Here is a 57,671-nt window from a genome sequence, read left to right as displayed (position 1 = left end):
TAGAATGGTATCACCAACTTTGAACGGCTTAAACAACAAAACCATTACTCCGCCAGCAAAATTGGAAAGTGTTCCAGAGAATGCCATACCGATAGCCAAACCTGCAGCTCCAAGAATCGCAACGAAAGAAGTCATCTCAATTCCAAGTTGTGTAATTGCCGTTACGACAACGAGTATTTTAAGGATAATTGTTGCTAAACTGGATAAAAAAGTAATCAGACCAAGATCTACTTTTCCTTGGGTCAAAATTTTGACAACTAAGCGTCCAACCCATTTCGCCAACCAAAATCCAACAAAAAATATGATTGCGGCAACAAGCAAATTTGTACCTGATTTTACCAACCATTGTTTCGCATCATCAGCAGTAAAGCCCATGATTTTCTTAAAACCATGATCTATTGTATCAATAACAGTAGTTTTGTTTTCAACTGTATCTTTTAGCGTATCAGCAACCGCTATCAATAATGACCAAATCATCTACGGAAATTTAGGAAATTGCTGGAAGTTTGGTTCTCTTTTTTCTAAAAATGCGCGTTTCCCTTCTTGTGCTTCTTCCATCAAATAATACATCAAAGTAGCATCTCCTGCGAATTCCATCAGACCTCTTTGCCCGTCTAATTCTGCATTCAAACCTCTTTTAATCATTCGAAGTGCTAATGGAGAGCGTTTCATCATCGTTTGACACCACTGAACCGTTGTATCTTCCAAATCCTTCAAAGCAACAACCTTGTTCACCATTCCCATTTTCTCTGCTTCATCTGCAGTATATTGTTCACACAAGAACCAAATCTCACGTGCTTTTTTCTGTCCAACATGACTAGCTAAAAAAGATGATCCAAAACCAGCATCAAAACTCCCTACTTTTGGTCCGGTTTGTCCAAAACGCGCATTATCTGAAGCAATTGTAATATCACAAACCACATGAAGCACGTGTCCACCACCAATTGCATATCCATTTACCATTGCAATAACTGGTTTAGGTAATGCCCGTATTGCTTTATGAACATCCAATACATTCAAGCGTGGAACACCGTTTTCAGAAATATATCCACCAACACCTTTCACGTTTTGATCACCTCCAGAACAAAATGCTTTGTCTCCTTCTCCCGTCAAAACTACCACACCAATATCTTGTCTTTCACGACAAATCTCCAATGCATCCAACATTTCCATGTTCGTCTCTGGACGGAAAGCGTTGTATACCTTGGGTCTGTTAATCGTAATTTTTCCAATTCCTTCAAAGAATTCGAATTTGATATCTGTATAGGACTTAATGGATGTCCAGTTTCTATTTGACATTTTCTGTTTTTTTAGATTCTACAAAAATAGCAATGCTTGCATAAAATAGCATATTCTATTAGATTATAATTGATGCTTTTCTAAATCCCATCTTTACATTCTTGTTTTTTATACAGTTAAAAGTCTTGCTATATTCTAAACGCTAAGAAGCAAAGATCGCAAAGGATTTTTAGATTAAATTTTATTAAAGATGCAAACTCTACTTCTAAAAGACTTTCAGTGCTTTAAATATCACCTTGAGGTGTGTACATCGTAACTCCATTTGAGTGATATTCATCAATCATCACCTCCAACATTTTAGAAGCATCAAAGATCAATGTTTTTGCTTTTCCGATTGTTGAGCGCTTCATGACTCCTTTGGATTCAAACAAAGGAAGTAATTCATCACATTTTCGCTTTGAGGATTGTTCTGGATTATGAACTTTGACTTGAACAGGAACAAGGGTTTCATCGAGTTGCTTGACTAGAACATGAAACACTTCTGGATAGTAAACAGGATATTTAAAATCAGAAACTGTATCTTCTAAAATATGTAAAGAAGTTCCCGCATTGTCTAAAGTAACACCAATGTAAAGGATTTTCCCATTCGCTTCTGCAAGACGCGCAAACGGACTATTTTCAGTGTAGGGAGTAAGCTCACCTAAATGCCCGCTAGTAAACCAATCGGCCTTAGGTCCAAAACAACAAACGGGTTCAGTGGGACTTTCAGAACGTTTTACACCTGGAATTTTTCGAAAATATTCGGTGATTGCGCCCATTTTTGAAGGTTCATTTCGGACATCAAACTCCCGAATTTTTTGGATGTAATTCAATTGATAACCTGCATTTGGAGAGCTTGGCATCAATAAATTTCCTGATACACCAATGACACTTAACAAACCGTCTACAACTGTTTTTGGTCCTCCTTCCACAAAACCAATCTTTGAAAAACTGGTATGCACTAAAACAGAATCACCTTCCTTTATTCCACAAGTGCGCAATTCTTTGATCAGCTGATCCAATATTAGACCTTCTCCTTTGTCAGCTTGTTCCTGAATGGATTTTCGTTGCTTATTTTTCTTATTCTCCCGATAAGCATGAAGCAATTTATCAGGAATTATTGAACGAATAAAATTCTTCAGAGTCGACATCTTATTCGAAAATAGGTTTGATCAACTTATTTTCTGGAACATAGAAATAATGAAGCTCCGTTCCTCTTGTTAGAATATAAAAATTGTCCTGCACTTTTCGAATATTTGAATATTCTAGTGGAACGACCAGTTTTCCTTTATTCGTGTAAATACCATAAAAAGCTCCTAGTGAAACGATAAAATGAGAATCATCCAAAGGCTTTACGGTTGTATGTTCGATTGGAATAATGATTTCTCCTTTTGCGTTAATTCCACCTTTCAAAGTAAGCAATTGAACGACTCCCAATCCTGATTTAAAGCTTTCTGCTGCCTCATAAGTTGGAGCAATCAGCAGTTTGTTTTGCAAATCAATGAATCCCCATTTACCTGCTTTCTCAAAAGAAATTAAGGAAGAAACACCTCCTAACTTGGAATAGGTAAATGGAACAATTGTCTTTCCAAAACGATCAATAATACCAAACTTATTTGCTTTGGAAACTTTAGCGTAATTCCCTACAAATTCACCTTCACTTTTCGCGTTGGTGAAATAATCAAACGTTGCGGGAATTGCTGTTTGTCCGTTTTTACTGACATACCCTATCTTATCTTCCGAGATCACCAATGCTCTATCAGACACCAAACTTCCAATATCTTCAATGGGAATGGTCTTCAATTCATCTCCTTGAAAATTGGCTATTTTAACACTTTCATCTCCTTCAATTACAATAGCAGAATCTCCAAACAAGTTAATAGACTCATACAATGGTTTTACTTTGAAAGATCCAAATTCATCAATGTAACCTTCCAAGCCTTTGTAAGTAACCTTTGCCATTCCGCCAGAAAACGAAAATGCTTCTTCATATTGTTCCGGAATCCTTGGAAAACCCAATCCATCGAAATAACCATACATGGAATCTTTTACGGCATAAATCAATCCTTCAGAAAATTGTCCAATATCCTTGTACTGGGGCTCAATAATATACGCTCCTGACCGATCAATAATTCCAAATAAAGTATCTAATTCAACAATCGCTCTTCCTTTATCAAAATCATTACAACTTGAAAATTTGAAGGGAATAACGACTTCGTTTGCCTTATTCACAAATCCATATTTCCCACTCTTTTCAGCCCAAGCCAACCCTTCTTTAAAGAAACCTACCGTAGAATACTGCGCAGGAATACTAATTTTTCCATTTAAATCCATCCATCCAAATTGGCCTTCTTTCTTAAAGGGAATAATCTCCTGCATGCCCAATTCACGGTCTTTTTTCAATTCTGAGGTGTACGGATAATCTGGGAATTCTTTCTGAAATTTATCCAAACGCTCCAAGGAATAATCAGACATGTAAAGCTGATACAACTTCCGCCAAGCATTTTCTACATTTCTATTTTTAGGATACGTTTTAATGAACACTTTGAAATCTTGAACACGGCTTCCTTTTGTACTCATGTGATACACTTGATCTTGCGCATCTGCTACGTAAGGATTGGATGGGAATTGCTTTTCAAAACCTAAATAAGACGAAACAGTTTTACCATCGGTATTCTCAATGTATTGTAAACGGTAATAATTGTTCAATGCTTCTTTCTGAAAAGTAGACTCTGGATATTTTTTTAAGAACAAATCAAACCCCGCAGAGCTATTTGCTGTTTTTGCTTTTTGATATCCAATTGAATCACGGGAATAGATTGCCTTAAACTTCTCGTCTGCCCAATCGTTTTTTTTCTGATAACTATCGTATGCTTCTTCTGTGGGATGTTTTAAAACTAAAAGATATAGCCCAGTAGAGATTTCTTTTCGCAACAGCGCAATTGCAGCATAATCAAAGTTATATTTCTTCAGAAATTCCTTTTGCTTATCTTTCATCAACCCATAGGTTTTTTCGGATCGTACAATGCGATTATATGCCGAATCTAGCTGATGAAAAGGATTGTCTTTGCGGAAATAAATAACTGCAAGTCCGTAATTAGCTGCAGATTCATTCGATTTGATTGATTTTTCAAATTGTTTTTTGGCTTCAAAATAATTGAATTGATCTAAAGCTTTAAATCCGTCATCAATAGAGCCTGCTTTGGCATTTTGAAAAACACAAAGAGTGAATAGAACTAAAAAATTAAATTGAAGTAATCTCATACTGCAAATATAACCAACTACTCATAAAAGGGAAGGAAAAAGTCATTGAAAAGGTATAAAAAAAGTCAAAAAAAAACCCCGACGATTACCGTCAGGGTTAACTATTTCGAGAATGAAATTACTTTTTGTACTTCGAGTAACGAGTATTAAATTTATCAATACGACCTGCCGTATCGACGAATTGTGTAATACCTGTAAAGAATGGGTGAGACTTGTGAGAGATATCCAATTTAACTAATGGATACTCATTTCCGTCCTCCCACGTAATAGTTTCTGAAGTATTAGCAGAAGAATGGCATACAAATGAATATTCATTTGTCATGTCTTTAAAAACTACTAATCTATAATCTTCTGGGTGAATACCTGCTTTCATATTATTGTTATACTTAATTTTGTTCTTATTCGAAAATTGGTGTGCAAAGATAATGAAACTATTTTAATTCACAACAAAAAAAATAAAACCTACTACTCTTTCGTTACTTTTGTCATGATGAAATTAGTAAATCTATTTTTGGGAGTCGCAATTTTAGCTTCTCTTTTATTCAGTAACTCTGCTTGTAAGAAGAAGAACTTATTTGGAGATGGTAATTTGAATTTTTCAACAGACACCTTGATTTTTGATACCGTTTTCACTACAATCGGCTCTACCACAAAGTATTTTAAGATTTATAATCCACAAAATAAAGCTTTAAAAATTACCGATGTTCAGTTAATGGGTGGTTCCAATTCTCCGTTCAAATTGAATCTAGATGGCTTACAAGGAACTAGTTTTTCTGATTTAGAAATTGAAAAAGGAGACAGTTTATTTTGTTTTGTGGAAGTAAAATTATCTGTAAACGGCCAAAACTTACCTTTAATTGTGGAAGATTCAGTTCGATTTAGAACCAATGGAGAAGACCAATATGTGAAATTAGCCGTTTGGGGACAAGATATGTACTACCATTATTCCGATTTTTCGATTCCCAATGGCCTTGGTCTAAACCTCAATGAAGGCACTTGGCCGAATGACAAACCGCACGTAATTTTCAATAGAGCATTTGTAGATTCTGCCAAAACACTCAATATTATAGAGGGAACAAAAATTCATCTGCACAAAGGCGCAATTCTTTGGAATTACAAAGGAACTTTAAATATTGATGGTGCATACAACAATAAAGTAATCATTCAAGGAGATCGATTGGAAGGTTCCTACCAGGATGTTCCAGGTCAGTATTATGGAATTTATCTGCAGGAAGCGAGACCTTCTATCATTAATAACGCAGTGATCAAAAATTCCATTGCAGGAATTCATGTCGATTCACGTGACGCAGCCTTTAATCAAAATACACTCACCATCTCCAATACCGAAATTTTCAATGCTGCCAGTTATGGCCTATTCTTATTTAATGGTCCAAAAGTATATGGCGAAAACGTATTGGTTCATAGTACGGGAGTTCACTCATTATTAGTGATTCAAGGTGCTGATTTCACTTTCAATCAGTGTAATTTCTTAGGTTATGGTTCAGGCGAAGGAAGTACTCCTGCTGTTGGAATCTCCAATCACTACACCAATTCACAAGGAACAACCATGGTAGCTCAAATTCCAAATGCAAATTTCAATAACTGTGTCATTTACGGAAGCACAGGTGAACACTTGGCAATTGACACAATACAAACTGGAGGATTGACACTCAACTTCCATTTCCGAAATTCAGTAGTTTTAAAAACAGATTTGAGCAATGGGATGTTTACTTATTGCTCGAATGGAAATCCATTGTTTACGAATCCAAATAGCAATAATTTCAAATTCACATCCAGTGCTTCCAGTTTGAGTAACAATGCAAATCAAACCTATTCAACTGCCCAAGATATAAGTGGACAAGGAAGAAATTCACCTCCTGACATTGGGGTTTACGACATCCCGTAAGATTCGGTTGGTTTGAATCTTCGAGAATTCGTGAACAGATTTACAATTAAAAAATTGAAAATCAATATTTTACGAATTTTAAATCATTAAAAAAGTCGGAGTTTCCACCCCGACTTTTTCTTTATAACCTGTCTTAATTTACCTGATTAGTATTTCAAATCTCCGTTTATTTCTCTTACAGCATTCGCTGCTTCAACAAACTTCGCTTGCTCTTCTGCAGTAAGTGTAATGTCCACAATCTTTTCAACTCCGTTTTTCCCGATAATGGCTGGAACACCCAAACAGATATCATTTTGTCCATATTCACCTTCCAGCATCAAAGAACAAGGAATCATTTTCTTCTGATCACAAACGATTGATTGAACCATTACAGAAACAGCTGCACCTGGAGCATACCAAGCTGAAGTTCCTAATAATTTAGTAAGAGTTGCACCACCTACTTTCGTTTCTTCAGTAACATAATTTTGTTGCTCTGCATTTAAGAATTCCGTTACAGGAACACCATTTCTTGTTGCTTTGCTCATTAATGGAAGCATTCCTGTATCACTGTGTGCTGCGATTACCATACCGTCCACATCAGAAATTGGGCTTCCTAAAGCTTCTGCTAATCTATATTTGAAACGTGCAGAATCCAAAGCACCACCCATTCCAATAATCTTGTGTTTCGGAAGACCTGAAGTTTTGTGAACTAAATACGCCATTGTATCCATTGGATTGGAAACAACAATAATGATTACTTCCGGAGAATTTTTCACCAAGTTTGCTGTAACATCTTTCACAATACCAGCATTTATTCCAATCAATTCTTCACGTGTCATTCCTGGTTTTCTAGGAATCCCTGAAGTGATTACTGCTACATGAGAACCAGCTGTTTTGCTATAATCTCCTGTTGTTCCAGTAATTTTTGTATCGAATCCGTTAAGAGATGCTGTTTGCATTAAATCCATTGCCTTACCTTCAGCAAATCCTTCTTTAATATCTACCAATACTACTTCTGAACAGAAGTTTTTCATTGCGATATACTCCGCACAGCTTGCTCCTACAGCCCCTGCTCCTACTACCGTTATTTTCATTGTTATCTAATTAAAATGATACTTAAATTTCTATAAATCGCAACGAATTTAAGAATAAAACTTAGCTCCTACTGTAAATTTTATAGAGAAATAACGTTATTTGTAAACTGGTTATTAAAACCAAGTTTAAACAGGGTTCAAAAAGTTCAAAGGGTTAAAATATTGGATTTTTTTGAACTTTTAAACTTTTTGAACTTATTTAATGAGGCAACCCTATTGACAATCGTTCGTTATTGAAAAGAGACAGTGAAACAGAATTGGGAATTAGAAGATATAATTGAAGGTTGTAAGTCGTCCGACAGGAGGGCACAAGAGCAATTATTCAAGAAGTTTTACGGGAAAATGTTGGTTGTTTGTCAACGATATATTCGCGATAAAGATTCAGCCCAAGAAGTTTTACAAGAAGGTTTCATTAAGGTCTTTGAACATATTAAAGGTTACGACAAGAAAGGATCTTTTGAAGGTTGGATGAGACGGATTATTGTGAATTGCGCAATTGATTCGATTCGAAAATCGAAGAAAGATTGGGTGCTGAGCGATAACGACAATGATTTCAAATACATACCCGAAGAAGACGAATTCGGAGAAGATTGGGAAATTACCACGTTAAAAGCAGAAGTTGCATTGGAAGCAATAAACAAGCTTTCACCAGCTTACAAAGCAGTTTTCAACTTGTATGTGATGGAAGAATTTACGCACAAAGAAATTGCGCAAATACTTGAAATCTCGGAGGGAACGTCGAAATCAAATTTAGCAAAAGCCAAAATGAACCTACAAAATTATTTGAAACAAAAATTTATAAAAATCGCTCAATGAAGAACATTGAACAGATCATAAAAGACTCGCTTGAGAACCATGAAATGCCTTATGATGGGGCTGCATGGGAAGCTATGTCTAAACGTTTGGACGGGACGACTCCTTCTCCATTCTACCGAAAATGGTGGGTTGCAGCTTCAATTGGTACAGTACTAGTTGGATCATCCTTATTTTTCGGATTAAACAATCAAACTGATTCTTCAAAAACTGCAGATGCAAATGCTCCTGTGGCAACAAAAACGAATACCACAACTCCAACGAATAATCAAGCTGATAATCGTTTTGATACACATACCAATCCTCAAACTAACACACCAAACGAACAACAAGTCGCTACAAATTCAGTTGATAAAACTCAACAAAGCGCTAAACCTCATGTTACTCCTAATCAAATTTTAGAAGTAACTCCATTAAGTGGATTCTATATTGAGCCAATTATCTCAACTAAAAATGATTCTGGGAATCCTAGTAATGAGCAAAAGAACTACTTACCAGTACAATTAGCTCAAACAAATTTGTGTATCGGTGATGAAATCGAAATCACAAATCCAAATGATGCCTTATCGATTTCAGTGATTCAAAATAACAGAACTCAACTCATCAAACCAGGTGGAAAAAGAGTTGTTACAGCGAATGTTGAAGGAACAATTGAGGTTGTTTCAGGAAAAAACACACAAACAATTGCAGTCAATAGACCAAGTGATAAATTATACATCAGCGCTGATCCAACGGTGATTTATAACAATGGTATTCCATCCGTAGAATTTACAGGTTCTGGAGCAGAATCAACCATTCACTGGACTGTTGAAAAATATCATGGGGAAGTTCAAAATGGAAACTTCATCGTTCATCCTTATACTGGAAAGGACATTACTGTAAAAGCAACAAGCAAAGATTTAAATGGCTGCACAGTAACTGAAACTAAAACAATCTCTATTAAAGAAGAATACAATTTACAGGCTGTAAATGCAATCAACATTAATTCTGGTGACTCACGTAACAATCGTTTCATGCCATATGCTTTGATTGAACGGAATATCGCATTTGAATTATACATTTACGATGCAAAAACGGGTCGTGTTATCTATAAAACAAATGATACTTCGAATGGTTGGGATGGTACGGACATGAACACTGGTTCACTCGTGCAAGCTAGTTCAGTACATCTTTGGAAGGTAATTATTAAAAATCCATTACCTGGAGAACCAAAAGAATACAAAGGAACCATTTTAGTCAATAATTAAACATATTTTACCAGACTACTACTGGATATTGGGAAAGGAAACTTTCCCTTTTTTGTTTTAGCTGATTTCGGTAGTCTTCTGCCTTTTTAGATTCCGGATAAAGCAATCGATGCTCTTCCATTTTTCGAAGTTTGATGATTTCCTCGATAAGTTCATTTGTTTTCTCTGAAAAAAGCGTTGGTTTCAAGAAATCCCACACAAACTCCGTTGCTTGCTCATTGGGATGTACTCCATCCACTTCGAAATAGCAGTAATCCCGCAATACATCATTAACCAATTCGTAGGATGGAAAATAATGAACAGATTCTTGCTGGAGTAATGAAACTAATCGAACTAATTCAGCCTTCGATTGAGAATTTTCTAGTAAACCATCTCGGACATAGCGTACAGGGCTTATCGTAAAAACAACTTGGATTGTTGGATTCAGTTCTTTCAATACACTTAGAGCAGATTTCCACTCAGAGAACATTTCCTCTGCGCGAATCAATTCCTTATCGAACGTTATTTGTGGCTGTTGGTGACAATTTGCAACGATACTTCCAGATTCTTTCAAGCGATATCCATGAGCAGAACCGAGTGTAATAACCAAAATTCTTGCTTTCTCTAAAGAATTCTTTAATGTTCTTAATTGCTGATTGAGTAATTCATCCAATCCTTTAGAATCCATCGAATAAATGGCGCTACTCGCATCATAACTCAAAAAAACATCTTCTTTTTGGACGAAAGAGCTTCTTTCCACTTTACTCAATGCCATTAAAATCTGTTTAGCCAATGGAATCGGATGAAAAACAACTCCCAAAGGATTATCCAACACTTGAAATCCAGCCCTGCGGAACCACAGACTCATATTCGTGGAAAAACACGAACCTAGTTGTACAATCGAATCACCGTGTTGAATTTTTGGAAAATTTTTCGGAATTAAGCTCGCTGTTGAAATACTCATTTTAATTGCTCTAATGTATAATCAAACACTTGTTTCCAGCCCTTCCACTTTCCTGCTTCCGCAAGCGTTTCATTGTGCCAAATAAAGCAGAAAACACCTCCATAATCTTTCACTTCTTGAACCAATTGTTTCACAACTACTTGGCTTTGAGCAATACTTAATTTCTTGTATTCCAACAAAGTTCCATCCATGTAAGCAAAGGGTACAATTCGGTAATCTGGAAAAGCTTGATTCGTTAGTAAATCGAAAAATGCATGTTCATGAGCTGTTCCAGCACGGAAACCGTAATCATCCGCGTATCCCATTGTGTAATCCTTCTCAAATCCCTGTTCCATCATTCGGTGATAGGTTTTGGGTAAATTAAGTTTCAAAAAATGCTGGCGAGATTCATGAGCAGATTTGGAAGTAATTTTCTTGATTCGATCTATTTCCTTGGTCAGTTTATCATCCGATGTATTGCTTGCATAACTAGGATGTAAACCAATATATCCCAATTCATTCAATTCTTGAATTAGTCCTTGATGTCGTGAATCATTCCAAGATATGTTGGTATCGTATTTTGCATAATCTCCCACGTGCCAAAAAATACGTGTTTGTGGAAAGTTCCGATAAACTTCTCGAATATCATCAAAAGAATCAAACGGATCTTTTTTCTGACCACTTTGAACCTGCTTGCGCTCCTCTATTCGTTCTTTGTTTCTCTTCAAAAAGTCTTTTCCAGCAGAAAGCCAAGTTCTCCAACCTTCTTTCCATTTGTGAGCAAACGTATTATCAATATCGAAAGTTGGAATTGGTTGAAACGTTTTTTTTGACTGAAGAATTTCTAAGTAATTTGGCGCATAAACCTGGAAAAATGATTCTATCCAACGTTCTACAATTTGAATATGTAGCCAGTCAAACTTACTTTGAATACTCTCTTTGGCAGTAAAACGACCATGTTCATCCGGGAATTTGACAAAATACTCTTCGTAACGAGATAAGACATAAAAAACAGCAGCTAAAGGATCTGTTATTGAATCAATTGTCAAGCAATCAACTCCATTCCAATTTCCTTTATCTAGTTTTTTCAAAACACGCGGCCGCTCTTCAAAAAGCAAAGTCGCAGGAGCTAAAAAGGGAATCTTTTCAAAGTCAAAATTGGAATAAGATAACTTTATCCCTTCGAATACTACAAACCTCTTTTTATCGTTGGTTAGTTGATATTCCAATCCATGTTCCTTGAACACAAAATCCAAGGTGTATATCAATCGAATTGAAATTTCATCAACGTAAATCAGCATGATTTAAAGTAAATTTTGATCTGCAAAGCTAAAGTAGCCATTATCTGTGATAATCAAATGGTCTATGACATTCATTTCAATGAGCATACCAAATTGCTGGATTCTTTTGGTTAATCTTTTATCTTGATCACTTGGTATCAATATTCCACTTGGATGATTGTGTGCCAAAATTATTCCGCAGGCAGATAAATCGATTCCATGTTTAAAAATGATTTTAGGATCTACAAATGTTCCTGTTATTCCTCCAATTGAAAGTTGTTTTACTTGTAGTATTTCGTTCGAATTATTGAGATAAAGAATGTAAAATTCTTCATGCGTTAAATCGGTAAAATAACCTTTCAATTCTTCATAAGCTTTCTGAACACTGTCAATTTTAGGCTTTTTATCAGCTCGTAATTCCTTTCGCCTTCTTCCCAACTCCAATGCTGCCAAAATACTTATTGCTTTCGACCGACCAATTCCCTTTACTTCACACAACTGCGAAAGACGCAATTTTCCAAATTCATACAAACAGCCATCACTCAGTGATAAAAGTTCTCTACCTAAATCTACCGCTGATTTATCGCCACTTCCTGTACCGATTAGAATAGCGATTAATTCTGCATCAGAAAGAACACTTTTCCCTTTTAAAATCATTTTTTCTCTTGGGCGATCATCCTCTGCCCAATTCCGAATTGAGAGTTGTTTTTGTATCATATTTACTCATTTCTTATTTAATTTAAGAAAAAAGTTCAGCTTTAACACTATGATTCAATCACATTTTTTAAGCTTTTCATTTCTTTTTAACCTGTACATTTGCTCTATGGATTCTTTGACACAAATTGTACTTGGAGCAGCAGTTGGCGAAGCTGTTGCTGGAAGAAAAATCGGAGCAAAAGGGGCACTTTTAGGAGCAATTGGTGGAACAATTCCTGATTTAGATGTCTTTTTACGCTTCTTTTACGATCCATTAGACGCAGCTTTAGTCCACCGAGGTTTTTCACATTCATTACTCTTTGCATTACTTGCTGGCCCCTCTTTAGCTTATTTATCTCACCTGTTAAGCAAAAAAACGTACAGCTTTAAGATGTGGTTCTTATTGTGGTTTCTTTCCATCGTTACTCATCCCATGTTGGATATCTTCACAAACTACGGAACTCAATTCTTCTGGCCATTCTCTTGGCGACTTACTTTCAATACCGTATTTGTTATTGATCCTTTATACACCATTCCGTTTATGGTTTTGCTGATTGGAGCTCTTTTGATGAAACGAGAATCAAAAAGAAGGAAAATCTGGAATTGGACAGGAATCATTTACTCTTCTCTTTATTTGCTTTGGGGAGTCATTGTGAAATGTTGTATTTACAGTAATACAGACAGCTACTTTGCTCAAGCGAATATAAAACCTACGAGAACAATGGTTACTCCAATGCCTTTAACTTCTTTCTACTGGGATATTATAGCTGAAGACGATTCCAATTACTACATCGGATACAAATCTCTTTTTGCCGATTTTAATCCGAAAGAAATTGAGATTATTCCAAAAAATCATCACCTTTTAAAGGCCTTAAAATGGAATGGAGAATCTCGAATTCCGCAAATTGAACACATCACCAATGGGTTTTACACAATTGATAAGCATTTGGATAGCTTATTTATCTACGATTTGCGATTTGGAACAATCACAACCATCACTAATGGTGAAAGCAGAAATCCGCTTATGGGATATGGTTTCACAACAAAAGGTCAAAAAGCTGGTTCGGTGTTTTCTTACAGATCCAAAGATTTCAGCAAAATCCAATTTGGTATTTACATGCAGAAAGTCTTCGGAAAATAGATTCAACTGTTTGAATTCCTCATTAAATTCATATTAAGTGTGATTTATCTTTATTTCAGACAATTTGACTATCAGTTATTTGCGTGAATTAATCGATTTAGTATACTTTTAGTACAATAATTCATTCAAATTAATATGCTATGAAAATATCCTTAACTCTTTCAACTTTATTTCTAGCTTCATTTGCCTTTACTCAAAATTATTCTCCCATTGCTGTAACGGGATTTAATTATGATGTAATCGCAGAAGCAACCCCAGCGATGTCGACGACAAACACTTCAATCGACGGAAGCGATTATGTTTTATACAGTCAAAACTACGGTACACAGCTTTCAACGGGATCAGGCCTACCAAATACTGGTCTGATTACATCTGGAAATAGCACTTATCAGCTCGCTCCGTATACATCTGACAATGTTATTTTCCTATCAACTGGGCAAACAGATTCATTGGAATTCACAACACCTAGTTCTTACTCTTCTTTAAGTTTCTTAGGATTTTCATCTGAAGGGCCTGGAACTGTACTATTCGTCATCAAATTTACTGATGGCTCAGCAATGGTTGTAAACAATAATAATTTACCAGATTGGTTTGATGGTAGTAATGCTGTTTTGAGTGGTTTTGACCGAACAGGAAGAACGGGAGACACTCCAGATTTAAGTACTTTTGCACCATATCTGTATCGAATTAATGTAAATTTATCTTGTGCCGATCAAGCAAAATTGGTTCAACGAGTAATGATTATTAATACAACGTCTTTCCCAACTATTAAAACTGCAATATTTGCAGTATCTGGAGCTGCAACTGTAAATGCAACAAGTATTTTAGATTTCCAAGATTTGAATTGCTTTGGAGAAACAGACGGGTTTATTCAATTAACTCCCTCAGGATTAACACCAATTACGTATTCATGGAATACAACTCCAGTTGTAACTTCTCAAAACTTAAATAATAGAGGTGCAGGAACATATACTTGTACCATTACTGATGCAACAGGCTGCTCTAAACAATTAACTCAAATCCTTACGCAACCTGCTGCCATTGGAAGTAATCAAACTGCTGCTATTTGTGCTGGTGAAAGTTTTACAGTTGGATCGTTTACCCATACAACTTCTGGAACATACAATGACCCATTGCCTTCATTTTCGGGATGCGACAGTATTGTTACAACAGTTCTAACGGTGACAGCTATTAATAGTAATATCAGTCTATCTGGAAATCAATTTAGTGCAGTTACAAATGGCGCTCAATACCAATGGTTAAACTGTGGAAATGGGTATGCGATTGTACCTGGAGCAACTTCTCAAACATTCATTCCAACTGTGAATGGAGCTTATGCTGTATCCATTACTGTGAATAATTGTACTGATACCTCTTCCTGTATCGTGATCTCTACGTTGGGTATTGAAGAAGATCACAAATCAAGTATCTCTTGTTCTCCAAATCCGGTAAAAGATGTATTACAAATTACAACGGATGAAGCAATACGTTCTATTGAAGTAATGGATCTATTTGGCAAAAAACAGGCTCTTTCTTTGAATGAAAATTCACTTCAGATGAACGATTTAGCGAATGGTGTTTATTTGATTCATGTGATTACTCTTTCAGGGGATTCAAAATTATTACGCGTTATAAAACAATAAAGACAATGAAGTTTAGAATCGCTAATCTGCATGTCGGATTAGCGATTTTTTGTTTTAGAAAATTATTTTAAATAAATTTAATCGACCAAAAAGATACCATTCACAGCTGAATTGTTTATAACTGAAAAAGCAAAAAGCAATCAGAATAAACTTTCGACTTACATTTGTACGAACTATGATAAAAGTAGAAATGAAACATTGGATTACAATTTGCGCTTGTTCGGCTTTATTGCTTCAAGCTTGCGGTCAAAATACAGAAGGAGCGAAAACCGAACCTCAAAAAGAAGAACGTAAAATTCCTGAATTACCAGCAATTAAGCATACTTTCAAGTTGACAGATTATTTAACTGATAATTCTGATTTAGAGAAAGATGTCGATGCATTATTCCAAACTTTGGATGATACGGCAATTGTAGCCCAATTGATTATGCCTGCAGTGGGAAGATTGGGAAATACCCAAACATCTATCAATTCGTTGATTGGAAGACGTGTAATTGGTGGTGTTTTGATGTTAAATGGTACAAAAACAGAATTTACTTCTTGGATTACAGAATTCAATAAATTGAATGTCGCTAATGGAAATCCAGGATTTTTATACAGCGCTGATGCTGAGCCGAGTTTGTTTAATCGCAAAATTGGAGGTTCTTCAATCGTTAAAAAAGCAAACGAAATTATGTCTCTTGCAGAAGTAAATCAATGTGCTGATACCATTGCTGCTACTTTGAAAGCTATTGGAATCAATTACAACTTCGCACCTGTTGTTGATTTAGCTAAAAACGGAACTGTCGGCTACCGCGGTTTCGCGAAAGTGGAAGCAAATAATGTTCCTTGGTCGAATGCTTTCATCGCTCGTATGCAAGAGCAAGGAATTATTGCTACAGCAAAACATTTCCCAGGTCATGGTTTGGTTTCTGGTGATACACACAAATCTCTTCAAGCAATTGATGGGGAATTGAAAGAAGTAAAGACTTATCCAGGTTTAATTGAAAAAGGCGTTTTAAGTATTATGATTGGACATTTGGCTGTTGTCAATAATCCAAAATACAACACAAATGGACTTCCAGCTACTTGCTCGAAAGTGATTATTACTGATTTATTACGCAAAGAACTTGGCTTCAAAGGATTAGTTGTTACAGATGCAATGAATATGGGCGGAGTTACTGCCGTAAAAGGAAACAGCGTGAAAGCTATTGAAGCTGGAGTTGATATTTTGTTAATGCCTTTGGATTGTATGAAATCGCATGGAGAAATTTTAGCAAAATACCGTTCAGATGCTGCGTTTAAGTCCATTGTTGATGCTGCAGCAAAACGCGTACTTCGTATGAAATTATGTGCTGGAGCAATTAAATAAAAAACTGAAATTTAACACGGAAAGACCGATTTGTTCGTCAACTGCGAATGATCGGTCTTTTTTTTGCCCAATTCAAAAATGAGACTACTTTTATAGTGAGACTTACAAACTTTGAACGAACATGAAAACACTTCTTATCCTTCTTCTAGTGACTACAAGCCGATTGATTCATGGGCAAATTGTTCACCAAACAATCAACGAAGATAAGACATACGAATATTGGTTTTCGTTAGATCAGTATCAAAAACCCTTGAATTACGCCATTGAAATTGCACATTTAGGGGGAAATGTGAATAAGCTCGTAGGCAAAATGAAAGACAATTCCAAAAACGGAAATATGACTATTCACGATACAAAAGGCAAGCTTTTATTTGAGAAAAAATTGGGTTCCGATTTAAGCTTCGAGTTTGCTACAGACCAGAAGGAAGTTGTTATTGCATTTACTGTTGATGGATTTGCCACTTACACGAAAAAAACGTCTGTCGAAACGCTTTCAGTACTTGTAATGAAACTTCAACCAGAATCACAAGATGAAGTCTATCAAATCAATTCTAAAAAAGAATTAGCAGAAGCTGAACTAGATTCGATTATGAAATGTGTTCATAATTGCATGCAACACACTGTCAATAAGGACATCAATACCTGTGCAAAAAATGGAGAATACAGCATTTCACTACAATTGTAAGAATTCAATAACTCCTTTCACAATTGCATCTCTTTCAAAACAAAACGAATTAGTGTAACTTCGCACTCCTTCATCTTGTTTTTAATAAAAAATCATGCACGAATCAATCCGGTTAAATAAATTCATCAGCGATAGTGGCTACTGTTCGCGCAGAGAAGCCGATAAGTATATTGAACAAGGATCTGTATTCATTAACGGTGTTCGTGCAAAAATAGGTACACAAGTTACTAGAAGAGACAAAGTGGTTGTAAATGGCCACACGCTTCAACAAAAAAGTCAAGAAGAAGAAATATACATTGCACTTAACAAACCTCCTGGCGTTACAAGTACAACGGAAAAAGGAGTCGTCGATAACATTGTAGATTATGTAGGTCATCCACAACGAATCTTCCCAATCGGTCGTTTAGACAAGGATTCTCAAGGATTGATTTTTCTCACCAGTAACGGAGACATTGTCAATAAAATTTTGCGCGCTGGAAACGAACACCAAAAAGAGTATCTCGTAACAGTAGACAAACCAATTACCCCTGATTTTATTGCGAAAATGGCAACTGGAGTTCCTATTTTGGGAGTGGTTACTAAAAAATGTATCGTTGAGCAAATTTCCTCAAATGTCTTCAAAATAGTCCTCATTCAAGGATTAAACCGCCAAATTCGTAGAATGTGTGAGTATTTCCAGTACAATGTGACCAAACTGGAGCGAACACGCATCATGAACATTGAGCTAAAAGGCATTCCTTTGGGCGAGTGGCGTGAATTGACAGAATCAGAAATGCGCATCCTGAACGACATGCTGAAGGATTCCAAAAGTGAGACTGACCGCGTGTCGCAAAAAGCTTCAGCGGTGGGACAAAAGCCGAAAAGTAAACCCACTCCACCGAAGAAAAAACCAATTGTTGCAGCTAAAAAAACAGGAACTCAAAAACCCCGCTCCTTTGGAAGTAAACCAGGAACTGGCGGTAAATCAGCCAGTTCTAGAGGGAAAAAGTCAACTTCTCGCGGTAGGAGGTGAAAATAATCGGAACAAATAGACATAAAAAACGCTCCTGATCTTGGACAAGAGCAAGCATCGCCTGCGATAGTTTCAAGCCCAGCTTGAAAAAACAATTATACTCAATTAGAATTTTGAACAAATAAAAACGAGGCAGTCTTTCGATGCCCCGTAGTAAATGTTTTCACAACGGAATAATCCTTATTGTGATTCGCTTCAATTTGTGATGCCAAAATAACTACTTCAAATCACAAATCCAAAGAAAAAAAGATATTTCCAACTAAATTTCTTGTACGTAAAAACCTTACGATGTTCAGTTTCTATCTTTCAAGGGCAAAAAATGATCACAAAAAAACCAAGCTAGGCTTATTGGCATTTTTTGCTAATTTTAGTACAACTTAATTGCTATTTACAATGACAAAAACAATTCTAGGACTGGATTTAGGGACGAACTCGATTGGTTGGGCGTTGATTAATCAAGATTTTGATAACAAAAAAGGTGAAATTCTTGGAATGGGAAGTCGAATTATCCCGATGACACAAGATATTAAAGATGAATTTGGAAAAGGTAATTCAATTTCTCAAACTGCAGAAAGAACACGTTTACGAGGAGTAAGAAGACTTATTCATCGAACCCTATTAAGAAGGGAACGTTTACACCGTGTTTTGAATATTATAGGTTTTTTGCCTGAACATTACGCAAATCAAATAGATTTTGAAAAACGTTTTGGAAAGTTTAAACCAGAATCTGAACCAAAAATAAGTTTCGATGGAAATGATGTTTTTCTCTTTGAAAAATCTTACCAAGAAATGTTGGTTGATTTTAAAATTCATCAGCCTCAATTGGTTTCAAATGGAAAGAAAATCCCCCATGATTGGACAATCTATTATTTACGTAAAAAAGCGTTAAGTAAAAAAATTGAAAAGGAAGAATTAGCTTGGATTCTTCTGAATTTCAACCAAAAAAGAGGGTATTATCAATTAAGAGGAGAAGAAGAAGAAGAAACTCCGAATAAATTGGTTGAATTTCATTCTTTAAAAATTGTTGAAGTAAACGCAGATGAACCACAAAAAGGCAAACCTGAAATTTGGTATTCGCTCGTTTTAGAAAATGGTTGGGTTTATCGAAGAGCGAGCAAAACACCTCTGTTTGATTGGAAAGATAAAATAAGAGAATTTATTGTAACAACAGAAATAAACAATGATGGAACAGTAAAAACAGATAAAGAAGGTACTGAAAAAAGAAGTTTTAGAGCGCCAAAACCAGAAGATTGGACTTTGCAAAAAAAGAAAACAGAATTCGAACTTAGCAAATCAGGTAATGAAGTTGGAGCATTTATTTATGAATCTATATTACAAAAACCAAATCAAAAGATTAGAGGAAAATTAATCAGTACAATTGAACGAAAATTTTATAAAGAAGAATTAAAAACAATCCTAAAAACCCAACTCTTCTTTCATAAAGAGCTAAAAGATGAAAAGCTATATAATGCTTGTATTGAAGAACTCTACAAAAATAATGAAGCTCATCGTTCTCTTTTGAGTAATAAAGGATTTGAGCATTTATTTATCAATGACATTTTATTTTATCAACGACCTTTACGTAGTAAAAAATCTCAAATTAGTAATTGTCCATTAGAAAAACGAACATACAAAAAAGAGGGCATAGAAATTACAGAAGGCATAAAAGTAATTTCAAAATCAAACCCGATTTACCAAGAGTTCAGATTATGGCAATGGATTTCTAATCTTAGTCTTTATTGCATTGAACCAACGGAAACAAATGTCACATCAACTTTTTTAAATAGTATTGAAGACTATGAAAACCTGTTTGAATTTCTAAATAATAGAAAAGAAATTGAGCAAAAACACTTGCTGAAATATTTATTAGAGAATCAAGGATTTAAAGGAAAACTATTGACCAACGAATTAGAAAAGTTTCGATGGAATTTTGTTGCAGACAAAAAATATCCCTGCAATGAAACAGGTTCATTATTACACACTCGTCTTTCAAAAGTAAAGAATATCTCACCTGATTTTTTAACGAAAGAAATAGAACATCAATTATGGCATATCATCTATTCTGTAACTGATAAAATAGAATATGAACAAGCCTTGAAAACATTTGCTCGAAAAAACAACTTGGATGTTGATTCGTTTTTTGAACATTTCAAGAAAATCCCTCCATTTGAAAGTACTTATGGAGCATATTCTGAAAAAGCCATTAAGAAATTGTTACCTCTTATTCGATTAGGGAAATACTGGAATTGGGAAGCAATAGATTCTATATCGAAAGATCGAATCAGCAAAATATTATCTGGTGAGTATGATGAAAATATCAAGAATAGAGTACGTGAAAAAGCTGTTCATTTAACATCTGAAAATAATTTTCAAGGTCTGCAAGAATGGTTAGCGAAGTATATAGTTTATGATCGTCATTCAGAAGGAAATGATTTAGGAAAATGGACATCTGTATCAGATTTAGAAACGTACTTGAAAGAATTTAAACAACATTCTTTGCGTAATCCAATTGTCGAGCAAGTTATTACTGAAACTTTACGTGTAGTGAAGGATATTTGGATCAAACACGGGAAAGGAACTGAAAATTTCTTTGATGAAATACATGTTGAATTGGGTCGTGAAATGAAAAACAACTCAGAAGATCGTAAACGATTAACAAATACCATTACGGAAAACGAGAATACCAATCTACGAATAAAGGCTCTCCTAATGGAAATGATGAATGATAATGACGTTGAGAATGTTCGACCTTATTCACCTTCACAACAAGAAATTCTAAAAATCTATGAAGACGGTGCGCTTAATTCAAATATAGAACTGGACGATGAAATAGTAAAAATTAGTAAAAAAGCAGAACCTACCAAATCTGAGTTGCAGCGCTATAAATTGTGGTTAGAACAGAAATACCGGTCACCATATACTGGACAAGTTATTCCACTAAACAAACTATTCACGTCTGAATATGAAATAGAACACGTTGTGCCCCAAAGTCGTTTCTTTGATGATAGTTTTAGCAATAAAGTCATTTGTGAATCCGCTGTCAATAAGCGAAAAGACAACCAACTTGGATTACAGTTCATAAAAAATCATTCTGGTGAAAAGGTAGAACTTGGTTTTGGAAAAGTCGTTCAAGTTTTTACTGAAGAACAATACCTCGATTTTGTCAAAGAACATTACAGCAAAAACAGAAGTAAACACAATAAATTACTACTCGAAGAAATTCCAGAAAAAATGATAGAACGCCAATTAAATGACACGCGTTATATCAGTAAATTCGTTAGCTCAATTTTATCAAACATTGTTCGAAGTGAGAAGGATGATGATGGCTTAAATTCCAAAAATATCCTTCCGGGTAACGGAAAAATAACTACTGAACTAAAAAGAGATTGGGGATTAAATGATGTTTGGAACGATTTAATTTTGCCTCGTTTTGAAAGAATGAACACTATTACAAATAGTGATTTATTCACAACTTACAACGATAAATATCAAAAACACTTACCTACCGTTCCTTTTGAATACAGCAAAGGATTTCAGAAAAAAAGAATAGATCATCGTCATCATGCAATGGACGCCTTGGTAATTGCTTGCGCTACAAGAGATCATTTAAATCTGATGAACAATCAATCTGCCAAATCAGAATTGAAAAGATATGATTTGCAAAATAAACTTAGAAAAAAAGAGCCCTATTTTAATCAGAAAGAGAACAAACAGAAAGAAGCATTCAAAGATTTTATAAAACCTTGGGGAACATTCACTGAAGATTCTAAAAATGCTTTAGAAAAAATAATTATCAGTTTCAAACAAAACCTGAGAGTGATAAATAAAGCAACAAATTCATACGAAAGTTATAAAGACGAAGATGGCAATTTGCGTATTGGTAAAGATGGAAAACCTGAAAAGGGGCTAATCAAACAAAAAGGTTTGAATTGGGCCATTAGAAAGCCATTGCACAAAGACACTGTTTCTGGACAGATCAATTTATCACGAATTAAACTCCCGAATGGAAAAATATTGACTGCTACTCGAAAAAATCTGGACACATCTTTCGACTTAAAAACAATCGAAAATTCAATTACTGATACAGGAATTCAGAAAATACTTAAAAATTATCTTTTGAGTAAGGAAAGTCCGGAATTAGCTTTCTCGCCAGAAGGCCTAGAAGAAATGAATAATGAGATTGAAAAGTACAACAATGGTAAATTTCATCATCCAATTAATAAAGCACGAATTTATGAACTTGGCAGCAAGTTTAATGTAGGCCAAACTGGAAACCGAAGAGATAAATTTGTAGAAGCAGCAAAGGGAACTAACTTGTTTTTTGCTATTTATCAAGATGAAAACAAAAACCGTAGTTATGAAACGATTCCATTAAATGAAGTAATAGAACACCAAAAATGGCGTGCAAGTTTACCGAAAGAAGAACAAGAAAAGATACCTCTGGTTCCTGTTAACAAGTTAAAAGGAACATTTATTTTCAGTCTTTCTCCAAATGATTTGGTTTATGTACCTAGCAATGATGAGTTAGAACGTTCAGCATCAATTGACTTTAGTAAACTAAAAAAAGAACAGATAAATAGATTATATAAAATGGTTAGTTCATCAGGTAGTCAATGTTTTTTCGTGAAAAGCGAGGTTGCAACCTCAGTAGTAAATAAAATGGAATATTCTTCTCTAAATAAAATGGAAAAATCAATAGACAACCTCATGGTTAAAGAAATATGTATTAAACTCAAAATAGATCGATTAGGCAACATTTCAAAAGCATAAACAAAATGGCACACAAATTAATAATAGAGCTAAAACACACTGAACCAAAAATTTCCAGAACAGTCCTAGTTCCAGAGCAATTTACCTTCCATGAATTACATGTTGTAATACAACTGATTATGAATTGGGAAAACGCACACCTCTATCAGTTCAACACAGGCGCTCCTTATGCGAGTGATTCCATTAAAATAATTGATGAAGAGGAAGAAGATTTTTTTGATTTTGGTTCTCAGTTTGAAGAATATGATGCTACAGACACCTTTATTGCTGATTATTTCAACAGACAAAAAAAGAAAATAAACTATATCTATGATTTCGGTGACGACTGGATTCATGAGATTAGACTATTGAAAAAACCAACCGAAGAAGTTTTGTTTCCTCAATGTATCAAAGGAGAAAATGCAGCTCCTGTAGAAGATTGTGGGGGAATCCCAGGATTTTACCACTTACTAGACATACTAAATAATCAAGGGAAATCGAAAGAAAAGAAAGAACTAATTGGATGGCTCGGATTGTCTTCGGATAAAAGTTATGAAGATGAATTTGGATTTGATATTGATGTAGTTAATCAAAGATTGTTGGAGACTTTTGACCAACACCAGTAAAATGAAATGAGCGAAATAATTCTATATCAGAACGAAAGCAATCAAACACAAATCGAAGTAACCTTCGATGGCGATACTATTTGGTTAACACAAAATCAGATGGTAGACCTATTTTCTTCAAGTAAAGCCAATATTAGCGAGCATATTTCAACTATTTTTAAATCAGGTGAATTAGACGGAGATTCAACTGTTCGGAAATTCCGAACAGTTCGAAAAGAAGGAAGCAGACTAGTTTCCAGAGAACTTGAACATTACAACTTAGATATGATTATCTCGGTTGGTTATAGAGTAAATACAAAAAGAGGTGTTTTATTTCGTCAATGGGCTACCCAACGTCTAAAAGAACATCTTGTTAAAGGCTATTCCATCAACCAAAAACGTCTGGACGAATTACAACAAACAATAAAGCTCGTTCAAAAATCTATCAGTCAAGAGACAAATCTATCAGAAGCAAAAGGGCTGCTTCAAATCATTCAGCAATACACTCAAAGTTTTATCTTGTTGAATCAATTTGACAGTGATTCACTCATTTCAGTCAATTTAAACGAAGAGATTACCTACGAAGTCAATTATCTGGAAGCGCGAGCTGCTATTCATGAATTGAAACAGATACTTATTGAAAAGAAAGAAGCTACTCAATTATTCGGCAATGAAAAAGATCAAAGTTTTAAAGGGATTTTAGGAAATATTATTCAGAGTTTCGATGGACAATATGTTTATTCATCCATTGAAGAACAAGCTGCACACCTCCTCTACTTCATCATTAAGAATCATCCATTTAGTGATGGTAATAAACGTATTGGAGCTTTCTTATTTATTTGGTTCTTAGAGAAGAATAAACACCGATTCAAACAAAGTGGCGAACTCAAAATCAACGATAATGCATTGGTTGCTCTTGCGCTTTTAGTTGCTCAAAGTAATCCTACAGAAAAAGAGTTAATGGTCAAGCTAATTGTCCAACTCATCAAAAATCAATAACAATCAAACTGTAACCTTCTGAGAACAAATCAGTAAAAGGAGCTTGTTAACCATAAACTCCTTTTTTAGATGGTAAAGCGCACTATTCATTTCGGTAATCCGGCACATCTCAGTACTCGGAACCAACAATTGGTTGTAGAACTCAAAGATGAAGCTCGAACCACCAAAACAATTCCCATTGAAGATTTGGGAGTTATTATTTTAGAACATCCCCAAATCACCCTCACTTCGAACGTACTCGAATTACTCATGGATCAACAAGTGGCTGTTATTACGTGCAATAGCCGATTCATGCCTTCTGGAATGTTTTTACCCTTAGAAGGAAATAGTGAGCAAACAGAACGTATTCGCACCCAACTGGAATCCAGTCTTCCGCTAAAAAAACAATTGTGGCAGCAAACAGTTCGTTCTAAAATCATGAATCAAGCAATGGTTCTAGAGCGTTTCGGAGTTCCCAATCAACGTCTATTGCATTTACAAAACGATGTTTTGAGTGGGGACACGACGAATTGTGAGGCTCAAGCAGCATCTCATTATTGGGGAAAGATTTATGGCGGAAACTTTGTGCGTTCACGTGACCCAGAAACACCCAATGCGCAGTTAAATTATGGCTATGCTATTTTAAGATCTGTTGTAGCTCGAGCACTAACAGCTTCAGGTATGTTGCCATCGATTGGAATTCATCACCGAAACAAATACAATGCATTTTGCTTGGCAGATGATATCATGGAACCTTATCGCCCTTATGTTGATTGGTTAGTTCTCAATCTTCCAGGACTCGATGAAGCCACGGAAGGATTAACAAAAGAACATAAAATTGAATTGCTCAAGTTACCTCAAATCGATGTATATATCGGAGAAATAAAGCGTCCTCTTTTCCATGCAGTAAGTATGACCACTGCAAGCCTATACAAGTGTTTTGAAGGAACACAGCGTAAGATTTCCTATCCTGAGTTTTAACCAATTTTGAAGATCTATGTACTCTTCTCGTTTTAATGCATATCGAAATATGTGGGTAATGGTTTTATTTGATTTACCGACGGAAACCAAGAAGGAACGTCGTGATGCTGCTCTTTTCCGCAAAAAACTGATTGATGATGGATTCATCATGTTTCAATTTTCCATTTACATGCGCTTTTGTCAAAGTGTTGAAAATGCAGAAGTACATACGAAACGTGCAAAAAATGCGCTTCCTGAAAAAGGCAAAGTAGGGATTTTTGCCATTACCGATAAACAGTTCGGTAAAATGGAAATTTTCCATGGAGCAAAAAAAGCTCCAGAACGAGAACTACCTCAACAATTAGAACTCTTTTAGCTGTGGATAACTTATTGAAACTGTTGAAAAAAAAGAAGCCTATTCTCTTCAAATTGATCCAAAAAATGACTCTGAATTTCAGATAAACCATTTCTTCAGAATAAAAAAAAAGGAACGCTTCAAAAGAAATTGTTGAAAACTGGTTTGGTTTTTTAATTCTAAAAAACACTCTAAACCCCTACTGTACTTAGAAGATAGCCCACCTAGTTGTGTGCTATCGTTCTAAAAATACAAATTGAAAGCGAATCACAACAAGGTAATCAAAAACGAAAAAGATGAAAACGTTGTGTGCTATCGTTCTAAAAATACAAATTGAAAGCGAATCACAACTAGTTAGCGAACATTCCGCCACCAAAAGAAGTTGTGTGCTATCGTTCTAAAAATACAAATTGAAAGCGAATCACAACAATCTCTTCAGGCATACCATTCTTTCCAATGTTGTGTGCTATCGTTCTAAAAATACAAATTGAAAGCGAATCACAACGCTTTTTCAGCATCATGTCCGCACATCTCAGTTGTGTGCTATCGTTCTAAAAATACAAATTGAAAGCGAATCACAACGAGCCTACATCTATTATTGATGTAGGCTCTGTTGTGTGCTATCGTTCTAAAAATACAAATTGAAAGCGAATCACAACAGAATCAACTGCTGTGTTTGTGTGAGTTTAGTTGTGTGCTATCGTTCTAAAAATACAAATTGAAAGCGAATCACAACAATTGTCCAGAAATAACAATTCCGAAATGCGTTGTGTGCTATCGTTCTAAAAATACAAATTGAAAGCGAATCACAACTTCTATTCCCTTTTGCGTTTCCCTTCCGAAGTTGTGTGCTATCGTTCTAAAAATACAAATTGAAAGCGAATCACAACGACCAGCACTTTGTCCTGCGGTTAAATTCTGTTGTGTGCTATCGTTCTAAAAATACAAATTGAAAGCGAATCACAACTTCTATCCCCTTTTGCGTTTCCCTTCCGAAGTTGTGTGCTATCGTTCTAAAAATACAAATTGAAAGCGAATCACAACTTCCCATTACAATAAACAACCCCAGTTAAAGTTGTGTGCTATCGTTCTAAAAATACAAATTGAAAGCGAATCACAACCCCATTACGCTTTTGCGGTTTGTGCCTCTAGTTGTGTGCTATCGTTCTAAAAATACAAATTGAAAGCGAATCACAACTGTTTATTGTTTGAATTGTTTTATGTTATGTTGTGTGCTATCGTTCTAAAAATACAAATTGAAAGCGAATCACAACTGTAACATTATAAAATAACTATCTTTGGTTGTTGTGTGCTATCGTTCTAAAAATACAAATTGAAAGCGAATCACAACTGTTGTTGGTTTGATTGATGTTGGTTGTTTGTTGTGTGCTATCGTTCTAAAAATACAAATTGAAAGCGAATCACAACTAATTCTTTGGGATATCATTAGATGGTGTGGTTGTGTGCTATCGTTCTAAAAATACAAATTGAAAGCGAATCACAACTCCGATTGATTCAAGATATGTTATTAGTTCGTTGTGTGCTATCGTTCTAAAAATACAAATTGAAAGCGAATCACAACTGTAAATGATAGAAAGTTGTGTTGATTGAGTTGTGTGCTATCGTTCTAAAAATACAAATTGAAAGCGAATCACAACGTGATCAAACCTACGGTTCGACAGGAAGTAGTTGTGTGCTATCGTTCTAAAAATACAAATTGAAAGCGAATCACAACTGTTTTTGTCATCGTCAGAAACATATATTCGTTGTGTGCTATCGTTCTAAAAATACAAATTGAAAGCGAATCACAACCTTACAAAGTGTAGTCGATTCTTTCTATTTGTTGTGTGCTATCGTTCTAAAAATACAAATTGAAAGCGAATCACAACTGTAACGCATACCAACCGAATGATTTAAAAGTTGTGTGCTATCGTTCTAAAAATACAAATTGAAAGCGAATCACAACTGAAGAATCTTTTAAACATAGATTCACTAAGTTGTGTGCTATCGTTCTAAAAATACAAATTGAAAGCGAATCACAACCAAAGACTTCGCCTTGACCGCCCTTTACAAGTTGTGTGCTATCGTTCTAAAAATACAAATTGAAAGCGAATCACAACACTTATTCTAAAACTTCCATTTGCATTATTGTTGTGTGCTATCGTTCTAAAAATACAAATTGAAAGCGAATCACAACTTGGACATGAGATCTTTCAATTTTCATCTTGTTGTGTGCTATCGTTCTAAAAATACAAATTGAAAGCGAATCACAACCAGCTGACTGAGCTGTCTTCAAATCTGCTTGTTGTGTGCTATCGTTCTAAAAATACAAATTGAAAGCGAATCACAACGCCTTTAGTTCGTCTCTTTTTTTACGCGCTGTTGTGTGCTATCGTTCTAAAAATACAAATTGAAAGCGAATCACAACAATGCGCTTAACGTTTTCGCCCAACTGTGGGTTGTGTGCTATCGTTCTAAAAATACAAATTGAAAGCGAATCACAACGTCTGATTACTCATATCTCTTTCCTAAAAGTTGTGTGCTATCGTTCTAAAAATACAAATTGAAAGCGAATCACAACAATTTGCTCTAACTTATCAACAAGTTCGTCGTTGTGTGCTATCGTTCTAAAAATACAAATTGAAAGCGAATCACAACGTCGAGGTCTCGAATATCTCCATAGCTAGGTTGTGTGCTATCGTTCTAAAAATACAAATTGAAAGCGAATCACAACTGAGATGTCGGTTGGTTGTTTTATGTATGTGTTGTGTGCTATCGTTCTAAAAATACAAATTGAAAGCGAATCACAACGTGGGCTGATTGTGATGTATCTGCAAATCTGTTGTGTGCTATCGTTCTAAAAATACAAATTGAAAGCGAATCACAACACAAGATAGCTATACATACCGATTTGATCTGTTGTGTGCTATCGTTCTAAAAATACAAATTGAAAGCGAATCACAACTATGACATTTTTCGGCTGTCCCTGCCTATCGTTGTGTGCTATCGTTCTAAAAATACAAATTGAAAGCGAATCACAACAAAGAATCTGCATCGCGTATGTTCCACATGTTGTGTGCTATCGTTCTAAAAATACAAATTGAAAGCGAATCACAACACGTACAGTCACCACGGAACAGATCCAACAGTTGTGTGCTATCGTTCTAAAAATACAAATTGAAAGCGAATCACAACAATTTCGAAGTAGGCTTTAAAAAGAGTACTGTTGTGTGCTATCGTTCTAAAAATACAAATTGAAAGCGAATCACAACCGTAATGCTCACCTAACTGTTTATCGTTTCGTTGTGTGCTATCGTTCTAAAAATACAAATTGAAAGCGAATCACAACATTATAGGACCCACTCCACACATAACTGAAGTTGTGTGCTATCGTTCTAAAAATACAAATTGAAAGCGAATCACAACGGAAACCTCTACAGCCAAACAGTCAAAAAAGTTGTGTGCTATCGTTCTAAAAATACAAATTGAAAGCGAATCACAACAGCTACATCAAATGAAATAACTCTACAGGAGTTGTGTGCTATCGTTCTAAAAATACAAATTGAAAGCGAATCACAACCTGAAGGATCTTCAGATTCGAAAAGTGAAAGTTGTGTGCTATCGTTCTAAAAATACAAATTGAAAGCGAATCACAACGCCAACAATACAGCAAATCAATGATCCTTGGTTGTGTGCTATCGTTCTAAAAATACAAATTGAAAGCGAATCACAACAGAAGATTTTGTGCGCCAATGTTTAAGAGGTGTTGTGTGCTATCGTTCTAAAAATACAAATTGAAAGCGAATCACAACGTGTTTTTGATGCTGATGTTGATGTTTGATGTTGTGTGCTATCGTTCTAAAAATACAAATTGAAAGCGAATCACAACGAAATCACGGTGATTTCTTGATTTGATTTTGTTGTGTGCTATCGTTCTAAAAATACAAATTGAAAGCGAATCACAACGTTATCAAGATTGTTTATCGTTGTTTTTAGGTTGTGTGCTATCGTTCTAAAAATACAAATTGAAAGCGAATCACAACTGTAGGTCGGTAAAGATGCTGGTTGCTGTCGTTGTGTGCTATCGTTCTAAAAATACAAATTGAAAGCGAATCACAACATAAGATGTCGATGATGTAAATGAGATTTTGTTGTGTGCTATCGTTCTAAAAATACAAATTGAAAGCGAATCACAACGAAAGCGGTTCGTCGAAACCAATTCAGTTCGTTGTGTGCTATCGTTCTAAAAATACAAATTGAAAGCGAATCACAACTTGTTTAGCACTCTGTTTATGCTGATTTTTGTTGTGTGCTATCGTTCTAAAAATACAAATTGAAAGCGAATCACAACTTGATTTCTATTCTCATTAAACTTATCCACGTTGTGTGCTATCGTTCTAAAAATACAAATTGAAAGCGAATCACAACTGCTGTACCTGTAGCAATCCACGTTCTTAAGTTGTGTGCTATCGTTCTAAAAATACAAATTGAAAGCGAATCACAACAAGTGAAGTCATTATAGCGAAGCGAACGTCGTTGTGTGCTATCGTTCTAAAAATACAAATTGAAAGCGAATCACAACAATTAGCGGTAGATAGAAAATTGTGAAGCAGTTGTGTGCTATCGTTCTAAAAATACAAATTGAAAGCGAATCACAACTTGCTGGTCTAAATCAAAAGCATTAAGAAAGTTGTGTGCTATCGTTCTAAAAATACAAATTGAAAGCGAATCACAACCGTAAAGCAACGAATTGACTTGTTCTTCAGTTGTGTGCTATCGTTCTAAAAATACAAATTGAAAGCGAATCACAACACAAACACAGAAACCAATGAGAGTTAAATTGTTGTGTGCTATCGTTCTAAAAATACAAATTGAAAGCGAATCACAACGTATATTATGTAAATCCTTAACTATAATTGGTTGTGTGCTATCGTTCTAAAAATACAAATTGAAAGCGAATCACAACGGACATGAGTAGTATGTATGTTCTGTTGTTGTTGTGTGCTATCGTTCTAAAAATACAAATTGAAAGCGAATCACAACTAGTTCCGAGTACTGTTCTTTTGTTTTTGTGTTGTGTGCTATCGTTCTAAAAATACAAATTGAAAGCGAATCACAACACAAGTAATACAAAGTTCTATAATTTGAGGGTTGTGTGCTATCGTTCTAAAAATACAAATTGAAAGCGAATCACAACAAGTAAAGTCATCATAGCGAAGCGAACGTCGTTGTGTGCTATCGTTCTAAAAATACAAATTGAAAGCGAATCACAACCTGTGGTATGTGCTGCAATTTTTACTGGAGTTGTGTGCTATCGTTCTAAAAATACAAATTGAAAGCGAATCACAACGTGTCTGATAAAACAGCCTCTTTATTGGTAGTTGTGTGCTATCGTTCTAAAAATACAAATTGAAAGCGAATCACAACACCTAACGGACCAGTTGACCGATTGTTTATGTTGTGTGCTATCGTTCTAAAAATACAAATTGAAAGCGAATCACAACAGTATCAATCAGATGCCTACCTAGAGGCTAGTTGTGTGCTATCGTTCTAAAAATACAAATTGAAAGCGAATCACAACATAGATTAAGTTGTCTATTTCTTTTTTTGGGTTGTGTGCTATCGTTCTAAAAATACAAATTGAAAGCGAACAAATCTATTACAAAATAGTTTCAACGAAAAAGAGGCAAACTTTCGAATGCCTCGTTCAATTATTTTTCAATTATTCCTTAAATCGCCCGCAACCAATAATCGAATTTGGCATTTGCTGTTCCAATTGGAGTTAGTTTGAATGATGGTCTTTCGTATAAACTCATTGTCATTGTCAATTCCATCACTAATTCATCACGTGCGATTAGTAATTTACACGTTTCTCCTTCGCCAATACCAGCAATATAACTTTCCAATGCTGCATTGTCAACACGTTGATTATCGGCAGCTAGAACTTCATCTCCAACGCTTAACCCAGCAGATTCAGCTGAACTTCCAGCACGAATAGATTTCACGATGCAATTTCCTCCTTCCTGCGAAAGTGATGCTCCAAATGATGTTACCGATTTCCCTGTGTATGTTACATCCAAACCAATTTTAGCAAAAACCTCCTGGTAGTTAGGAATCTCTGTACCATTTACATACTTATCGAAGAAATAATCCATGTCTTGACCCAGGAATTTCTCCAATGCATCTTGAAATTCTTGCTCCGTAAATCCACGATTCTTTTTGATGTAAAATTCCTCGTATAAATACTGCATAAAATGATCCAAGCACTTCGAACCATTGAATTTATCGATAATTGTCGCATCCAAATATGCAGCTAAAATTCCACCTCTTGAATAATAAGTCATAGTTGTATTTGCACTGTTTTCATTCGGACGATACCCTTTAATCCAAGCGTCATAACTAGAATGTGCAACAGGCTGAACCCTTGATCCAACAGAGCCCTCCACATAATTCAAAGTACCTTGTAGTTTTCTCAAATATTCTTCTTTGGTATAATATCCAGCTCTCACAAGCAATAATTCATCGTAATACGACGTGAAACCTTCCATTACCCATAACAAGGAGGTATAATTTTCTTCGTCGTAATTAAATGGTCCTAATTGAATTGGACGAATCCGTTTTACATTCCATAAGTGAAAATATTCATGTGCAACTAATGAAAGAAAATCCTTGTACCCATTTCCATAAGTCCAGCGGTTTACACTCAAAACACACGAATTCAAATGCTCTAATCCTCCTTGTCCATTCACCACATTGTGAACGATGAATGTATAATTTTTATTCGGGTTTTTCCCAGCAAAAACATCATTTTCAGCGGTGATAATACGAGACATACCTACTTTCAACTCATCAATATCGTAATTTCCCCCACCATATAAAGCCACACGGTGATTCGTTTCGCCTACTTTAAAGGAAAAAACTTCTTGATTTCCAATTTCAAAAGGAGAGTCAACTAGAATATCGTAATTCGGGAACTGAAATGTTTGTGCCCCTTCTCCATCTTTTTGCACCTCCGCTTTTTCCAAAGGAGTCGTTATTACTTTAAAATCTTTATAAGGCTGTACAGTTATTGTTCCTGGTTTATCTTTGTATCCATCTAAATAACAAAACACACCTGAACTAGATACAAATCCGTGAGTCAAATCCAAAAAGCTTGTTCGAACAGACAATTCAAAGGCATATACTTCGTATTGAACATTCACTTTTTTCGCTTTTCCAGTTGTAATTTTCCATGCATTTTTAGAAGTCTTTCCAACTTTTAATTCTGCTCCCTTTTCATCAAATGCACGAACGAGATTCACATTTTTAGAAAACTCACGAACCAAGTAAGAACCAGGTGCCCAGACTGGCATTTTAACCGTTAATTCGGTCGCTTTGAATTCCGAAATTTCCATTTCAACCTCAAAATAATGGTTCTGAGGCTTTGACATTCCTAAATTGTAATGAATTTTTTGTGCGTTAAGAATTCCGACTATTCCGAGTGATAATAAAAGTAATACTGACTTCATTGTTCTTCAATTTGAGAATAAAGATAGTTTTTTCAAGTTTTAATTCATCATTATCTAACGTGAGTTAACAGGAATTTGATTTTCAGTTTACAGTAGTACAAACTGAAGACCTGACTTTTGCAGTATGAAAAAATCGTTGGTGGTAGTCCTTGGTGGATTTGGATTCGTGTTGTTGGTATTTGCTTCTTTCTCATGGTATTTCAACCAGAGAATTCATGAAAAACAAAGTCTTTTAATTAAACTTGATAATCTTTCCTCACAAATTCAGGAACATAAAGATTGGATGGAAGAAATTACCAATCAACGATTTTGGTACGATTCTGTTGCTAAGAATGAGCAAGAATATCGACGTAAAAACAGCTTTACTCATGAAAATATTCGACTAAAGTTAAACGATATTTTCTCTGAAAGTAATCAAAATCAAGTACTTATAGGTCAAAGTCTCAATAATATTCAACTCATTGAAGACCGTATTTTAAACGATGTAGCAAAAATAGGATTCAAAGAATATGGATACATCGGTAAAATGAGAGAGGTCATCCACAATTTAGAAGAAGAATTCCCTCAGTTTGACCAACAAATATTGAGTTTACGCAGACATGAAAAGGATTACATCATGCGTAATGATGAGAATTATGCCAAATCGCTCCATGCCGAAATCGAACTGTGGAAACTAAGAAAGGATTATCCTGCTCAATTGAATCAGTATTTACAGTATTTTGATTCGGTTCGAAGTCGCATGCAACTCTTGTTTGCAATCCAAAAAAACAATCACTATTCTACTTGGACTGCAAATATGACTACCGTTCAATCCAATTTACGTCAATTGAGAGGTCGAATTATTCAAGAGTCGTACGATTTATCCAATGATTCACTTAAAATTCAATACATCATCTCTGGAATTGCTTTTTTAGCTTTAATTATTGGTAGTATCTACATCATTAGAAACATTAGTGTCCAAGTCAGTAGATTACAAAAAAGTATGAACGACTTTATTGCTTCCAATTACCAATCGGATGAAACTATTACGCACCAATTACCGAAGAATGAAATTGGTCAAATAAGTATTCATTTCCTGAAAATGGCTCGTAAAATCAAATGGGATCTGCATTTATTGGAAGACCGAGTGATGCGAAGAACCATTGCATTGCATGAGAAAAATGTGCAATTGGAAAAACAACATACTGAAATGATGGATAGCTTGCGCTACGCTCAAAAATTGCAAGAATCACTTCTGGTTTCCAGAAAACAATTAGCCCAACATTTCGAACAAGCTCATATCCATTATACTCCCAAAAATTTAGTGGGGGGTGATTTTTATTGGATGAAAAATTTCCGAGAAAATGGAAGCGATAAAATTTTATTTGCACTGGCCGATTGCACTGGACATGGTGTTCCTGGAGCATTGTTGAGCGTACTAGGAATGAATACTTTGGATGAATTATTCGCTGATGGAATTCGAAAACCCAATGAACTTCTTGATTCCTTGCGAAAAACAATTCTTCGAAGAATCAGTTCTAGCGAAGAACAACGGATGGACGGAATGGATATCGCTATTTTTTGTTTCGATAAACGCAGTCGGGAATTACATTTCGCAGGTGCACAGATGCCTTTATGGATTGTTCGAAATTCTGAAGTAATTGAATTGAATGGTGAACGCGTTCCAATAGGATTTACCTATATGAATCATTTGGAATTTAAATCGCAATACCTGACACTTGAAGAAGACGACAAATTAGTTGTTTTCACCGATGGAATCGTGGATCAATTTGGAATGGAATCCAATAAGAAATTTGGAAAGAAGCAACTGCGCTATATCTTATCTCGTTCATTGAACAACCAATCCAGCAGTGTTTTATACAACCGACTCATGAATCAGTTTGCTTTCTGGAAGGGAGAAGGCGAACAAACGGATGACTGCACATTTTTAATTTTGGAACCCAAATTCGTAAAAGTGAGAAACTCGAAATTAGAACTACCTATTTCGAATGGGAAAGTAGAGGTTTAAGAAAATTACTAAATCACATTGAAACATCAATATAATGATTATCAATAACTTAAATATAAATCTGTTCATATCTTTGTGAACACGAGAATTTGCGAATTCGGGAATTTGGAAATTTTCAAATTCGATTAGATTGATACAAATTTTGGATCAAAATGAAATGAGAATGCTTTAGAAGCAATTGGATTTTCAAACAAATCAGGATAATACTTTTGCATTTCGGCATGCATCAGCTTAAAAGGAACATCCTCAAATTCACCATAAAAATGGATGTACTCCATAAACTGAGTATTTTCAACATATGCCTGAAAAAGAGAATCACTCCTTCCATCCCACTCTAACAAAGGAACTCCGCTTAACTTACAAATCCGAGGATCGAAAGCAGGCGTACATTTACTCCATTTTCCTTCAAGCCAAATTCCCACATAGCCATGAAAAACAATTTCATCCCTTTTCAAATAGGATTTTAGTTTTTCTACTCCAATATGATTTTTCACAATACCAAAACCCAATCTGGCTGGGTAACCAAAAAAACGAAAACAAGCAGCCGCCAAAAGTGATTTTTCAACACACCAAGCTCTGTTTTTATTAGCTACAATACTCGCTTTCAAGAATTCTGGTCGCAAATCCAAGTGATATGGATCATATAAAAATGAATCGCGGACAGTTTCATAAATCGCTACTGCCTGTGAAACTGAATCCGGAAAACGCGGAATCGTTTGTATGAAGGCTTGAACTTCTGGGCTAGAAAAGTTCATTTGCTCCGTTTCAACCAAATATTCATTCCATTTTTCCTTGGATAGATACTCATTCATTCTACGAAATTAGTTAAATTCGTTGAGTGACGGATTCAGATAAAAAAAACTCCTTTCGGGAAAATTTTGAGGCTCATTTAGAAAGCCCAATTCCTATTTTAAGTCGATTACGTAACTTAATCTTTGGAAAAGAAACACCTGATGCTTATACACAAGTAAGTTTCTATCTCGGAATCGTTATTTGGCTGATTTTTTTGATTTGGATAATCCTTGGATATGTGGTTCTGACAAATACCGAGTGGATTGAGCAAGAAAAAGGCTTGGATGTGCATTCTTTGATTGAAAGTCGAGGCCAAGCCTTGGGTTTTATTGGAACAGATTTTCAAAGCAGCCTCATTACATTTTACAACATTGCGCTAATTACTTGGACTGGAATATTTATTGGATTAGCTCTTCAGTGGCGAAAAAGAACCTATTTCATATACTTTATATGGATTTCTGGAGGTGTTTATTTACTTTCAATGTGGTTCTTGCTCGGCTTTTCTTATTGGTACAATGACACAACAACTTTCGATAAGATTGCATTCTTTTTATTCATCGGTCACTCGAGTCTTCATTACTATTTCTTAAACCGAGAAGCAAACGGAGATAGCACTAATTTCTTTGGGATTGAGGAAGAAGATTAATAACTAATAATTAAGTTTATTTAATTCTTTTGTTAATTTATCAACTAATTCAATAGGTGAATTTCGTTCATTTGGCATAATGAGTTTTGCTTGCTTGTAAAAATGTACCCGCTGACTCAATAAATCTTCCACAAATGGGTGAAATTCAGCATCGCTTAAATCTTTTAACAAAGGTCGTAAGTCTTTCTCATTTTTTAATCGCTGAATCAATGTCAATAAACTCGTATTCAAATAAATAACTAATCCAAATTGATGCATTAATTCAAGAGCTCCATTAATTGCAGGAAGCCCTCCTCCTAGAGAAACAACAGATGGTTTTAACCCCTTTAATTCAACTAAAAAATTAAGCTCCATATCTCGAAAAGCTTTCTCTCCTTCTCTTGAAAAAATTTCGTCAATCGACTTCCCTTCCGACTTTTCAATTTCTCTATCTGAATCAATAAAGGGCAAGCTCAATCTTTCAGCAAGTAATTCACCAACGGTAGATTTACCGCTTCCCATGAAACCGATTAGGAAGATATGTTGCTTCCCATCTTTGCGTTCTTCCATTCTTTGCGGTTAAAAAATTAATTTGCGTTCCTTTAAATCTTTCAGTGCATTTTCCAATCTCACCAAATCCTCTTCCGTATTAAACACATTGATCGAAAAACGAATATACGCTTGTCCGTTCTGCACCATCACTGGAATTTCAATTTTGAATTCGTTGTAGAGAATGTTCTTCAAGTCAATTGGATTGTCGCATTCTACAGGAATACTTCCCATTTGACCAATAAATTCATCCGTTACTGGAGCCAAAGGTTTAGAACCAACCAACTCACACAATCTTGGAAGCCACTTTTGAACGAGAATCCTACAATCTTCAGCTTCTCCTAACCAATTATTCCATTTCATAAATGCAATGGCCTTCGGAATCGTCAGATAAGCAGAAAAATCGCGCGTTCCATTGAATTGATGATAGTCCAAAAACTGTGATTGACTTGGAAAATCAGATTTATAACCCCAACTCACAACCAACGGATCTAATTGTTTTTGATGTTCCGATTTCACATGTAAAAAGCTTGAACCTTTAGGAGTTAACATCCATTTATGGCAAGCACCTGTATAAAAATCAGCATTTAGCTCTGTGAGATTTAGCGGAATATGTCCTGGAACATGAGCCCCGTCAATAAAAACCAATACTCCTCTTCGCTTCGCTTCCTCGCAAATCTCTTTTACAGGTAAAATTAACCCCGTAGCCGATGTTATTTGTGAAAGAAATACCAATCTCGTTTTATCGCTAAAACCCTTCCAGAAATCGCTTAAAAACGCCTCTTTCGAAGTCAAAGGCAATGAAATGGTTTGTTTGATGTATTTCGCACCTTTCTCTGCGCAATAAAAATCCCAAGTTCTATCGCAAGCACCGTATTCAATATTTGTACTCAACACCTCATCTCCAGCTTTCAAATCCAGAGAACGAGCAACAATATTCACTGCATACGTTGGATTCGGAACATATACCAAGTCATCCGAATCGCAAGTCAAGTATTCTGCCAATCGAACCCGACTCTCTTTCATATATTCAGGACCTTTGTTTACAATAAACTGAACAGGTTCGTACTCCAATTCACGCTGAAAACGCTGATACTCTTCAAAAATCGGCTTTGGACAAGCACCAAAAGAACCAAAATTAAAAAAGGTAATGTCTTCACGAAGCATAAACGCTTCTTTCAGATTGTTGTACAAGATGTTTTCTGATTCTTCCATTGCTAAATAAATCGTGTTCAATAGTTCAATAGTTCAATAGTTCAATAGTTCAATAGTTCAATAGTTCAATAGTTCAATAGTTCAAATAAAAACTTTCCATTTTATCAATTTTAAACCTTTTGAACATTGGAACTTTTGAACCTGTCAGTGTTTCTCCCAAATCTGTACCAATTCTACTAAAGTATCCACCGCCTTCTGCATATCCTGAATACTCACATACTCGTGTCGGCTGTGAATGGCCATTTCTCCAGTGAAAATATTCGGACATGGTAAGCCCATGAAAGACATACGCGAACCATCTGTTCCTCCTCGAATAATTGTTGGTTTTGGAGTGATTCCAGCATTTTCCATTGCTTCGATGGCATAATTGGTAACGAAAGGAACATCTTGAATGATCTCTTTCATATTACGGTATTGCTCCGTCACTTTTGAAGTATAAGTTGCTCCAGGGAATTTGGTGATAGTTTCTTTCAAAATCCCTTCCAAACGTGTTTCATACTCTGAAAGCTTGGCTGTAATGTGATCTCGAATAATAAAACTTACCGTTACTTCTTCCAATCCACCGGTAATAGCTGTTGGATGAACAAAACCTTCTCTATCTCTTGTACTTTCGGGCGACCATTCATCTTTTGGCAATGCATCTACAAATGCACTTGCAACTTTCATGGCATGAACCATTTTTCCTTTTGCGTAACCAGGATGTGCACTCACTCCTGTAATTACAAAAGTCATAGCATCTGCAGAAAAAGATTCGTCTTCAATAGCTCCCAATTCTCCAGAATCCAAGGTATAACCAAAATCAGCACACAGCTTTTCCATGTCCAATTGTTCTACCCCTCTTCCAACTTCTTCATCTGGAGTAAACAGAATACGAATTTTCCCATGAGGAATATCCTTCTTCTTCATCAATTGTTCCGCCAAATCCATGATAATTGCCACTCCTGCTTTGTCATCTGCTCCAAGTAAAGTCAAGCCAGAAGCAGTAATTAAGTCATCACCGATTTTCTCTTTTAAATACGCGTGTTTTTCAGTTGTAATAATTTGAGTCGGATCATCTGGAAGTGTAATCGGCGCACCTGTATAATTGCGGTGAATAATTGGTTTTACGTTTGTTCCTGAACAATCTGGAGCAGTATCCATGTGCGAACAAAAACAAATCGTCGGAATATTCTCTTTTGCCGATGTAGCAGGAATCGTTGCATACACATACCCCCACTGATCCGATTCAGCATCTTCTATTCCCAATGCCTTCAATTCTTTCACTAATAAATGAGAAAGATCTTTTTGTTTCTCACTGGAAGGAAAAGAAGGTGAATTAGGATCTGCAGTAGTATCAATTTGTACATAGCGCACAAAACGTTCTTCTACTGAATATGGAGAGTTTTTCATAGATGTACTATTTTTTTTCATAAAGGTAGAAGTTTTCAGAAAAGCGAAGCCCAAACATACTGAGTTCCTTCACAGCTGAACATAAAAAATCCCCGAAACAACCAAAAGAGTTATATTCGAGGACCATTTTATTCAAAAAAACGAATGATTAATTCGAAGACTTCTCCACCGGTTGGTGATTAATATCATTTCTATGCTGAAGAATTTCCAAGTTCTCATCTACAAAGTATGCACTTCCAAAGCCATTTACATAAGCCCCTTTGATTGTAGTTAATTCAATCATAATAAAATCCTGCATTCCAACTAAAATATCTAAAATCTTTCCATGAGCAGCTTGTAATTTTGAAACTCCTTCTTCCCACTCTGGTGTATCCCTTGCGATTTCTTTTGTAGAAACATCCAATGTCAATCGGTGACGCGCATAAATCTGATTGGTTTCTGATTCATCTTCAACAAACATGGCTGAAACTTTACCAACTTCTTTTAAATTCTTCGTATGACGAGCCATAAACGAAACAAGAATATAGAATTTATTCCCTGATCGTGCAAACGGTGCATAACTAGAAGTAGGATTTCCTTCCGCATCTACTGTTGCAAGAATGATTGATTTACGTGATCCAATAAGTTCATTTACTTTCGGCTCAATTGGTTTTGTTGCTGCTGCGTTGTGTTCTGCTGCCATTTGTATTACTATTTAAGATAATTCATGTCTAAATTGACTATTCACAAAAAACTTCAAATTTTTATTATATAAAAAATATCAGAAGATTGTCAGAGAATTGTCATTGGCGCAAATTTAGCAATCAAATCGCATAAAAAACGAATCAAAAAGTTAAATTAAGTTCATGGTCATCTACATCATTGGAAACCTATTATTTAGAAAAGAAGAACTTTAAATTCTCACTTAATTCCGGTTATTTCCAATCCTCTTCTTATTTTTAGCAAAAATTACTTCATGAAAGCGACACTTAAATTACTATCCGGCCTTGCTTTATTTCTAATAATCACCAGCTGCCAAAGTGCTTCATCAAACTCGTTATCTGCTCTACGGGAAAATCCGTTTCCTGCATTTGAAGAGGTTTATACACAAGTAAATAAACTGATTACCGCACCGGGAAATAATTGTCAATTCAATTTAGCTAAAAAAGCAGATGGATATTACCTGAAGATCGTTTCATGGCAAGAAAACAAATTAAAAGATCCTACATTCCTGAAAGTTTGGGATGCTGAAACAAAAAAATATCTAAAACCGGATTTATCTCCATACATAGATAAACAAGCATACAGCGGTCAAGTTTACGATCAGGGATTAATAGCTTCCAAAAGCTTTGAAACGTCTTACGATATGAACTATTTATTTGGTTACCCGAATTCTACCCATGAACTAATCGAACTACTGAAAGATCAGGAAGATCTTACTTCCCCTGAATTGGAAATGCTGGCAAGAGCTTATTCCGATGAAGCATGCGATTATATTCATCCGAATCAGATGGGAAGCGATATCCTGAAAACAAAAGACCTTCCTGAATTAGGTTATCAGAAACTCCCAAAGAACAGAATCACTTCCTTTATGGAACTCAGCGAAAAAAGTCTGGACTGTTACCGAAAAATTCAGCAAAAAGATCCAACATTCAAACCCTTGGTTTTCGACGATTTGAATCTAAAGATCAATCACGATATTCTTAACTATTACCATACGATGTTATCCGTTCGGGAAAATGAACGTGCAGCGGTTTTTCTAAAACAAGCCAAGTATGGTGAAGAAGCCATTGCATACGCCAAAGAATTATTAATTGATTGTGCCAAAAATGGCGTTCTAATCACAGCAGGCGATTCGGATACATTTCCACTTTGGTATGTTCAGGAAGTACTTGGTTTTCGAAAAGATGTCACGGTGATCAATTATTCACTGCTTCAAACTGCCTGGTATTTCGATTTAATAAAAGGTACAACTTCGGTGAAAACTTCTTTGTCCAAGGAAGAATACCAATTCTATTGCCGAACAGCTTTGATTCTAAATCCTAAAAACGAACCGGTTCTTCCCTATTCGGAATGGATAAAACAGCTGAAGGCGAGTAAAAAGCCACGACAAATCGCTCCAAAAGAACTTTTAGGGTATGAAGATATGCCGCAAGGTGCAAACATGTTGAGTCTTTCAATTCAGGGAGTAAAGCAGGAGCTTTCGGTGAAAAATGGATTTATGCCGGCCGTTGATTTGTGTTTATTGGATTTTATTCACTGCAATCCGGAGCGTGTATTCTACTCTTCAACTCCTTCTATGTTCTATGATTCACCGTTGATGAATTTTTTTGCAAAAAGAAATATGATCTACGAATTGACAGCCGTAACCAGTAATTCTACCTGGGACGATCAATCGTTCAGTTATTTGGAAAAAGCAATCCGTGCGAACAGGGTGAATTTCCAGTCAGATAAAGATCTGATACGAAATATCACTGGTTCGAGATTACTGGACTATTTTTTCAACGATTTAACACTGCAAGATCCATCTCATAAAACCTTTGAGGAATTTAGCAAACAATTGAACCTGAAGGAACGAATTGCTAAAAATGATTACAAGTTTCTGGAAGTTTATTTCCTAGCATTAAGCAAAGTAGATCAAACGAAAGTGAAACAACTACGGGATCAGTATGCAAAAAATGCTCTTGAATTAATCCAATCAATTGACAACCAAAAGATGTGCACAAAAACAGATGCTGAAAAGCTCAGTGCTTTATGCGACATGTATCTTGATCAAAAAATGGAATATGAAGTCGATGGACCTTACGAACAAACAAATCTGCAGAGAAAGGTCTTAAATGCCTTGAAACAAAAACTGGATACTTTGTGTGACAATCCACTAAACAACGAAAATTTGAGCTGGACACTTCGTAATTTGAAGCGGATGAAAAATAAACTGCAATACTATCGATAATTAGAACTTACCGATGTCCACCAGCAAGTTGAATCAACTCTTCTTTTTTGAGAATAAAAATTTTGCGGGTTTGGGTATCGATATACCCGTCTTCTTTCATTTCTTTGAGTAAACGAATCAATGTTTCAGTTGCAGTTCCAACGAAATTGGCCAAATCTTCACGAGATAAATTAATGGGATCTTCTCCATAAATATCTGCTAGAATCATCAAGGAATAAGCTAAGCGTTCGCGAACTGTTTTCTGAGCAAGGTTCGTTATAAAAATTGCGCGCTCGCCCAATTCTTTGGATAATTCCTGAATGAGTGAATTCCGTAAACTAACATTTGTATCCATCATATTCAAAAAATCATCCTTAGATACAAAACAAACGTTGGAATCTTCAAGTGTTGTAGCTGATAATTTATATTGCTCTCCGCTCAGCATGGCTCTAAACCCAATGACTTCACCTGCTTTTGCAATATGCACAATCTGTTCCTTTCCTTCATCACCCAAAGCATAAACCTTCACTTTTCCGTGATTGATACAGAAAACGCCTCTTGGAAAACTTCCTTGGACAAAAATAGTTTGATTCTTTTTATAAAACTGACACGATTTATGGTGGTTCAAATCATGTACTTCATCTGCAGTAAACTGACCAAACAAACTATTTGTTCTAACGGCACAAGCTTCACAGCTCACATGTTTATGCGATTTTTCTACCATAGACTTGTTTTTAGAACAAAAAATTTTAACAAAGGTAGCCAAAATACTCCATTCAAAAAACCTGATCCACATCATTTTTTACACGGATATTAGCTCCTAGTTTTGTGAAAAAAATCATGATCGATTCAAGTCTGATTGCAAAGTATAATGTTCCAGGTCCGAGATATACCTCTTATCCTACTGTTCCCTATTGGAATGTGCAACAATGGGAATCAGAAAAATGGTTGAAATTGATTCAAATGTCTCAGCAGAAGAATGCATCAAAAAACCTTTCGCTCTATATCCATCTACCCTATTGTGATTCACTTTGTACCTTCTGCGGTTGTCACAAACACATCACCAAGAATCACCAAGTAGAAAAAAGATACATCGATGCGGTTTTAAAAGAATGGCAGCTTCTTGCAATATCTTTGGATAAAAACACCCAAATCAATGAACTTCATTTGGGTGGTGGAACCCCCACTTTTTTTGCTGCATCAGAATTGAGCAGATTGATTGAAGGAATTAAGTACATTTTCCCTTTCACTCCAAATTCGGAATTGAGTTTTGAAGCGCATCCTAATTCTACTAGTTTGGAACATTTGCAAACACTTCACCAACAAGGATTTCGCAGAGTTAGTTTTGGAATACAAGATTACGATTCAATCGTGCAACAAGCCATTCACCGAATCCAAACTGTAGATCAAGTTGCTAATTGCCATAAAAATGCTCAAGAGACTGGATTTACTGGAATTTCTCACGATCTCGTTTATGGTTTACCAAAACAAAACCTAGGTGGATTTCAGAAAACTATTCAACAAACTTTGAATTTCAAACCGCAGCGAATTGCCTTGTATTCTTACGCACATGTACCTTGGATAAAAGGAACTGGACAACGCGGATACAACGAAGAAGATCTTCCCGATGCATCTTTAAAACGGCAATTATACGAATTAGCAAAGCAAGCTTTTGTAACTGAAGGATATATAGAAATTGGTATGGATCATTTCGCACTTCCTTCTGACTCACTAGCAATTGCAGCTTCTGAAAAAAAATTACATCGAAATTTTATGGGATATACGACTCAAACTTCCAATTTACTAATTGGACTTGGAATGTCGGCAATTTCAGAATGTGAATTTGGTTTTGCTCAAAATGAAAAATCCGTTTCTAACTACCTTGAATTGATTGAAAAAGGAAAAATGCCTATCACTCGCGGACACGAAATGAGTAAAGGAGATATGGAAATTCGACAACATATATTAAATTTGATGTGTCGTTTTGAAACCCTAATTCCAGAAAATTCTGTTATTAGTAAATTGGAATTAGAACTGCAATTACACGAACTCATTACTGATGACCTTGTTGAAATGAATCAAAATACCGTTCGCATTCTTCCCAAAGGAATTCCCTTTATCAGAAATTGCTGCATGGCATTCGATGCCTATTTGAAAGATCAAAATCCAGTGAAACAATTCAGCATGACAATCTAAAAATGAGCATGGAAAATCAAACGGAAAACAATACCTGTTATCATTGCCACGATAGTTTATCTCCAACTATTTTTTATGCCGATGACCATTCCTTTTGCTGCAACGGTTGCAAGCAAGTATATCAATTACTTTCTTCACATTCACTCGGAGCTTATTACGAACAAGATGCAAATGCAGGCATTCGTCCAAATAAAACTGCAGAAGAAACTTTTGCTGTTCTAGATGATTTAGAAATTCGTAAAAAGTATATTGATTTTCAAGAAGGAAGCACCGTTAAACTCACCTTGCATTTACCTCAAATCCACTGTGCGAGTTGTATTTATCTTTTAGAACACCTACATAAATTAAACGAAGGAATCTTAAGTTCTTCCGTTCATTTCCCAAAAAAAACAGCAACGATTACCGTCACTACAGAACTCATAAAACTATCTGAATTAGCACGTTTACTTACAAAAATTGGATACGAGCCAAACTTTAAAGCCATCGACAAATCAGCATCCACTTTTGACAAACGCTTGTTGCTCCAATTGGGTGTTGCAGGATTTGCTTTTGGGAGTATCATGCTTTGGAGTTTTCCCGAGTATTTGGGAATTGACCAAACCTACTCTGGGATTCGGGAATTTAGCTCTTATCTCTCTTTTGCGGTTTCCATTCCTGTTTTGCTCTTTTCAGCACGAGATTATTTCAAATCTGCAATTGCGGGAATGAGATTGCGTAATTTAAACCTCGATATTCCAATAGCAATCGGAATTTTAGCGCTTTACATTCGTAGTTGTGTGGCCATTTTCAGTCAAGAAGGGCCAGGATACATGGATTCCTTTGCTGCTTTTATCTTTTTCTTACTCATCGGAAAATGGTTTCAGGGAAAAACCTATCAATGGCTGTCATTTGAACGCGATTTTAGAGCTTACTTCCCCGTTGCTGTGATCAAAAAAACAAGTTCAGACTCCGTACTTTGTCCTATTGATAAACTGCAAGTTGGAGATGAAATTTCCATTCGAAACGAAGAAATCATACCTTGTGATTGCATTTTATTAACCGAAAAAGCAACAGTTGATTACAGTTTCGTTAGTGGTGAAGCTGATTGGATTGAAAAGAAAAAGGGAGATTTGCTTTATGCTGGAGGAAAGAATTTTGGAGAAACTATTCAATTGGTTGTATCTAAAACCACCGAGCGAAGTACTTTGACCCAACTTTGGAACGACAGGCATACCAAACGAACAGAATTATCTTTTCAAACCCGACAAGACCGCATTTCAAAATACTTCATTGCTGCAGTTCTTATTCTTGCGATTGTTTCCTCCATAGTTTGGATTTGGATTGATCCTCGTCAAATTCCAGAAGTTGTTACAGCCATTCTAATTGTGGCTTGTCCTTGTGCTTTGGCATTATCCGTTCCATTTGTATACGGAAATATGTTGCGCGTATTAGGCAAAAACGGTTTTTATCTTCGAAATACAGCCATTATTGAACGCATTCAGCAATGCAACTACCTTGTTTTCGACAAAACAGGAACATTAACAGAACAAGATCACAAGCAAATCGAATACACCGGAAGAACACTTTCAGAATTTGAAAAATTGGCGCTTCATGAAATGACCAAGCATGCAATTCATCCCTATGCTAGAGCAATACACGACTATTTTTCTCTCACTATTCAACAATCTGACGCAACAATTTCGCCGATTGAAATCCCTGGAAGAGGAATCTCATTTGGTTTCTTTCAACTTGGATCCGCTTCTTTTCTTGGATTGGAGGAGCAATATCCAAATGAATCAGTAGTTTACTTCGCTGCAGAAGGAAAACTCTTGGGAACTTTTCTATTTCATTCCAAATTGCGCAACCAACTCAAAGAACTTGTCCAAAATTTAGGTTCAACTTACCAATTAGCCGTTATTTCTGGTGATAAACCCAAAGATTTAGAATTATTGAAGCAACTCTTCCCAGTAGGAACAAGCTTTCATTTTGAACAACAACCACTTCAGAAAAAGGAATTTATCCAAGATCTGCAAGCAAAAGGCAATTATACACTCATGATTGGCGATGGATTAAATGATGCTGGAGCACTCAACGAAGCATTTGTAGGAATTGCACTTTCAGAAAATTTAGTACGCTTTACTCCTGCTTCAGATGCCATTTTAAAAGCAGAAAACTTAAACAAACTCGCTGCGTATTTTCAATTCATTCGCGATGGAAAAAGATTCTTGCGGATTTGTTTCGCCTTTTCACTTTGTTACAACCTTACTGGAATTGGATTTGCAGTAACTGGCCAATTAACTCCATTTGTTGCAACCATCCTAATGCCCTTAAGTTCAATTACCGTTGTTTCTCTGGCGACATTTCTAACTATCCGAAGAAAATTTAATGACGTCTAAAGCTGAATGAAATCTACGTCCAATAATTCTTGAATGTAGCGCAGTTTTTTGCGTTCAACAGCCTCCACTAGACTCAAAGAAATACCACGTTTTCCTGCTCTAGCTGTACGACCACTTCGATGTGTGTAATAATCGGGATCATCTGGTAATTGATAATGAACAACAAAAGCTAAATCGGGAAAGTCCATTCCACGAGCAGTAATATCTGTTGCAATCAAGTATTGTGTGTGTTCTTGAGAAAACATACGCATGGCTTTTTCGCGTTCTTTTGGAAACATTTCACCATAAATCTCTGTCACCTTTTTCTCATGAGTTCTCAGAAAGCGCGCCACATGCTCTACATCTCCTTTTGTTCTACAAAAAACGATTCCTCGTCCTTTTTTCATCGTCGTTAGAAAATCTAATAGCAACATGGTTTTATCTTCCTTCTGACATTCCACATACTGGTGTTCAATCTTCGGATTCATGACTTTTTTCGTCGCAATAATTGCTTGAGGAGCATCGCGATGTAAAGTATTTTTAATCCATTTGGTCAATTCTCCATGAATTGTTGCCGAAAAGAGCCATTTTTTATGAAAATCATTGGTTTCAGCTAAAATCTTATCAATTTCTTTCATGAAACCTTTCGCATACAACTCATCTGCTTCATCCAAAACGATGGTTTTCATACGTCTAAGCGAAACAGCTTTCAAGCGTATCAATTCCAACAATCTTCCGGGTGTTGCAACTAAAACGTGAGTTGGACGCTGTAAATTTCTCTTTTGCTCCTCAATATCATCGCCTTTCACGATGGATTGAATGAAAAATTTATCCAAATTCTTTGAAAGTTTGTATAAAGCTTTAGTCGTTTGAACAACTAATTCACGCGTTGGAACTAAAATAACAGCTTGGACATCTTTGTCCTTTGCATCAATACGTTGCAGTAATGGAACTCCATAAGCAATTGTTTTTCCTGACCCCGTATGAGCCTGCCCAACATAATCCTGATGCTTTTCTATCAAATACTTCCAAGCGTGTTCTTGGATAGGAGTTGGCTCAGAAAAGCCGAGTTCTGCTAACCTACTTATAAGCTTTGGATTGATAGATAATTCTGTTTTCATGCTTCAAAGGTAATGCTTTCAATGAAGAGTTCTTTGATTTGCATTTACCCGGTTGAATTTAAAATTCGAAATTCGAAATTAAAAAGCGGTTTATCAAACACTTATTTAGAATCAAACTAAATTATATAGCTCTGAGTAATTGTTAAAATAAAAAAAATATATTTAATTTAAATTATTATTTCACTCATGAAAAAGACACAGATTCATTTTTGTGATTCTAAGAAAATTATCCTATCAGAAAAACATGATATAAGTCAGTTTTTTTCCACATCTAAGTCATGTTTTAACAAAAATTACTTCACTTTCTTTGTTCCATGGGAATGATTTATATAATGTTAATTGTAAGTCTCTGTTTAGCAGTGTTTTTCTTGGTCATTTTTCTATGGGCAACAAAGACTGGACAGTATGATGATGATTATTCGCCAAGTGTGAGAATCCTCTTCGAAGATGAATTAACTACTAATGACGCAAATAAAAACAACGATGGAAATACAAACAGTTAAGTACGACAATAAAATTGTCAAATACTTCACATTCGCCACAATTCTTTGGGCGGTCATAGGAATGCTTGTAGGTTTAATTGCAGCTCTGCAATTAGCATTCCCTGAATTTTTCAACGACCACCTCGGTTTCAGATACATTTCGTTTGGTAGAATAAGACCTTTGCATACGAATGCGGTGATTTTTGCCTTTGTTGGAAACGGAATTTTCATGGGAGTTTATTATTCCCTCCAACGATTACTCAAAACTAGAATGTGGAGTGATAAACTAAGTTATCTCAATTTTTGGGGGTGGCAATTTATCATTGTTTGTGCAGTTCTCACCTTACCTTTTGGAATCACTTCCAGCAAAGAATATGCAGAGTTAGAATGGTGGATTGATATTCTGATTGCACTTATTTGGGTCGTTTTCGGCTGGAATATGTTTGCAACCATTCTAAACCGAAGAGTGAAACATTTATACGTAGCAATTTGGTTCTACATCGCAACGTTTGTAACAGTTGCCATCCTACACATCTTCAACTCCTTTGAGTTACCAATTTCCTTTTTTAAGAGCTACTCTTGGTACGCTGGAGTTCAAGATGCGTTGGTGCAATGGTGGTACGGACACAATGCAGTGGCGTTTTTCCTTACGACACCTTATTTAGGATTGATGTACTATTTCGTTCCAAAAGCAGCGAACAGACCTGTTTATTCTTATCGATTATCCATCATTCACTTTTGGGCATTAATCTTCCTCTATATTTGGGCAGGACCTCATCACTTATTATATACTTCGCTTCCCGATTGGGCACAGAGTTTAGGTGTTGTATTCTCTGTGATGCTCATTGCACCATCTTGGGGAGGAATGCTCAATGGATTATTGACGATGCGAGGAGCATGGGATCGTGTTCGTGATAATGCGATGCTGAAATTCATGGTTGTTGCCTTAACATGTTACGGAATGGCCACTTTCGAAGGTCCGCTACTTTCCCTGAAATCTGTCAATATGATCTCACACTTCACAGATTGGACGGTTGCCCACGTGCATGTAGGAGGTTTAGGTTGGAACGGAATGATGACTTTTGGGATGATTTATTGGTTGATTCCAAAAATGTATAAAACAGAATTATACTCCAAAAAATTGGCCAACCAACATTTCTGGATTGCAACCTTAGGAATCATTCTATACGCCGTTCCAATGTACATTGCCGGATTCATGCAAGGATTGAGTTGGCAGCAATTCAAACCAGACGGAACACTTGTTTACAAAGATTTCTTAGAAATTGTAATCGATATGAAACCGTATTACATTCTAAGATCAATAGGTGGATTCTTATACATTACAGGAGCATTGATAATGGTTTACAATATCTTTAAAACGGTTCGAAAAGGCTCTTTCCTTCCAGATGAATCCGTTGAAATATCTGTAGAAAAAGCACACACAACTAAAAAGAAAGAATACTGGCACCGAAGTATTGAAGGAAAACCAATTCGATTCATGGTGTTGAGCATCATTGTAGTTGCGATTGGTGGTTTGGCTGAAATCATTCCGACAATAGCTGTAAAATCAAATGTTCCAACTATTAGCAGTATCAAACCTTATACTCCGCTGGAATTAGAAGGAAGAGACATTTATATTCGCGAAGGTTGCAACAACTGTCATTCGCAAATGATTCGTCCATTGCGTTTTGAAACAGCACGTTATGCCCCAAGTGCTGAAAGTGGTAGCTACACAAAAGCAGGAGAACACGTTTACGACCATCCACATTTATGGGGTTCCAAACGCACAGGTCCAGATTTGGCTCGAGAAGGCGGATTGCGCGGTAATTTATGGCATTACAAACACATGATTGATCCAAAAGCGCTTTCTCCAGGTTCCATAATGCCAGCATACACTTGGCTGCGTGAAGATGATTTAAATACGAGTCTACTTCCGAAGAAAATCGAGGCAATGCAAACATTGGGAGTTCCTTATCCAAAAGGATATGCTTCGAAAGCCATGAATGATTTAACAAAACAGGCAAAAGTAATTGCTACGGACATTGTAGAAAACACCCCTAAAATTGCTTTAAATGGCCAATCTAAAGATGCCAAAATAGCCGAATTACAAAAGAAAGAAATCATCGCGTTAGTTGCCTACTTACAGCGATTAGGAACTGATATTAAAGTCAAAAAAGTTAATTAAGGACGATTATGTTACGATTTATTAAACATCATTTAGCAACAGAAGCAGGTGTAGAATTTTACGGAATTTTTTCCTTGTTGGTTTTCACCCTCGTTTTCTTAATTGTGCTCATCCGAATCGCGCGAATGAAAAAATCGACTATCGATGAATTGAGCAACATTCCTTTGAATAACGAAGTATCAACCATTCAAAATGAAGTACCATGAAAATCAGTCAACTAATACTGATAGCTGCGCTGTTTGTTGGATCAACAGTTTACAGTCAAGGTGAGGCCTTATTTAAAGCCAAATGTAATACATGTCATGCGGTAGATAAAAACTCTACTGGTCCACTTCTTAAAGGTGTAAAAGCAAAATGGGCAGATGCTGGAGAGTCTGAAATGCTATACGATTGGGTGAAAAATTCTAAAAACCTAATTGCGAGTGGAAAAAGTAAAATGGCTTTAGCAATTAAAGATTTTTCGGGATCTGAAATGGCACCACAACAAGCAAGTAATGAAGAAATTGATCAAATATTAGAGTATATTGACGGATATGTAAAAGTGGAAACACCTCCTAACATTGCAGATCCGTCGAAACAAGATAGTCCAGAGTTGCTTCCTGATTACAAAGGAAATCTTACGATTTTCTACGCTTTACTTGTTTTAATGATTATTCTACTCTTTGCAATCATTTTGATGAGTACTTCCATTCTCACTTTTGTGAAATCAGATGTTTTCAAACGAAAATTGAAAGAACAGGAGAATCTAACCAAAATACTGGTTCTTCTAATCACAGTTGGTGCTCTGTTAACTCCAAGTATCTCTTATGGGATGAGAACTCCTGACAAGACAAATTTAGCGGAAATGGAATACCCGTGGTTGTTAGTAGAAAAGGTAGATTTATTCATCCTTTTCAGCATCAACTTCGTGCTTTTACTTGTTGTTCTTTACTTGAGAGGTTTGTTCAACAACTTCTTTTACATGGTTTATCCACGTAAAGTGAAAGCCGTAAAACCAAAACAAAGTCGTGTTACCAAAATTTTGGTTGATGTGGTTCCAATTGAAGAAGAAAGCTCCATTCTAATGGATCATGAATACGATGGAATTCGTGAATTGGACAACAACTTACCTCCGTGGTGGGTTTGGGGATTCTACATGACGATCATATTCGCATTCGCTTATTTCACGTATTACCACGTTTTCAATGGCGATTCTCAAACAACAGAATACAATCGTACAATGGCGAAAGCAAAAGTAGAAATAGATGCTTATTTGAAAGATGCTGCCATGAATGTAGATGAAAGCAACGTAACGCTTCTTACCGAACAAGCGGCTTTAAATTCTGGAAAACAACTATTTGAAGCCAATTGTACTGTTTGTCACAAAGATGGTAGTGGAGATATTGGCCCGAACTTAACAGATAACTTCTGGCTTTATGGAAACGATATAAAAACAGTTTTTGGAACGATTAAAAATGGAACTACGAACGGAATGCCTGAACATGCTTCTAAATTAAATCCAGTTCAGCTGCAAGAAGTTGCGTCTTATGTCTTAAGTCTGAAATACAAACCAGGCAAAGAGCCTCAAGGAACAGAATATCTGAAAAAATAACGAAGAAATGTCTGCCTTTGGGCAGGCATTTTCTTTAGAACAAAAATCATGGAAGAAGAATTTAGAGATCGCATTGCAACTGTCAACGAAGCTGGAAAACGCGTTTGGGTTTACCCTAAAAAACCGAAGGGAAAATTCACCAATCGTCGGAAATGGTTGAGTTACTCCCTACTCCTTTTCTTACTAACTGCTCCCTTTATCAAAATCAATGGAGACCAGCTCATTGAGATCAATATTATTGAACGAAAATTCTCACTGTTCGGAGCTACATTTTGGCCACAGGATTTGTATTTATTCGCCATCATGTTGATTATTTTTATAGTCTTCGTAATTCTATTCACCATAATTTACGGGCGGTTATTCTGCGGATGGTTCTGTCCACAAACGATTTTCATGGAATTCGTTTTCCGACAAATCGAATATTGGATTGATGGTGACTGGACTCAGCAAAAAGCATTGGATAAAGCGCCTTGGAATGCACAAAAATGGGGAAAACGGATTCTGAAGCACAGTATTTTTTGGATTATCTCTTTTATCATTGCGAATGTTTTCCTGGCTTACATCATTGGAAGTACAACTTTACTCAAAATCATTACAGAACCTGTTCAATTACACATTGGAGGACTGTTCTCTATGGGAATTTTTACCACTATTTTCTATTTTGTTTTTGCACGATTGAGAGAGCAAGTTTGCACCACCATTTGTCCTTACGGGCGTTTACAAGGTGTACTACTCGATCAAAACTCCATGGTTGTGGCTTACGATTATGTGCGTGGAGAAGATCGTGGGAAATTCCGTAAAGGAGAAGATCGAGAAGCAGTAAAAAAAGGAGATTGTATTGATTGTGCACAATGCGTTCATGTGTGTCCTACTGGAATAGACATTCGCAATGGAACTCAACTAGAATGTGTGAATTGCACTGCTTGTATTGACGCTTGCGATACGATGATGGATGGCGTAGGATTGGAAAAAGGATTGATTCGATTTGTATCCGAAAACGGAATCAAAAATAGAACGCGTTTTCAGTGGACCCGAAGAGTTGTTTCTTATACCGTTCTTTTGGCAGTTCTAATTGGCGTTTGGATTACGATGCTCGTAATGAGAGAAGATTTCTCAACAACTATTTTACGCCAAAGAGGATCTACCTTTCAAATCACTCAAAACAATGACATTAGTAACATTTTCGAAGTCGATTTGACCAATAAAACAAAAGAGCATTTTGAAGTAAAACTAATTTCCACAGATCCTCGTGTTCAATTGGAACTAGCAAATAAAACACTCGAATTACCTGGAGAAAAACACATTCGAGAACGATTTTTAGCACGTTTTCCGTATTCGGTTATTGAAAAAGGAACGCAGAAAATGGATGTTATCATACTTGGAAATGGAAAAGAAATCGATCGGGTGAAAATTAAACTTATTGGACCGAGTTTTTAAAAAAAAGTTAAAAGAATAAGGAATCTGAATAGAACGAACAAATCTTCATTTTGGAATTCGTAATTCGGCATTCGTAATTAATTAAAGATATGAATTGGGGAAAAGGAATAATTATCGGAATGGCGCTCTTCATCGGATTTATCGTAACGATGGTAACAATTATGATGCGTCAAAAGATTGATTTGGTTCATGAAGATTACTACAAAAGGGAAATCAATTATGAAGATCAGTTAAAAGCGCAGAAAAACTATGCTTCTGTGCGTGGGAAAATTGAGTTTCAGAGCAAAGAAGACAGTTTATTGATTCACTTTCCAGCGGAATTTCAAACAAATACTGTTTCTATTGAACTACAACGTCCGAATGACCAAAAAAGTGATTTTACACTATCTACCATTCCTTTGAAAAAAGTGATTATACCTACAAAATCTTTTCCAAAAGGCGTTTTTACATGCACTATCAATGGGCAAATTAAAGGAAAACCTTACGAAATGTCTCAACAAGTAGTTATTCAATAATGGTTTTTCTAATTGGCTCGTTTTTATTGGGGCTCGCTGGTTCATTTCACTGCATCGGAATGTGCGGACCAATTGCGCTTGCCTTACCTCTAAACAGGAGCTCGAAAAGCAGTATTCTAATCGGATTATTGGCAGCAAATCTAGGGAGAATCATTACCTACATCTTCCTTGGATTTATCGTTGGATCAATTGGGTTTTCACTCCAACTCTTTCGCATTTTTCAGTTACTCAGTATTCTTTTCGGGATTGGGTTAATTGCAATTGCATGGAGAAAACATTGGCTAAAACAAATTGAATTTCGTTCGTCCAATCTACAACAGTGGATTTCTAAAAAAATGGCACTTCTACTCCAGCAAAAAGGCGCTTCCAAGCTATTTGGAATTGGGCTTTTAAACGGTTTGTTACCGTGCGGAATGATTTTTCTAGCACTTGCGAATGCATTATTGGCTAAAAATCCACTTGGGAGCGCCGTTTCCATGGCTGCTTTTGGATTTGGAACACTTCCAGCTCTTCTCGGTGTTGGATTCTTTGCGCAACGCATTACCCAAACATTCCGAAACAAATTAACGGTTGCATTTCCCTACATCCTCTCCTTAATTGGATTACTCGTTATTCTTCGCGGAGTGAATTTGGGAATTCCTGTTTTAAGTCCAAAAATGGAACAACAAACGAAAGCTGGAGATCAAAAAACGATTGTGATTGAATGTCATAGAGCTAAAAAATAGTTATTCATTCCTACTTTAGTTATCACTCGATTCTGTTTTAAATATCGGATGAATATCTTCATCACAATACTTCACTTCACTTCCTGAACGTTTCGGAATATAGAGAACCTTTTTCTTATTCCGTTTATTCTTGTTTTTAGACGATTGAATATTGACTGTTACAACAATTTGATCATAAATTAGCGGGATGAAAAGCTTTCCTTTTCGATCTACAAATCCAATTTTCGCATCGTTCATAACCAACGCGTATCCACAATACAACTCATTGAAGCGACCAACGGAATCGTACTGATCAACCCACGAAGCACTTTTATCTACTGGAATAGAAATTGGTTCTTTTTCGATCACTTGAGCAAACGAATTTTCTTTCGAAACCTGTTTTGAATAATCTACTTTATGGGGAACTGAGTCCGCGCGACGAGTAACCGAGCTATTTTTAGATTCCTGTTTCAAAGCACTCGGTTCGCTCTTTCTTTTTACAGAAGTCACTGAAATCGTGCTTCTTTTATTCGTTTTATCTACCACGTGCCAATCAGAAGATTGAATAAGAGAACTTTTGTCTCCAGTTTGGTTTGGTTGATTTTCTACGAATGTATCTTTCGGAAAAACAATTTCTTCCGAAGCTTCTTCCATTTCTACTACAGCTAGTGTTTTCGTTGGTTCATTTGAAGGCGATTTCTTATTTTGAAGCGCATAAATAATTCCTGTAGCCACAGCAGCTGTTACAAGTACTCCGATTGCAACTTGTTTGATTCTTAAATTCCGCAGATAGCTTTTCCCAACTTGATTTACCAATACACGCTGTGAAGCACGTTTAGCGGCAGATTGAATAAGTTCGTGCATTTCCAATTCTTCTCTGAGTTCTGGATTTACTTGTAATTCTTGTTCAAAAGCAATTCTTCCTTCTTCCGAAAGTTCATTTTGCAAGTAGCGTTCTATGAGTTGATTCCAATTTGTTTCCATGTCTTATGCTTTCATTGGTTCAACGTGTAATTCTTGTTCCTGTATTAATTCCTTTGCTTTCTGTAAGCATCGGTATTTCTGAGCTTTTGCAACCTTATCGTTCCGCAAGCCAATCTTTTTGGCAATATCTACCATGTTCCATCCCAATCCGTAAAACAACTGTAATAATTCCTGGCACTGAGCTCCTAATTTCATAAGCGTTGATTCCACTTCACGGATTTTCAATTCTTTCTCGAACCATCCATCTTCAGCGGCTTCTATATTTTCGGGCAATTCGGTAGAAATGTGCTTTTGCTCCTTCCGCGCTTGATTGTACCACAATAATTTACAGGTATTTCGCACATAAAAAAACGGTTCAACAGTCAATTCAAATTCCGAAGATTCACGTTTTCGAACATAAATAAGCAAGGCTTCCTGAAAAATATCTTCCCCACTCACTGAATCGCAGCCCAAAGTCTTCAGATAACGTCGAATATCTGGCCATTTCCGATAGAGTTGTTTTAATTCTTGTTGCATATTTACGGATCCAATCATGGAGGTATTTTCAATTGAATGTTGGGAAAGTGAAAAGGTAAACAATTATTCAATAATTATGAATTACGAGAGAATTTTGGAACTGAAAAAACAGTAGTTTAGTAATCTAGAATAATTAAACATTTTTGTACTAATAGAACCCTATTAAATTCACTGGATGATTGCAAAAAAAGAATTTCTTGAAAAATATAATATATCAGATTCTGAATTTAAAAAGTCTGGAGCTATTTGGCCCGAATTGGAAGCTATTTATAACCATTTTGATAGTATTCGTCATGACTTTGAACCAACAGCAAGGGACATTGCAGAAAGATTATTAAAGGTAAAAAGTGTTCACTCTGTAAGATATAGAATAAAAGAATCCGAACATTTAATAGAAAAAATTATTCGGAAGAAATTAGAAGACAAAAAACGTGTTTTCACTATTGAAAATTATGTATCTGAAATAAGTGATATAATTGGTGTAAGGGCTCTTCATCTATTTAAAGATGATTGGAATTATATCGATTCATACATAATTAGCACATGGAAGACAAAGGAAACGCCCACTGCGAATGTAAGAAATGGTGATTCTGAGGAACTAATAAAAATTTATCAAGACAAAAAATATGAA

The 57,671-nt window shown here is 35.8% G+C and carries 45 protein-coding genes and 1 CRISPR repeat array (2 of these 46 cut by a window edge); of the genes, 26 read left to right on the top strand and 19 right to left on the bottom strand.

The window, feature by feature from the left end; genetic code table 11:
• From FLUTA_RS15810 to FLUTA_RS15790, 5 genes are all read right to left on the bottom strand, one after another.
• On the bottom strand, positions 1-477 hold the 5' portion of the coding sequence (locus FLUTA_RS15810; protein WP_013687905.1) for a mechanosensitive ion channel family protein. 435 nt of this gene lie to the left of the window's left edge; 477 of the gene's 912 nt are visible here — the first part of the coding sequence; it begins with the start codon at positions 475-477; its stop codon lies off the left edge, out of view.
• Entirely contained in the window at positions 478-1,299 is an 822-nt protein-coding gene (gene menB / locus FLUTA_RS15805; RefSeq protein ID WP_013687904.1) for a 1,4-dihydroxy-2-naphthoyl-CoA synthase, read from the bottom strand.
• Positions 1,300-1,523: 224 nt separating this feature from the next.
• The gene (locus FLUTA_RS20955; protein ID WP_013687903.1) at positions 1,524-2,429 is read right to left on the bottom strand and encodes an AAC(3) family N-acetyltransferase; all 906 of its coding nucleotides are present in this window, start codon (positions 2,427-2,429) and stop codon (positions 1,524-1,526) included.
• Between the two features lies 1 nt (position 2,430).
• On the bottom strand, positions 2,431-4,542 hold the full coding sequence (locus FLUTA_RS15795) for a WG repeat-containing protein (protein WP_013687902.1): 2,112 nt from the start codon (positions 4,540-4,542) through the stop codon (positions 2,431-2,433).
• A 118-nt stretch (positions 4,543-4,660) separates the two neighbouring features.
• The gene (locus tag FLUTA_RS15790; protein ID WP_013687901.1) at positions 4,661-4,915 is read right to left on the bottom strand and encodes a type B 50S ribosomal protein L31; all 255 of its coding nucleotides are present in this window, start codon (positions 4,913-4,915) and stop codon (positions 4,661-4,663) included.
• 114 nt (positions 4,916-5,029) lie between these two features.
• On the opposite strand from FLUTA_RS15790, the gene FLUTA_RS15785 reads away from it, so the two are divergent.
• On the top strand, positions 5,030-6,448 hold the full coding sequence (locus FLUTA_RS15785; RefSeq protein WP_013687900.1) for a right-handed parallel beta-helix repeat-containing protein: 1,419 nt from the start codon (positions 5,030-5,032) through the stop codon (positions 6,446-6,448).
• Positions 6,449-6,594: 146 nt separating this feature from the next.
• On the opposite strand, the gene FLUTA_RS15780 is transcribed toward FLUTA_RS15785, so the two are convergent.
• Positions 6,595-7,521 carry a malate dehydrogenase gene (locus tag FLUTA_RS15780; protein ID WP_013687899.1) on the bottom strand — a complete coding sequence of 309 codons (927 nt, stop codon included), beginning with the start codon at positions 7,519-7,521 and terminating at the stop codon, positions 6,595-6,597.
• 246 nt (positions 7,522-7,767) lie between these two features.
• Between FLUTA_RS15780 and FLUTA_RS15775 the strand changes: the two genes are divergently transcribed.
• Positions 7,768-8,337 (top strand): RNA polymerase sigma factor, encoded by a 570-nt coding sequence (locus FLUTA_RS15775; protein WP_013687898.1) that lies wholly within the window; start codon positions 7,768-7,770, stop codon positions 8,335-8,337.
• Positions 8,334-9,581, top strand: a complete 1,248-nt coding sequence (locus FLUTA_RS15770) for a T9SS type B sorting domain-containing protein (protein ID WP_013687897.1) — start codon at positions 8,334-8,336, stop codon at positions 9,579-9,581. The genes FLUTA_RS15775 and FLUTA_RS15770 overlap by 4 nt, the downstream gene beginning before the upstream one ends.
• A 7-nt stretch (positions 9,582-9,588) precedes the next feature.
• On the opposite strand, the gene FLUTA_RS15765 is transcribed toward FLUTA_RS15770, so the two are convergent.
• Genes FLUTA_RS15765 through radC form a run of 3 tightly spaced genes read right to left on the bottom strand, consistent with a single transcriptional unit; the run spans position 9,589 to position 12,500 of the window.
• Positions 9,589-10,524, bottom strand: coding sequence for a GSCFA domain-containing protein (locus FLUTA_RS15765; protein WP_013687896.1), 936 nt, complete (start codon positions 10,522-10,524; stop codon positions 9,589-9,591).
• Entirely contained in the window at positions 10,521-11,804 is a 1,284-nt protein-coding gene (locus tag FLUTA_RS15760; protein ID WP_013687895.1) for a polysaccharide deacetylase family protein, read from the bottom strand. Before FLUTA_RS15760 ends, FLUTA_RS15765 begins: the two co-directional genes overlap by 4 nt.
• A 3-nt stretch (positions 11,805-11,807) precedes the next feature.
• Positions 11,808-12,500 (bottom strand): RadC family protein, encoded by a 693-nt coding sequence (radC, locus tag FLUTA_RS15755; protein WP_013687894.1) that lies wholly within the window; start codon positions 12,498-12,500, stop codon positions 11,808-11,810.
• Positions 12,501-12,606: 106 nt separating this feature from the next.
• Between radC and FLUTA_RS15750 the strand changes: the two genes are divergently transcribed.
• From FLUTA_RS15750 to cas2, 10 genes are all read left to right on the top strand, one after another.
• Positions 12,607-13,620 (top strand): metal-dependent hydrolase, encoded by a 1,014-nt coding sequence (locus FLUTA_RS15750; RefSeq protein WP_013687893.1) that lies wholly within the window; start codon positions 12,607-12,609, stop codon positions 13,618-13,620.
• Between the two features lie 140 nt (positions 13,621-13,760).
• A complete protein-coding gene (locus FLUTA_RS15745) occupies positions 13,761-15,263 on the top strand; it encodes a T9SS type A sorting domain-containing protein (protein ID WP_013687892.1) in 1,503 nt (500 codons plus the stop codon).
• A gap of 175 nt (positions 15,264-15,438) precedes the next feature.
• Positions 15,439-16,614 carry a glycoside hydrolase family 3 N-terminal domain-containing protein gene (locus FLUTA_RS15740; protein WP_052301395.1) on the top strand — a complete coding sequence of 392 codons (1,176 nt, stop codon included), beginning with the start codon at positions 15,439-15,441 and terminating at the stop codon, positions 16,612-16,614.
• A 121-nt stretch (positions 16,615-16,735) separates the two neighbouring features.
• Positions 16,736-17,299, top strand: a complete 564-nt coding sequence (locus FLUTA_RS15735) for a hypothetical protein (RefSeq protein WP_013687890.1) — start codon at positions 16,736-16,738, stop codon at positions 17,297-17,299.
• A gap of 94 nt (positions 17,300-17,393) precedes the next feature.
• Entirely contained in the window at positions 17,394-18,311 is a 918-nt protein-coding gene (rluF, locus tag FLUTA_RS15730; RefSeq protein WP_013687889.1) for a 23S rRNA pseudouridine(2604) synthase RluF, read from the top strand.
• A 393-nt stretch (positions 18,312-18,704) separates the two neighbouring features.
• Positions 18,705-23,081, top strand: coding sequence for a type II CRISPR RNA-guided endonuclease Cas9 (cas9, locus tag FLUTA_RS15725; protein ID WP_013687888.1), 4,377 nt, complete (start codon positions 18,705-18,707; stop codon positions 23,079-23,081).
• Between the two features lie 5 nt (positions 23,082-23,086).
• Positions 23,087-23,686, top strand: coding sequence for a plasmid pRiA4b ORF-3 family protein (locus FLUTA_RS15720; RefSeq protein ID WP_013687887.1), 600 nt, complete (start codon positions 23,087-23,089; stop codon positions 23,684-23,686).
• Between the two features lie 6 nt (positions 23,687-23,692).
• Entirely contained in the window at positions 23,693-24,664 is a 972-nt protein-coding gene (locus FLUTA_RS15715) for a virulence RhuM family protein/type II toxin-antitoxin system death-on-curing family toxin (protein WP_013687886.1), read from the top strand.
• A 69-nt stretch (positions 24,665-24,733) separates the two neighbouring features.
• Entirely contained in the window at positions 24,734-25,624 is an 891-nt protein-coding gene (cas1, locus tag FLUTA_RS15710) for a type II CRISPR-associated endonuclease Cas1 (protein WP_013687885.1), read from the top strand.
• 16 nt (positions 25,625-25,640) lie between these two features.
• Entirely contained in the window at positions 25,641-25,979 is a 339-nt protein-coding gene (cas2, locus tag FLUTA_RS15705) for a CRISPR-associated endonuclease Cas2 (protein ID WP_013687884.1), read from the top strand.
• 206 nt (positions 25,980-26,185) lie between these two features.
• A CRISPR array of direct repeats spans positions 26,186-31,616; the repeat unit is 47 nt; unit sequence GTTGTGTGCTATCGTTCTAAAAATACAAATTGAAAGCGAATCACAAC.
• Positions 31,617-31,687: 71 nt separating this feature from the next.
• Here the strand turns inward: cas2 and FLUTA_RS15700 are convergent.
• Positions 31,688-33,466 (bottom strand): M61 family metallopeptidase, encoded by a 1,779-nt coding sequence (locus FLUTA_RS15700; protein WP_013687883.1) that lies wholly within the window; start codon positions 33,464-33,466, stop codon positions 31,688-31,690.
• 124 nt (positions 33,467-33,590) lie between these two features.
• Here FLUTA_RS15700 and FLUTA_RS15695 point away from each other — a divergent pair, with 124 nt between their 5' ends.
• Positions 33,591-35,474 (top strand): SpoIIE family protein phosphatase, encoded by a 1,884-nt coding sequence (locus FLUTA_RS15695; RefSeq protein WP_043023878.1) that lies wholly within the window; start codon positions 33,591-33,593, stop codon positions 35,472-35,474.
• Positions 35,475-35,599: 125 nt separating this feature from the next.
• Here the strand turns inward: FLUTA_RS15695 and FLUTA_RS15690 are convergent, their stop codons facing one another.
• The gene (locus FLUTA_RS15690) at positions 35,600-36,286 is read right to left on the bottom strand and encodes a transglutaminase-like domain-containing protein (protein ID WP_013687881.1); all 687 of its coding nucleotides are present in this window, start codon (positions 36,284-36,286) and stop codon (positions 35,600-35,602) included.
• 26 nt (positions 36,287-36,312) lie between these two features.
• Here FLUTA_RS15690 and FLUTA_RS15685 point away from each other — a divergent pair, with 26 nt between their 5' ends.
• Positions 36,313-36,912, top strand: coding sequence for a hypothetical protein (locus FLUTA_RS15685; RefSeq protein WP_013687880.1), 600 nt, complete (start codon positions 36,313-36,315; stop codon positions 36,910-36,912).
• Positions 36,913-36,915: 3 nt separating this feature from the next.
• Here the strand turns inward: FLUTA_RS15685 and FLUTA_RS15680 are convergent, their stop codons facing one another.
• The 4 genes from FLUTA_RS15680 to FLUTA_RS15665 all read right to left on the bottom strand — a co-directional run bounded on the left by FLUTA_RS15680 (position 36,916) and on the right by FLUTA_RS15665 (position 40,726).
• Entirely contained in the window at positions 36,916-37,461 is a 546-nt protein-coding gene (locus tag FLUTA_RS15680; RefSeq protein ID WP_013687879.1) for a shikimate kinase, read from the bottom strand.
• Positions 37,462-37,470: 9 nt separating this feature from the next.
• On the bottom strand, positions 37,471-38,655 hold the full coding sequence (locus tag FLUTA_RS15675; protein WP_013687878.1) for an aminotransferase class V-fold PLP-dependent enzyme: 1,185 nt from the start codon (positions 38,653-38,655) through the stop codon (positions 37,471-37,473).
• Between the two features lie 144 nt (positions 38,656-38,799).
• The gene (gene pepT, locus FLUTA_RS15670) at positions 38,800-40,065 is read right to left on the bottom strand and encodes a peptidase T (protein ID WP_218916777.1); all 1,266 of its coding nucleotides are present in this window, start codon (positions 40,063-40,065) and stop codon (positions 38,800-38,802) included.
• A 127-nt stretch (positions 40,066-40,192) separates the two neighbouring features.
• Positions 40,193-40,726 (bottom strand): pyridoxamine 5'-phosphate oxidase family protein, encoded by a 534-nt coding sequence (locus FLUTA_RS15665; RefSeq protein WP_013687876.1) that lies wholly within the window; start codon positions 40,724-40,726, stop codon positions 40,193-40,195.
• A gap of 273 nt (positions 40,727-40,999) precedes the next feature.
• Here FLUTA_RS15665 and FLUTA_RS15660 point away from each other — a divergent pair, with 273 nt between their 5' ends.
• Positions 41,000-42,976: a hypothetical protein gene (locus FLUTA_RS15660; protein ID WP_013687875.1), complete on the top strand. Its 1,977-nt coding sequence runs from the start codon at positions 41,000-41,002 to the stop codon at positions 42,974-42,976.
• 7 nt (positions 42,977-42,983) lie between these two features.
• Here the strand turns inward: FLUTA_RS15660 and FLUTA_RS15655 are convergent, their stop codons facing one another.
• On the bottom strand, positions 42,984-43,679 hold the full coding sequence (locus tag FLUTA_RS15655) for a Crp/Fnr family transcriptional regulator (protein WP_013687874.1): 696 nt from the start codon (positions 43,677-43,679) through the stop codon (positions 42,984-42,986).
• 116 nt (positions 43,680-43,795) lie between these two features.
• On the opposite strand from FLUTA_RS15655, the gene hemN reads away from it, so the two are divergent.
• Together hemN and FLUTA_RS15645 are read left to right on the top strand one after the other, a co-directional pair.
• Positions 43,796-45,151 (top strand): oxygen-independent coproporphyrinogen III oxidase, encoded by a 1,356-nt coding sequence (hemN, locus tag FLUTA_RS15650; RefSeq protein ID WP_013687873.1) that lies wholly within the window; start codon positions 43,796-43,798, stop codon positions 45,149-45,151.
• Between the two features lie 8 nt (positions 45,152-45,159).
• A complete protein-coding gene (locus FLUTA_RS15645) occupies positions 45,160-47,526 on the top strand; it encodes a heavy metal translocating P-type ATPase (protein ID WP_013687872.1) in 2,367 nt (788 codons plus the stop codon).
• Here the strand turns inward: FLUTA_RS15645 and FLUTA_RS15640 are convergent.
• Entirely contained in the window at positions 47,523-48,626 is a 1,104-nt protein-coding gene (locus FLUTA_RS15640; RefSeq protein WP_013687871.1) for a DEAD/DEAH box helicase, read from the bottom strand. The genes FLUTA_RS15645 and FLUTA_RS15640 overlap by 4 nt on opposite strands.
• A 314-nt stretch (positions 48,627-48,940) precedes the next feature.
• Here FLUTA_RS15640 and ccoS point away from each other — a divergent pair, with 314 nt between their 5' ends.
• The 7 genes from ccoS to FLUTA_RS15605 all read left to right on the top strand — a co-directional run bounded on the left by ccoS (position 48,941) and on the right by FLUTA_RS15605 (position 55,561).
• Positions 48,941-49,129 carry a cbb3-type cytochrome oxidase assembly protein CcoS gene (gene ccoS, locus FLUTA_RS15635; protein WP_013687870.1) on the top strand — a complete coding sequence of 63 codons (189 nt, stop codon included), beginning with the start codon at positions 48,941-48,943 and terminating at the stop codon, positions 49,127-49,129.
• Entirely contained in the window at positions 49,110-51,293 is a 2,184-nt protein-coding gene (ccoN, locus tag FLUTA_RS15630) for a cytochrome-c oxidase, cbb3-type subunit I (RefSeq protein WP_013687869.1), read from the top strand. The genes ccoS and ccoN overlap by 20 nt, the downstream gene beginning before the upstream one ends.
• 8 nt (positions 51,294-51,301) lie before the next feature.
• Positions 51,302-51,499: a CcoQ/FixQ family Cbb3-type cytochrome c oxidase assembly chaperone gene (locus FLUTA_RS15625; protein WP_013687868.1), complete on the top strand. Its 198-nt coding sequence runs from the start codon at positions 51,302-51,304 to the stop codon at positions 51,497-51,499.
• Complete coding sequence (locus FLUTA_RS20950) at positions 51,496-52,884, top strand: c-type cytochrome (RefSeq protein WP_013687867.1); 1,389 nt, start codon at positions 51,496-51,498, stop codon at positions 52,882-52,884. The genes FLUTA_RS15625 and FLUTA_RS20950 overlap by 4 nt, the downstream gene beginning before the upstream one ends.
• A 48-nt stretch (positions 52,885-52,932) precedes the next feature.
• Positions 52,933-54,321: a cytochrome c oxidase accessory protein CcoG gene (gene ccoG / locus FLUTA_RS15615; protein ID WP_013687866.1), complete on the top strand. Its 1,389-nt coding sequence runs from the start codon at positions 52,933-52,935 to the stop codon at positions 54,319-54,321.
• Positions 54,322-54,410: 89 nt separating this feature from the next.
• On the top strand, positions 54,411-54,836 hold the full coding sequence (locus FLUTA_RS15610) for a FixH family protein (protein WP_013687865.1): 426 nt from the start codon (positions 54,411-54,413) through the stop codon (positions 54,834-54,836).
• Positions 54,836-55,561 carry a sulfite exporter TauE/SafE family protein gene (locus FLUTA_RS15605; RefSeq protein ID WP_013687864.1) on the top strand — a complete coding sequence of 242 codons (726 nt, stop codon included), beginning with the start codon at positions 54,836-54,838 and terminating at the stop codon, positions 55,559-55,561. The genes FLUTA_RS15610 and FLUTA_RS15605 overlap by 1 nt, the downstream gene beginning before the upstream one ends.
• Before the next feature lie 15 nt (positions 55,562-55,576).
• Here FLUTA_RS15605 and FLUTA_RS15600 read toward each other — a convergent pair whose 3' ends face one another.
• Positions 55,577-56,524, bottom strand: a complete 948-nt coding sequence (locus FLUTA_RS15600) for an anti-sigma factor (RefSeq protein ID WP_013687863.1) — start codon at positions 56,522-56,524, stop codon at positions 55,577-55,579.
• A 3-nt stretch (positions 56,525-56,527) separates the two neighbouring features.
• Positions 56,528-57,058, bottom strand: a complete 531-nt coding sequence (locus FLUTA_RS15595) for an RNA polymerase sigma factor (RefSeq protein ID WP_013687862.1) — start codon at positions 57,056-57,058, stop codon at positions 56,528-56,530.
• 157 nt (positions 57,059-57,215) lie between these two features.
• Here FLUTA_RS15595 and FLUTA_RS15590 point away from each other — a divergent pair, with 157 nt between their 5' ends.
• Positions 57,216-57,671 carry the 5' portion of a RelA/SpoT domain-containing protein gene (locus FLUTA_RS15590; protein WP_013687861.1) on the top strand. 582 nt of this gene lie beyond the right edge of the window, so the window shows 456 of its 1,038 coding nt (coding positions 1-456); its start codon is at positions 57,216-57,218; its stop codon lies off the right edge, out of view.

Source organism: Fluviicola taffensis DSM 16823 (genome assembly GCF_000194605.1).
Lineage (GTDB): Bacteria > Bacteroidota > Bacteroidia > Flavobacteriales_D > Crocinitomicaceae > Fluviicola > Fluviicola taffensis.
The sequence above is the reverse complement of the archived record's forward strand: the minus strand, read 5'-3'. Positions and strand labels throughout refer to the sequence as shown.

Bases quoted from the DNA above. Each gene is read 5' to 3' on its own strand.
- menB (WP_013687904.1), bottom strand. From the start codon at position 1,299: ATGTCAAATAGAAACTGGACATCCATTAAGTCCTATACAGATATCAAA.
- FLUTA_RS20955 (WP_013687903.1), bottom strand. From the start codon at position 2,429: ATGTCGACTCTGAAGAATTTTATTCGTTCAATAATTCCTGATAAATTG.
- FLUTA_RS15795 (WP_013687902.1), bottom strand. From the start codon at position 4,542: ATGAGATTACTTCAATTTAATTTTTTAGTTCTATTCACTCTTTGTGTT.
- FLUTA_RS15790 (WP_013687901.1), bottom strand. From the start codon at position 4,915: ATGAAAGCAGGTATTCACCCAGAAGATTATAGATTAGTAGTTTTTAAA.
- FLUTA_RS15785 (WP_013687900.1), top strand. From the start codon at position 5,030: ATGATGAAATTAGTAAATCTATTTTTGGGAGTCGCAATTTTAGCTTCT.
- FLUTA_RS15780 (WP_013687899.1), bottom strand. From the start codon at position 7,521: ATGAAAATAACGGTAGTAGGAGCAGGGGCTGTAGGAGCAAGCTGTGCG.
- FLUTA_RS15770 (WP_013687897.1), top strand. From the start codon at position 8,334: ATGAAGAACATTGAACAGATCATAAAAGACTCGCTTGAGAACCATGAA.
- FLUTA_RS15765 (WP_013687896.1), bottom strand. From the start codon at position 10,524: ATGAGTATTTCAACAGCGAGCTTAATTCCGAAAAATTTTCCAAAAATT.
- FLUTA_RS15760 (WP_013687895.1), bottom strand. From the start codon at position 11,804: ATGCTGATTTACGTTGATGAAATTTCAATTCGATTGATATACACCTTG.
- radC (WP_013687894.1), bottom strand. From the start codon at position 12,500: ATGATACAAAAACAACTCTCAATTCGGAATTGGGCAGAGGATGATCGC.
- FLUTA_RS15750 (WP_013687893.1), top strand. From the start codon at position 12,607: ATGGATTCTTTGACACAAATTGTACTTGGAGCAGCAGTTGGCGAAGCT.
- FLUTA_RS15745 (WP_013687892.1), top strand. From the start codon at position 13,761: ATGAAAATATCCTTAACTCTTTCAACTTTATTTCTAGCTTCATTTGCC.
- FLUTA_RS15740 (WP_052301395.1), top strand. From the start codon at position 15,439: ATGATAAAAGTAGAAATGAAACATTGGATTACAATTTGCGCTTGTTCG.
- FLUTA_RS15735 (WP_013687890.1), top strand. From the start codon at position 16,736: ATGAAAACACTTCTTATCCTTCTTCTAGTGACTACAAGCCGATTGATT.
- rluF (WP_013687889.1), top strand. From the start codon at position 17,394: ATGCACGAATCAATCCGGTTAAATAAATTCATCAGCGATAGTGGCTAC.
- cas9 (WP_013687888.1), top strand. From the start codon at position 18,705: ATGACAAAAACAATTCTAGGACTGGATTTAGGGACGAACTCGATTGGT.
- FLUTA_RS15720 (WP_013687887.1), top strand. From the start codon at position 23,087: ATGGCACACAAATTAATAATAGAGCTAAAACACACTGAACCAAAAATT.
- FLUTA_RS15715 (WP_013687886.1), top strand. From the start codon at position 23,693: ATGAGCGAAATAATTCTATATCAGAACGAAAGCAATCAAACACAAATC.
- cas1 (WP_013687885.1), top strand. From the start codon at position 24,734: ATGGTAAAGCGCACTATTCATTTCGGTAATCCGGCACATCTCAGTACT.
- cas2 (WP_013687884.1), top strand. From the start codon at position 25,641: ATGTACTCTTCTCGTTTTAATGCATATCGAAATATGTGGGTAATGGTT.
- FLUTA_RS15700 (WP_013687883.1), bottom strand. From the start codon at position 33,466: ATGAAGTCAGTATTACTTTTATTATCACTCGGAATAGTCGGAATTCTT.
- FLUTA_RS15695 (WP_043023878.1), top strand. From the start codon at position 33,591: ATGAAAAAATCGTTGGTGGTAGTCCTTGGTGGATTTGGATTCGTGTTG.
- FLUTA_RS15690 (WP_013687881.1), bottom strand. From the start codon at position 36,286: ATGAATGAGTATCTATCCAAGGAAAAATGGAATGAATATTTGGTTGAA.
- FLUTA_RS15680 (WP_013687879.1), bottom strand. From the start codon at position 37,461: ATGGAAGAACGCAAAGATGGGAAGCAACATATCTTCCTAATCGGTTTC.
- FLUTA_RS15675 (WP_013687878.1), bottom strand. From the start codon at position 38,655: ATGGAAGAATCAGAAAACATCTTGTACAACAATCTGAAAGAAGCGTTT.
- pepT (WP_218916777.1), bottom strand. From the start codon at position 40,065: ATGAAAAAAAATAGTACATCTATGAAAAACTCTCCATATTCAGTAGAA.
- FLUTA_RS15665 (WP_013687876.1), bottom strand. From the start codon at position 40,726: ATGGCAGCAGAACACAACGCAGCAGCAACAAAACCAATTGAGCCGAAA.
- FLUTA_RS15660 (WP_013687875.1), top strand. From the start codon at position 41,000: ATGAAAGCGACACTTAAATTACTATCCGGCCTTGCTTTATTTCTAATA.
- FLUTA_RS15655 (WP_013687874.1), bottom strand. From the start codon at position 43,679: ATGGTAGAAAAATCGCATAAACATGTGAGCTGTGAAGCTTGTGCCGTT.
- hemN (WP_013687873.1), top strand. From the start codon at position 43,796: ATGATCGATTCAAGTCTGATTGCAAAGTATAATGTTCCAGGTCCGAGA.
- FLUTA_RS15645 (WP_013687872.1), top strand. From the start codon at position 45,160: ATGGAAAATCAAACGGAAAACAATACCTGTTATCATTGCCACGATAGT.
- FLUTA_RS15640 (WP_013687871.1), bottom strand. From the start codon at position 48,626: ATGAAAACAGAATTATCTATCAATCCAAAGCTTATAAGTAGGTTAGCA.
- ccoS (WP_013687870.1), top strand. From the start codon at position 48,941: ATGGGAATGATTTATATAATGTTAATTGTAAGTCTCTGTTTAGCAGTG.
- ccoN (WP_013687869.1), top strand. From the start codon at position 49,110: ATGGAAATACAAACAGTTAAGTACGACAATAAAATTGTCAAATACTTC.
- FLUTA_RS15625 (WP_013687868.1), top strand. From the start codon at position 51,302: ATGTTACGATTTATTAAACATCATTTAGCAACAGAAGCAGGTGTAGAA.
- FLUTA_RS20950 (WP_013687867.1), top strand. From the start codon at position 51,496: ATGAAAATCAGTCAACTAATACTGATAGCTGCGCTGTTTGTTGGATCA.
- ccoG (WP_013687866.1), top strand. From the start codon at position 52,933: ATGGAAGAAGAATTTAGAGATCGCATTGCAACTGTCAACGAAGCTGGA.
- FLUTA_RS15610 (WP_013687865.1), top strand. From the start codon at position 54,411: ATGAATTGGGGAAAAGGAATAATTATCGGAATGGCGCTCTTCATCGGA.
- FLUTA_RS15605 (WP_013687864.1), top strand. From the start codon at position 54,836: ATGGTTTTTCTAATTGGCTCGTTTTTATTGGGGCTCGCTGGTTCATTT.
- FLUTA_RS15600 (WP_013687863.1), bottom strand. From the start codon at position 56,524: ATGGAAACAAATTGGAATCAACTCATAGAACGCTACTTGCAAAATGAA.
- FLUTA_RS15595 (WP_013687862.1), bottom strand. From the start codon at position 57,058: ATGATTGGATCCGTAAATATGCAACAAGAATTAAAACAACTCTATCGG.